This is a genomic window from Salirhabdus sp. Marseille-P4669 (genome assembly GCF_900240405.1).
Taxonomy (GTDB): Bacteria; Bacillota; Bacilli; order Bacillales; family Alkalibacillaceae; genus OEQK01.
This window is the reverse complement of sequence record NZ_OEQK01000009.1, coordinates 57,672-114,305: the sequence shown is the minus strand read 5'-3', so window position 1 is coordinate 114,305 and position 56,634 is coordinate 57,672. Positions and strand designations below refer to the sequence as shown.

General features: G+C 37.3%; 64 protein-coding genes, 1 pseudogene, 2 riboswitches and 1 other annotated feature (2 of these 68 running past the window's edge). Of the genes and pseudogenes, 21 read left to right on the top strand and 44 right to left on the bottom strand.

What is annotated here, in order from left to right:
* The 3 genes from C1A05_RS18120 to C1A05_RS16315 all read left to right on the top strand — a co-directional run.
* Window positions 1–35, top strand: the final stretch of a protein-coding gene (locus C1A05_RS18120) for a hypothetical protein (RefSeq protein ID WP_159462103.1). It extends 127 nt beyond the left edge of the window; the window shows 35 of its 162 coding nt (coding positions 128–162); its start codon lies off the left edge, out of view; it ends in the stop codon at window positions 33–35.
* 20 nt (window positions 36–55) lie between these two features.
* Window positions 56–973, top strand: coding sequence for an aldo/keto reductase (locus C1A05_RS16320; RefSeq protein ID WP_102029309.1), 918 nt, complete (start codon window positions 56–58; stop codon window positions 971–973).
* Window positions 974–1,251: 278 nt separating this feature from the next.
* Window positions 1,252–1,641, top strand: a complete 390-nt coding sequence (locus C1A05_RS16315; protein WP_102029308.1) for a hypothetical protein — start codon at window positions 1,252–1,254, stop codon at window positions 1,639–1,641.
* 115 nt (window positions 1,642–1,756) lie between these two features.
* On the opposite strand, the gene ilvA is transcribed toward C1A05_RS16315, so the two are convergent.
* From ilvA to C1A05_RS16250, 13 genes are all read right to left on the bottom strand, one after another.
* Window positions 1,757–2,710, bottom strand: a complete 954-nt coding sequence (ilvA, locus tag C1A05_RS16310) for a threonine ammonia-lyase (protein WP_102029307.1) — start codon at window positions 2,708–2,710, stop codon at window positions 1,757–1,759.
* Between the two features lie 52 nt (window positions 2,711–2,762).
* Window positions 2,763–3,344 carry a 3-isopropylmalate dehydratase small subunit gene (gene leuD / locus C1A05_RS16305; RefSeq protein WP_102029306.1) on the bottom strand — a complete coding sequence of 194 codons (582 nt, stop codon included), beginning with the start codon at window positions 3,342–3,344 and terminating at the stop codon, window positions 2,763–2,765.
* Window positions 3,345–3,356: 12 nt separating this feature from the next.
* Complete coding sequence (gene leuC / locus C1A05_RS16300) at window positions 3,357–4,775, bottom strand: 3-isopropylmalate dehydratase large subunit (protein WP_102029305.1); 1,419 nt, start codon at window positions 4,773–4,775, stop codon at window positions 3,357–3,359.
* Window positions 4,776–5,377: 602 nt separating this feature from the next.
* Window positions 5,378–6,484 (bottom strand): 3-isopropylmalate dehydrogenase, encoded by a 1,107-nt coding sequence (leuB, locus tag C1A05_RS16295; RefSeq protein ID WP_102029304.1) that lies wholly within the window; start codon window positions 6,482–6,484, stop codon window positions 5,378–5,380.
* A gap of 36 nt (window positions 6,485–6,520) precedes the next feature.
* On the bottom strand, window positions 6,521–8,065 hold the full coding sequence (locus tag C1A05_RS16290) for a 2-isopropylmalate synthase (RefSeq protein WP_102029303.1): 1,545 nt from the start codon (window positions 8,063–8,065) through the stop codon (window positions 6,521–6,523).
* Window positions 8,052–9,083, bottom strand: coding sequence for a ketol-acid reductoisomerase (gene ilvC / locus C1A05_RS16285; protein ID WP_102029302.1), 1,032 nt, complete (start codon window positions 9,081–9,083; stop codon window positions 8,052–8,054). The genes C1A05_RS16290 and ilvC overlap by 14 nt, the downstream gene beginning before the upstream one ends.
* Window positions 9,084–9,109: 26 nt before the next feature.
* On the bottom strand, window positions 9,110–9,631 hold the full coding sequence (ilvN, locus tag C1A05_RS16280; RefSeq protein WP_102029301.1) for an acetolactate synthase small subunit: 522 nt from the start codon (window positions 9,629–9,631) through the stop codon (window positions 9,110–9,112).
* On the bottom strand, window positions 9,628–11,331 hold the full coding sequence (gene ilvB, locus C1A05_RS16275; protein ID WP_102029372.1) for an acetolactate synthase large subunit: 1,704 nt from the start codon (window positions 11,329–11,331) through the stop codon (window positions 9,628–9,630). The genes ilvN and ilvB overlap by 4 nt, the downstream gene beginning before the upstream one ends.
* 206 nt (window positions 11,332–11,537) lie before the next feature.
* Window positions 11,538–11,801, bottom strand: coding sequence for a hypothetical protein (locus tag C1A05_RS16270; protein ID WP_102029300.1), 264 nt, complete (start codon window positions 11,799–11,801; stop codon window positions 11,538–11,540).
* 696 nt (window positions 11,802–12,497) lie between these two features.
* The gene (gene ilvD, locus C1A05_RS16265) at window positions 12,498–14,165 is read right to left on the bottom strand and encodes a dihydroxy-acid dehydratase (protein WP_102029299.1); all 1,668 of its coding nucleotides are present in this window, start codon (window positions 14,163–14,165) and stop codon (window positions 12,498–12,500) included.
* Between the two features lie 19 nt (window positions 14,166–14,184).
* Entirely contained in the window at window positions 14,185–15,084 is a 900-nt protein-coding gene (ilvE, locus tag C1A05_RS16260) for a branched-chain-amino-acid transaminase (RefSeq protein ID WP_102029298.1), read from the bottom strand.
* 517 nt (window positions 15,085–15,601) lie between these two features.
* The gene (gene thiT, locus C1A05_RS16255) at window positions 15,602–16,198 is read right to left on the bottom strand and encodes an energy-coupled thiamine transporter ThiT (RefSeq protein ID WP_102029297.1); all 597 of its coding nucleotides are present in this window, start codon (window positions 16,196–16,198) and stop codon (window positions 15,602–15,604) included.
* 83 nt (window positions 16,199–16,281) lie between these two features.
* A riboswitch (TPP riboswitch) is annotated at window positions 16,282–16,385 on the bottom strand.
* A 61-nt stretch (window positions 16,386–16,446) separates the two neighbouring features.
* Window positions 16,447–17,055 carry an HD domain-containing protein gene (locus C1A05_RS16250; RefSeq protein ID WP_102029296.1) on the bottom strand — a complete coding sequence of 203 codons (609 nt, stop codon included), beginning with the start codon at window positions 17,053–17,055 and terminating at the stop codon, window positions 16,447–16,449.
* A 135-nt stretch (window positions 17,056–17,190) separates the two neighbouring features.
* Between C1A05_RS16250 and C1A05_RS16245 the strand changes: the two genes are divergently transcribed.
* The 3 genes and pseudogenes from C1A05_RS16245 to C1A05_RS16235 all read left to right on the top strand — a co-directional run bounded on the left by C1A05_RS16245 (window position 17,191) and on the right by C1A05_RS16235 (window position 20,527).
* Window positions 17,191–18,453 (top strand): helix-turn-helix domain-containing protein, encoded by a 1,263-nt coding sequence (locus C1A05_RS16245; protein ID WP_102029295.1) that lies wholly within the window; start codon window positions 17,191–17,193, stop codon window positions 18,451–18,453.
* Between the two features lie 126 nt (window positions 18,454–18,579).
* Window positions 18,580–19,729 (top strand): annotated as a pseudogene (locus C1A05_RS16240) (acyl-CoA dehydrogenase family protein).
* Between the two features lie 24 nt (window positions 19,730–19,753).
* On the top strand, window positions 19,754–20,527 hold the full coding sequence (locus tag C1A05_RS16235; protein WP_102029294.1) for an enoyl-CoA hydratase: 774 nt from the start codon (window positions 19,754–19,756) through the stop codon (window positions 20,525–20,527).
* 33 nt (window positions 20,528–20,560) lie between these two features.
* On the opposite strand, the gene typA is transcribed toward C1A05_RS16235, so the two are convergent.
* Window positions 20,561–22,387, bottom strand: coding sequence for a translational GTPase TypA (gene typA / locus C1A05_RS16230; RefSeq protein ID WP_102029293.1), 1,827 nt, complete (start codon window positions 22,385–22,387; stop codon window positions 20,561–20,563).
* Window positions 22,388–22,548: 161 nt separating this feature from the next.
* Complete coding sequence (locus C1A05_RS16225; protein ID WP_102029292.1) at window positions 22,549–23,454, bottom strand: helix-turn-helix domain-containing protein; 906 nt, start codon at window positions 23,452–23,454, stop codon at window positions 22,549–22,551.
* Window positions 23,455–23,648: 194 nt separating this feature from the next.
* On the opposite strand from C1A05_RS16225, the gene C1A05_RS18115 reads away from it, so the two are divergent.
* On the top strand, window positions 23,649–23,786 hold the full coding sequence (locus C1A05_RS18115; protein WP_159462102.1) for a hypothetical protein: 138 nt from the start codon (window positions 23,649–23,651) through the stop codon (window positions 23,784–23,786).
* 419 nt (window positions 23,787–24,205) lie between these two features.
* Here the strand turns inward: C1A05_RS18115 and C1A05_RS16220 are convergent, their stop codons facing one another.
* The gene (locus tag C1A05_RS16220) at window positions 24,206–26,053 is read right to left on the bottom strand and encodes a zinc ribbon domain-containing protein (protein ID WP_102029291.1); all 1,848 of its coding nucleotides are present in this window, start codon (window positions 26,051–26,053) and stop codon (window positions 24,206–24,208) included.
* Between the two features lie 240 nt (window positions 26,054–26,293).
* On the opposite strand from C1A05_RS16220, the gene C1A05_RS18505 reads away from it, so the two are divergent.
* Window positions 26,294–26,839 (top strand): 3D domain-containing protein, encoded by a 546-nt coding sequence (locus tag C1A05_RS18505; protein WP_102029290.1) that lies wholly within the window; start codon window positions 26,294–26,296, stop codon window positions 26,837–26,839.
* A gap of 24 nt (window positions 26,840–26,863) precedes the next feature.
* On the opposite strand, the gene C1A05_RS16210 is transcribed toward C1A05_RS18505, so the two are convergent.
* Window positions 26,864–27,088, bottom strand: coding sequence for a hypothetical protein (locus C1A05_RS16210; RefSeq protein ID WP_102029289.1), 225 nt, complete (start codon window positions 27,086–27,088; stop codon window positions 26,864–26,866).
* A 67-nt stretch (window positions 27,089–27,155) separates the two neighbouring features.
* Here C1A05_RS16210 and C1A05_RS16205 point away from each other — a divergent pair, with 67 nt between their 5' ends.
* Together C1A05_RS16205 and C1A05_RS16200 are read left to right on the top strand one after the other, a co-directional pair.
* Window positions 27,156–27,344 (top strand): DUF5370 family protein, encoded by a 189-nt coding sequence (locus tag C1A05_RS16205; protein ID WP_102029288.1) that lies wholly within the window; start codon window positions 27,156–27,158, stop codon window positions 27,342–27,344.
* 155 nt (window positions 27,345–27,499) lie between these two features.
* Entirely contained in the window at window positions 27,500–27,796 is a 297-nt protein-coding gene (locus tag C1A05_RS16200; RefSeq protein WP_102029371.1) for a 4a-hydroxytetrahydrobiopterin dehydratase, read from the top strand.
* A gap of 44 nt (window positions 27,797–27,840) precedes the next feature.
* On the opposite strand, the gene C1A05_RS16195 is transcribed toward C1A05_RS16200, so the two are convergent.
* From C1A05_RS16195 to cspD, 3 genes are all read right to left on the bottom strand, one after another.
* A complete protein-coding gene (locus C1A05_RS16195; RefSeq protein WP_102029287.1) occupies window positions 27,841–28,284 on the bottom strand; it encodes a GNAT family N-acetyltransferase in 444 nt (147 codons plus the stop codon).
* Between the two features lie 90 nt (window positions 28,285–28,374).
* Window positions 28,375–28,581, bottom strand: a complete 207-nt coding sequence (locus tag C1A05_RS16190) for a zinc ribbon domain-containing protein (protein ID WP_102029286.1) — start codon at window positions 28,579–28,581, stop codon at window positions 28,375–28,377.
* Window positions 28,582–28,721: 140 nt separating this feature from the next.
* Window positions 28,722–28,919, bottom strand: a complete 198-nt coding sequence (gene cspD, locus C1A05_RS16185; protein WP_102029285.1) for a cold-shock protein CspD — start codon at window positions 28,917–28,919, stop codon at window positions 28,722–28,724.
* Between the two features lie 296 nt (window positions 28,920–29,215).
* On the opposite strand from cspD, the gene C1A05_RS16180 reads away from it, so the two are divergent.
* Window positions 29,216–30,229 carry a S66 family peptidase gene (locus tag C1A05_RS16180; RefSeq protein ID WP_102029284.1) on the top strand — a complete coding sequence of 338 codons (1,014 nt, stop codon included), beginning with the start codon at window positions 29,216–29,218 and terminating at the stop codon, window positions 30,227–30,229.
* A gap of 48 nt (window positions 30,230–30,277) precedes the next feature.
* Here C1A05_RS16180 and C1A05_RS16175 read toward each other — a convergent pair whose 3' ends face one another.
* Window positions 30,278–30,481: a YozQ family protein gene (locus C1A05_RS16175; protein WP_102029283.1), complete on the bottom strand. Its 204-nt coding sequence runs from the start codon at window positions 30,479–30,481 to the stop codon at window positions 30,278–30,280.
* 146 nt (window positions 30,482–30,627) lie between these two features.
* Here C1A05_RS16175 and C1A05_RS16170 point away from each other — a divergent pair, with 146 nt between their 5' ends.
* Window positions 30,628–31,437, top strand: coding sequence for a DUF2935 domain-containing protein (locus C1A05_RS16170; RefSeq protein ID WP_102029282.1), 810 nt, complete (start codon window positions 30,628–30,630; stop codon window positions 31,435–31,437).
* A 72-nt stretch (window positions 31,438–31,509) separates the two neighbouring features.
* Here C1A05_RS16170 and C1A05_RS18110 read toward each other — a convergent pair whose 3' ends face one another.
* The 9 genes from C1A05_RS18110 to ribD all read right to left on the bottom strand — a co-directional run bounded on the left by C1A05_RS18110 (window position 31,510) and on the right by ribD (window position 38,535).
* On the bottom strand, window positions 31,510–31,680 hold the full coding sequence (locus tag C1A05_RS18110) for a hypothetical protein (RefSeq protein ID WP_159462101.1): 171 nt from the start codon (window positions 31,678–31,680) through the stop codon (window positions 31,510–31,512).
* Between the two features lie 202 nt (window positions 31,681–31,882).
* Entirely contained in the window at window positions 31,883–32,065 is a 183-nt protein-coding gene (locus C1A05_RS16165; RefSeq protein ID WP_102029281.1) for a hypothetical protein, read from the bottom strand.
* Window positions 32,066–32,176: 111 nt separating this feature from the next.
* Window positions 32,177–32,659: a spore coat protein gene (locus tag C1A05_RS16160; protein ID WP_102029280.1), complete on the bottom strand. Its 483-nt coding sequence runs from the start codon at window positions 32,657–32,659 to the stop codon at window positions 32,177–32,179.
* 98 nt (window positions 32,660–32,757) lie between these two features.
* A complete protein-coding gene (locus C1A05_RS16155; RefSeq protein WP_102029279.1) occupies window positions 32,758–33,261 on the bottom strand; it encodes a GNAT family N-acetyltransferase in 504 nt (167 codons plus the stop codon).
* 18 nt (window positions 33,262–33,279) lie between these two features.
* Window positions 33,280–34,722, bottom strand: coding sequence for a proline--tRNA ligase (gene proS, locus C1A05_RS16150; RefSeq protein ID WP_102029278.1), 1,443 nt, complete (start codon window positions 34,720–34,722; stop codon window positions 33,280–33,282).
* An 82-nt stretch (window positions 34,723–34,804) separates the two neighbouring features.
* Window positions 34,805–35,012: a binding site (T-box leader), on the bottom strand.
* 69 nt (window positions 35,013–35,081) lie between these two features.
* On the bottom strand, window positions 35,082–35,546 hold the full coding sequence (gene ribH, locus C1A05_RS16145) for a 6,7-dimethyl-8-ribityllumazine synthase (RefSeq protein ID WP_102029277.1): 465 nt from the start codon (window positions 35,544–35,546) through the stop codon (window positions 35,082–35,084).
* 14 nt (window positions 35,547–35,560) lie between these two features.
* Window positions 35,561–36,766, bottom strand: a complete 1,206-nt coding sequence (locus tag C1A05_RS16140) for a bifunctional 3,4-dihydroxy-2-butanone-4-phosphate synthase/GTP cyclohydrolase II (RefSeq protein WP_102029276.1) — start codon at window positions 36,764–36,766, stop codon at window positions 35,561–35,563.
* Window positions 36,767–36,787: 21 nt separating this feature from the next.
* Window positions 36,788–37,429: a riboflavin synthase gene (gene ribE / locus C1A05_RS16135; RefSeq protein ID WP_102029275.1), complete on the bottom strand. Its 642-nt coding sequence runs from the start codon at window positions 37,427–37,429 to the stop codon at window positions 36,788–36,790.
* 14 nt (window positions 37,430–37,443) lie between these two features.
* A complete protein-coding gene (ribD, locus tag C1A05_RS16130) occupies window positions 37,444–38,535 on the bottom strand; it encodes a bifunctional diaminohydroxyphosphoribosylaminopyrimidine deaminase/5-amino-6-(5-phosphoribosylamino)uracil reductase RibD (RefSeq protein WP_234998605.1) in 1,092 nt (363 codons plus the stop codon).
* A gap of 150 nt (window positions 38,536–38,685) precedes the next feature.
* Window positions 38,686–38,837, bottom strand: a riboswitch (FMN riboswitch).
* Window positions 38,838–38,983: 146 nt separating this feature from the next.
* Here ribD and solA point away from each other — a divergent pair.
* Entirely contained in the window at window positions 38,984–40,120 is a 1,137-nt protein-coding gene (gene solA, locus C1A05_RS16125) for an N-methyl-L-tryptophan oxidase (RefSeq protein ID WP_200816517.1), read from the top strand.
* Window positions 40,121–40,189: 69 nt separating this feature from the next.
* Window positions 40,190–41,428: an aminopeptidase gene (locus C1A05_RS16120; RefSeq protein ID WP_373419487.1), complete on the top strand. Its 1,239-nt coding sequence runs from the start codon at window positions 40,190–40,192 to the stop codon at window positions 41,426–41,428.
* Window positions 41,429–41,948: 520 nt separating this feature from the next.
* Here the strand turns inward: C1A05_RS16120 and ytzI are convergent.
* Entirely contained in the window at window positions 41,949–42,101 is a 153-nt protein-coding gene (ytzI, locus tag C1A05_RS16115; protein WP_102029271.1) for a YtzI protein, read from the bottom strand.
* Window positions 42,102–42,257: 156 nt separating this feature from the next.
* The gene (locus C1A05_RS16110; RefSeq protein ID WP_102029270.1) at window positions 42,258–42,788 is read right to left on the bottom strand and encodes a YceI family protein; all 531 of its coding nucleotides are present in this window, start codon (window positions 42,786–42,788) and stop codon (window positions 42,258–42,260) included.
* Window positions 42,789–43,028: 240 nt separating this feature from the next.
* Between C1A05_RS16110 and C1A05_RS16105 the strand changes: the two genes are divergently transcribed.
* Window positions 43,029–43,349, top strand: coding sequence for a YbjQ family protein (locus C1A05_RS16105; protein WP_102029269.1), 321 nt, complete (start codon window positions 43,029–43,031; stop codon window positions 43,347–43,349).
* A 2-nt stretch (window positions 43,350–43,351) separates the two neighbouring features.
* Window positions 43,352–43,582, top strand: coding sequence for a hypothetical protein (locus C1A05_RS16100; protein ID WP_102029268.1), 231 nt, complete (start codon window positions 43,352–43,354; stop codon window positions 43,580–43,582).
* Window positions 43,583–43,607: 25 nt separating this feature from the next.
* Here C1A05_RS16100 and C1A05_RS16095 read toward each other — a convergent pair whose 3' ends face one another.
* From C1A05_RS16095 to C1A05_RS16070, 6 genes are all read right to left on the bottom strand, one after another.
* Entirely contained in the window at window positions 43,608–44,399 is a 792-nt protein-coding gene (locus C1A05_RS16095; protein ID WP_102029267.1) for a (2Fe-2S)-binding protein, read from the bottom strand.
* 15 nt (window positions 44,400–44,414) lie between these two features.
* Window positions 44,415–45,050, bottom strand: coding sequence for a response regulator transcription factor (locus tag C1A05_RS16090; RefSeq protein WP_102029266.1), 636 nt, complete (start codon window positions 45,048–45,050; stop codon window positions 44,415–44,417).
* The gene (locus C1A05_RS16085; protein ID WP_102029265.1) at window positions 45,050–46,087 is read right to left on the bottom strand and encodes a sensor histidine kinase; all 1,038 of its coding nucleotides are present in this window, start codon (window positions 46,085–46,087) and stop codon (window positions 45,050–45,052) included. The genes C1A05_RS16090 and C1A05_RS16085 overlap by 1 nt, the downstream gene beginning before the upstream one ends.
* A complete protein-coding gene (gene liaF, locus C1A05_RS16080) occupies window positions 46,084–46,824 on the bottom strand; it encodes a cell wall-active antibiotics response protein LiaF (protein WP_306373280.1) in 741 nt (246 codons plus the stop codon). The genes C1A05_RS16085 and liaF overlap by 4 nt, the downstream gene beginning before the upstream one ends.
* 171 nt (window positions 46,825–46,995) lie before the next feature.
* Window positions 46,996–47,628 (bottom strand): PspA/IM30 family protein, encoded by a 633-nt coding sequence (locus C1A05_RS16075; RefSeq protein ID WP_102029263.1) that lies wholly within the window; start codon window positions 47,626–47,628, stop codon window positions 46,996–46,998.
* A gap of 21 nt (window positions 47,629–47,649) precedes the next feature.
* A complete protein-coding gene (locus C1A05_RS16070) occupies window positions 47,650–48,006 on the bottom strand; it encodes a lmo0954 family membrane protein (protein WP_102029262.1) in 357 nt (118 codons plus the stop codon).
* Window positions 48,007–48,182: 176 nt separating this feature from the next.
* Between C1A05_RS16070 and C1A05_RS16065 the strand changes: the two genes are divergently transcribed.
* Window positions 48,183–48,629, top strand: a complete 447-nt coding sequence (locus C1A05_RS16065) for a YueI family protein (RefSeq protein ID WP_373419486.1) — start codon at window positions 48,183–48,185, stop codon at window positions 48,627–48,629.
* Window positions 48,630–48,633: 4 nt separating this feature from the next.
* On the opposite strand, the gene C1A05_RS17890 is transcribed toward C1A05_RS16065, so the two are convergent.
* A complete protein-coding gene (locus tag C1A05_RS17890; RefSeq protein WP_145997326.1) occupies window positions 48,634–48,780 on the bottom strand; it encodes a lmo0937 family membrane protein in 147 nt (48 codons plus the stop codon).
* Window positions 48,781–49,103: 323 nt separating this feature from the next.
* Complete coding sequence (locus tag C1A05_RS16060) at window positions 49,104–50,033, bottom strand: manganese-dependent inorganic pyrophosphatase (protein ID WP_102029260.1); 930 nt, start codon at window positions 50,031–50,033, stop codon at window positions 49,104–49,106.
* Window positions 50,034–50,505: 472 nt separating this feature from the next.
* Here C1A05_RS16060 and C1A05_RS16055 point away from each other — a divergent pair, with 472 nt between their 5' ends.
* The 3 genes from C1A05_RS16055 (at window position 50,506) to C1A05_RS16045 (ending at window position 53,771) form a co-directional block, all read left to right on the top strand.
* Window positions 50,506–51,336, top strand: coding sequence for an undecaprenyl-diphosphate phosphatase (locus tag C1A05_RS16055; RefSeq protein WP_102029259.1), 831 nt, complete (start codon window positions 50,506–50,508; stop codon window positions 51,334–51,336).
* A 112-nt stretch (window positions 51,337–51,448) separates the two neighbouring features.
* Window positions 51,449–52,513 carry a CdaR family transcriptional regulator gene (locus C1A05_RS16050; RefSeq protein WP_102029258.1) on the top strand — a complete coding sequence of 355 codons (1,065 nt, stop codon included), beginning with the start codon at window positions 51,449–51,451 and terminating at the stop codon, window positions 52,511–52,513.
* Between the two features lie 118 nt (window positions 52,514–52,631).
* Window positions 52,632–53,771: a glycerate kinase family protein gene (locus C1A05_RS16045; RefSeq protein ID WP_102029257.1), complete on the top strand. Its 1,140-nt coding sequence runs from the start codon at window positions 52,632–52,634 to the stop codon at window positions 53,769–53,771.
* Between the two features lie 364 nt (window positions 53,772–54,135).
* On the opposite strand, the gene C1A05_RS16040 is transcribed toward C1A05_RS16045, so the two are convergent.
* From C1A05_RS16040 to C1A05_RS16030, 3 genes are all read right to left on the bottom strand, one after another.
* Window positions 54,136–54,603 carry a GyrI-like domain-containing protein gene (locus tag C1A05_RS16040; protein ID WP_102029256.1) on the bottom strand — a complete coding sequence of 156 codons (468 nt, stop codon included), beginning with the start codon at window positions 54,601–54,603 and terminating at the stop codon, window positions 54,136–54,138.
* Window positions 54,604–54,671: 68 nt separating this feature from the next.
* Window positions 54,672–55,361: an LrgB family protein gene (locus tag C1A05_RS16035; RefSeq protein ID WP_102029255.1), complete on the bottom strand. Its 690-nt coding sequence runs from the start codon at window positions 55,359–55,361 to the stop codon at window positions 54,672–54,674.
* A complete protein-coding gene (locus C1A05_RS16030) occupies window positions 55,354–55,722 on the bottom strand; it encodes a CidA/LrgA family protein (protein WP_102029254.1) in 369 nt (122 codons plus the stop codon). Before C1A05_RS16030 ends, C1A05_RS16035 begins: the two co-directional genes overlap by 8 nt.
* 210 nt (window positions 55,723–55,932) lie before the next feature.
* On the opposite strand from C1A05_RS16030, the gene C1A05_RS16025 reads away from it, so the two are divergent.
* Window positions 55,933–56,292 (top strand): Lin0512 family protein, encoded by a 360-nt coding sequence (locus C1A05_RS16025; RefSeq protein WP_102029253.1) that lies wholly within the window; start codon window positions 55,933–55,935, stop codon window positions 56,290–56,292.
* Window positions 56,293–56,399: 107 nt separating this feature from the next.
* On the opposite strand, the gene speD is transcribed toward C1A05_RS16025, so the two are convergent.
* Window positions 56,400–56,634, bottom strand: partial view of an adenosylmethionine decarboxylase gene (speD, locus tag C1A05_RS16020; protein ID WP_102029252.1) — the end only. The gene runs 581 nt beyond the window's last position; the window shows 235 of its 816 coding nt (coding positions 582–816); its start codon lies beyond the right edge, outside the window; it ends in the stop codon at window positions 56,400–56,402.

Genomic DNA, 56,634 nt, shown 5'->3' with positions numbered 1-56,634 from the left:
TTTTAGGCATGTTACTATTTGAAAAAGGAATATAACTAATGATGAGGTGATGGATGTGAAAAAGTTAAAATTAGGTACGAGCAACTTAATGGTTTCGAACATTGCTTTAGGTTGTATGGGATTAGGAAAACTTTCGGTTAGTGAGGCAGAAAAGGTAATACATAACGCTTTAGAGCTCGGAGTAGATTTCTATGATCATGCGGATATTTACCAAGATGGTAAATCCGAAGAGGTTTTTGCGAATGCAATTCAGATGAATTCTTCTATTCGTGAAAGCATTGTGATACAAACAAAAACAGGAATCCGTAAAGGTTACTTTGACTTTTCCAAACAGCATATCTTAAATTCCGTAGATAACAGCCTTAAAAGATTAAAAACGGACTACATTGATGTATTACTGTTACATCGTCCGGACGCATTAGTAGAGCCAGAAGAAGTCGCAGAAGCTTTCGACATTCTATCCGAAAGTGGGAAGGTTCGCCACTTTGGAGTGAGTAACCATAACCAAATGCAAATTGAACTATTAAAGAAAAATGTAAAACAGGATTTAATCGTTAACCAGATGCAGCTAAGTGTGATGCATACAGGGATGATTGATGTTGGATTAAATGTAAATAATCGGAATAACAATGCTGTTGATATGGATGGCAGTATTTTAGATTACACTCGACTAAACGACATAACGATACAAGCATGGTCTCCTTTCCGCTACGGATATTTTGAAGGTTTTTTTATTGACAATGAGGAATTCCCAGAGCTAAATACAACCCTACAAAAAATAGGAGACAAATATGGTATTAACAAATCAGCTGTCGCAGTCGCCTGGATATTGCGCCATCCAGCAAATATGCAAACAATTGTTGGTACGATGACTCCAGCACGATTAACAGCTATTGCGAAAGCATCTGATGTAACGCTAACTAGGGAAGAGTGGTATGAGATCTATCGTGCTGCAGGGAATGAGCTGCCTTGATATGTGCTTCCTGTTGGGGGGTATAGAAACAGAGTGATTTTATTAAATAATAAATCTACATCTTAAGTAACAGTAAGAATATCATAGGAAATAAGGCAAGTTTGGAAATAGAAAAACAAGAAAAGTTAAACGATTAAACAACAGTAGCTTCGTCAGGATATTTGACGGAGCTTTTTTATAAAATACAAAGAGAAGTATTCTGAATCCGCTTAATTTTTTGTTAATATATAATTAGATTGTGCGTTTTACGGTTAATTAAAGATGAAGGAAGTGATTTTTTGTCAAGTCATTCTGTACTTCCAAAGCTTTATTTACTAAATGTTTCAAAAGACGAAAATGGTGCTTTTGCTAAAGTAAACACGACATTTACAAATGAAGAGATAATCATTCGCTGGGAGCTAGATCATTTTACTTACAATTTTTTAAAAAGAGCCGTAACAACGCGGTATTTCGATAAAATGCCCGGGTTAGATTATGAGTATAAATTGCTCTTTCAATACGGTTGTAATCCCATAACGAAGGAATATACAGGGTATTTTGAATGTATTTTAGGTAGGCAACATAAAACTTTGGAATTCCCTTGTTCAAGGTCATTCATTGAAAGTATCGAGTGGATGAGGAAGATTAGAGGCATTGCACAGTTACATCATCTAAAATGGAAAGACTAGTACAAAGATAGTTTATAGAGATAGCATTTTTCGCCTAATCATGAGTATTTGTTTGGAGTCACATGTTTTTCAATCCACCAAAAAATCCCTCGCTAGAAACGAGAGATTTTTTATATTAAGCTAAACAAGACAAATGATTCTGACTTGCGAGCCTCTGTATTTGTGGCATTTTGGTAATATCCATATTTCCGCCACTTACAATAATTCCACAATGGTCTGATTTTAATTTATGGCCATGAGCTAGAAGTGCTGCAAAGGCGGCTGCTCCAGCTCCTTCTATTAATGTTTTGTTTCTCTCCAGCATATAAACCATTGCTGATGCAATATCTACATCAGAAACTGTGACAACATCATCCACATATTTTTGAATGAGTGGGAAGGTTTGGATGCCTGGTTTTTTCACGGCAATGCCGTCCGCAATGGTTGTGACTTTTTGAAGCGAGGTTGGGCCACAATTGTAAAAACCATTAAAGGTTGCACATGCATTTTCTGCCTGCACACCAATAATTTTAATAGTAGGCTTAATGGATTTTGCGGCAACTGCAATTCCACTGATCAATCCACCTCCACCAATCGGAACAAGTATCGTATCCAAAAAGGATTCTTGTTGAAGCATCTCAATCGCAATAGTACCTTGACCTGCCATCACATCTGGGTCATCAAATGGATGTACAAATGTACTATTCGATTTTTTTTGTTCCAGTAAAGCTGCTTCATAGGCTTCTTGAAAGGAATCTCCTGTTAGCACAATTCTCGCACCATAACTTTTCGTTGCACGAACCTTTGCTTCTGGTGTTTTTTCTGGCATAAAAATTTTTGCCTGTATGCCATGTTTTGTTGCGGCATACGCTACACCTTGAGCATGATTACCTGCGGAGGCAGCAATAACTCCCTTACTTGCCTCGTCACCTGTTAACCGAGAAATTTTATAGCTTGCACCTCTAATTTTAAAGGCCCCGGTTTTTTGTTGGTTTTCCATCTTGAAATAAACTTTTTTTCCGGTCATCTGGTTAATAGATGTTGACTGGGCTAAAGGGGTGCGATGGACGACGTTTATTAATTTCTCCATCGCATCCGTGATTTTGTGTTCGGTTAAGCAATTCCCAATGTCTTCACACTCCTTAATTTTTCAGTTCAAATTGTTCAATTTTTGATTCTAGATTTAATGTAACTGCTATTTCATCCCAACCATTTAATAGCATTTCCTTTTGGTAGGAAGATATTTCAAAGTTTGCAACAAAGTTTTTAGAATCCGTTACTACTTGGTCTTCTAAGTTCACCGCAATCGTATACTTATCTTCCTCTGCTTTCGTTATTAATTGATTTACTTCTTCTTCCTTTAACACAACAGGAAGAATACCATTTTTAAAACAGTTATTATAAAAAATATCCGCAAAGCTTGGTGCAATAATGACCTTGAAACCAAAGTCCTGCAGAGCCCAAGGTGCATGTTCCCGCGAGGATCCACATCCAAAGTTTTCTCCGGCTACTAAAATAGAAGCTTCCTTATATTTTGGTTGATTTAAGGTAAAGTCCTCTTTTATATTGCCGTTTTCATCAAAGCGCCAATTAAAAAATAAAAATTCACCAAACCCTTGCCGTTCAATCCGCTTTAAAAACTGCTTTGGGATAATTTGATCTGTGTCTACATTGACCCGGTTTAATGGATAAACGAATCCCTCATGAACTCTTATCGGTTCCATATCTTGCCCCCCTTAGTTCATCACTGGTTCTGCATATTTTCGTACATCGACAAAACGACCTTCTAAAGCAGCAGCTGCAGCCATTTCCGGACTAACTAAATGTGTACGTGCGCCCGTACCTTGACGACCTTCAAAATTCCGATTCGATGTAGAGGCACATCGTTCACCCGGCGGAATTATATCATCGTTCATTCCAAGGCACGCGCTGCAGCCAGAATTACGCCACTCAAATCCAGCCTCTTTAAATACCGTATCCAGTCCTTCAGCCTCTGCCTGTGCTTTTACACTAAAGGAGCCTGGAACCACAATAGCCTTTACACCTACTCTTACCTTTTTACCTCGGATAATGTCGGCTGCTTTTCGCAAATCACTTAATCTTGAATTGGTACAGGAACCAATGAAAACGTGCTCTATCGTTACATCTGTAATCGACTGATTGGCTTCAAGTCCCATATAATCTAAAGCTCGCTCCATTTCTTCTTTGGCATGTGCCGTTTTCGCGTCCTTTGGATTTGGAATGACACCATTAATCGGGATCACCATACTCGGATTTGTCCCCCATGATACTTGTGGTTCTATTTCATCTGCATTGATTTCAACGGTTGCGTCATAGACTGCACCTTCATCCGTCGCAAGAGCCTTCCACTCTTCAACAACTTGCTCATAGGCTTCTCCCTCTGGAACAAATCGTCTACCCTTTAAATACGCAAAGGTTGTTTCATCTGGGCTAATTAATCCTGCACGTGCTCCCGCTTCAATCGACATGTTACAAACGGTCATTCGTCCCTCCATAGATAAATCCCGTATCGCTTGCCCTGTATACTCAATGACATATCCTGTACCGAAACGAACACCAAACTTTGCAATAATTGCTAAAATAAGATCCTTTGCTGTAACACCTAAACCTAGCGCGCCATTTACTTTTACGTTTAACGTTTTTGGTTTGGATTGCCAGAGGGTTTGGGTTGCAAGTACGTGCTCCACCTCACTCGTTCCAATACCAAACGCTAATGCACCAAAAGCACCGTGTGTTGACGTATGACTATCCCCACATACAATGGTTTTTCCTGGTTGAGTTAATCCTAAGTCCGGCCCAATTACGTGTACAATCCCTTGATCCGGATGATGAATGTCCGCAAGAGGTATACCGAATTCCTCGCAGTTTTTCTGTAACGTATCCATCTGGGTTTTGGATATGAAATCATTAATAATATGGGTATCCTTAGTCGGTACGTTATGGTCCATCGTTGCAAAGGTTCGGTCTGGCCTCCTCACCTTACGTCCATGCATCCTCAAGCCCTCAAAGGCCTGAGGAGATGTTACTTCATGGACTAGATGAAGGTCTATATACAATAAATCTGGCTTGCCTTCTTCTTGATGAACGACATGTTTTTCCCAAATTTTCTCGATAATTGTTTTTGGCCTCGTCATCTATATCAACTCCTTTTTAGAAAAGCTCACCTTTAACGGTGGCACTCGCTTTTCTTATATTTTGAAAGGTACAAATTTAGATAGCTAGCTTGTTGCCAAGTCCTAATAATAGATTTTAATAGATTCAGGACTACCATTTGTTAGAAAGCAAGGCTTTTGGTTCGCCCCTATTCCTTTATTTATTTAGAATTTGCTTTTTATATGGTGTTTTTTATGAATTTTTCTCCTTCTTCTCAAATCCTCGCTTATCTGCAAGCTTTATTCGCCAAAGTATAGAATTTACTATTCTGTTTTGAACTTTTATTCGTCTGAATTCCATATACGCGTCTAACCGCACGTTTTATTCTTCGAAGTGGATAAAATACTCGTCAATTTTATTAAAATACTCGTTAGCTGCATTCTTACTCGTGAAAAGACATCAATTACTCGTCATTCCTAAGAAAATACTCGTCACTTATCAACACTTACTCTTCTAAAAATTCTCCAAATAAAATTACGCGTCTTCATTACCAAAATACTCGTCATCTGAAATAAAATACTCGTCTATTAAACCTCAATTCTCGCCAACTTAATCCTTCAGCAAACTAAAGTAACGAATCCCTTTATGCATAGCAACTCATAATACTATTTGTTGCACTTTGCGGTGACAAGCAATCCATTACATGATGTGTGATCTCTTTAGTACGAACCTGCTTACCATTTTCCACGTGTAAGTCAGCAGTATGGTAACCATCTTTTAATACCTCTTGGACAGCTTTCTCAATTGCATATGCTTCTTCTTCAAGCCCGAAAGAGTGACGTAGCATTAATGCAGCTGATAGTATCGTAGCGATTGGGTTTGCAATGCCTTTTCCGGCTATATCTGGCGCCGAGCCATGAACTGGTTCATACAGGCCGACTCCGTCACTGCGAAGACTTGCTGATGGAAGCATACCTAAAGAGCCTGTTAATACAGAAGCCTCATCACTTAAAATGTCACCAAACATATTTTCTGTGACAATTACATCGAAATGGCTTGGATTGGTAATCAATTTCATTGCAGCTGCATCTACAAGCATATGCTCAAGTACGACATCCGGATAATCCACCTTCTTCTCTTCTACCACTTCTCGCCAAAGCTTACTAGACTCTAGTACATTTGCTTTATCCACAGAGGTTAAGTGCTTTCTCCGTAATCTTGCACTTTGAAAAGCTTTTTCTACAATTCTTTCAATTTCTGATCTAGAATATTGAAGGGTATCTACTACTGTTTGACCGTTATCCCTTCTTTCACTTGGTTGCCCAAAATACAGTCCACCAGTTAGCTCCCGAACTATTAATAAATCACTACCAGCCACAACATGATCTTTTAATGGAGAAGCTGACATAACGTTGGGGTATCCTTTTACTGGCCGAAGATTTGCAAATAAGCCAAGTTTTTTTCGAATACCTAACAAGCCTTTTTCCGGTCTAAGCTGAGAAGGAAGCTGATCCCATTTTGGACCACCTACAGCCCCAAGCAGAATCGCATCTGCTTTTTCACAAGCCTTCACCGTTTCATCCGGTAATGGTGAACCATGACGATCAATTGCAACTCCACCAATATCGTGAGAGCTAAAGCAAAATTGGTGTTCATATTGTTCCGCAATCACTTCTAATACTTTTTTAGCTGAGTGAATCACTTCTGGACCAATTCCGTCACCAGGCAGCAAAACGATATGCTTTTTCATTGAAAATAGCCTCCTTCTTTCCTCATAGTTGTTTAATTATACATGCACGCTTTTCCGCTTACTGTGGGTTTGATTGAACAACACCCTGTTTACACCATTTAAAAATGCATGCGCTGAAGCTTCTAAAACATCTTGCCCCGCACCACGTCCACTTACCTGAATACCATTTACAGTCATTTGCACATGCGCTTCAGCAAGTGCATCTCGACCGCTTCCTACTGATTTTAGCTGATAATCTGTTAAATGAATTTCCTCTTGTACTAAGGCTTCCACCGTATTGTAAATGGCCTCTACGCTTCCTTGCCCGGTTCCAGCTGATTCTACATGAATTCCTTCCGGTGTTTTGAGAGCAACGGTTGCTGTAGGGATATTCGATGATCCATATTGAACCTGAAATGCTTTTAATTCATATTTTGGAGCATTTACTGCATCCGTTTGTAAATTCATTAAAATAACGAATAGGTCGTCATCTGTTACTTCTTTTTTGCGATCGGTCAATTGCTTGAAGGCTTTAAAGGCTTCCATCATTTTATCTTCGGAAAGCTCATAGCCTAATTGCTCTACTTTATCCTTAAAAGCATGTCGTCCAGAATGTTTACCAAGTACTAGATTATTGGATTTAATCCCTACCATCTCTGGTGTAATAATTTCATAGGTAGATGCTTCTTTTAGTACACCATCTTGATGGATTCCAGATTCATGAGCAAAAGCATTTTGACCAACTACAGCCTTATTACCAGGAACATTCATCCCCGTTAATTTACTTACAAGGTCACTCGTTCGTTTGATTTCTTGTAATACTAGATTTGTAGAATGGTTGTATTTATCACCGCGAATGGCTAGGGCAACTGCAATTTCCTCTAGCGCCGCATTTCCGGCCCGCTCTCCGATACCGTTTATAGTACCTTCTATTTGTGTTGCTCCATTTTCAATCGCAGCAATCGAATTAGCTACCGCCATTCCTAAATCATTGTGGCAGTGTGCGGATAGCGCTACCTTATCTATATTTGGGACATTTTCCTTCATATAGCGGAACATATACCCATACTCTTCTGGAGTCGTATAACCTACTGTATCCGGTAAGTTAATTACTGTTGCGCCTGCATCGATTACCTTTGTTACTACAGATACGAGAAAATCCAAATCCGATCGAGATGCATCCTCTGCAGACCATTCTACAAGCGGGAATTTCTTCCTTGCATATTTCACCATTTCCACCGCTGTCTCCATTACTTCATTTGGCGTTTTCTTTAGTTTATAGGTCATATGAATTGGTGATGTAGCAAGAAAGGTGTGAAGTCTTGGCTCTTCTGCATCTTTAAGTGCGTCCCATGCTGCATCGATATCTGATTTAATCGTTCGCGCCAGCCCAGTTACAGATGAATCCTTTATGGTTTGAGCTATCGCGCGAACCGCTTCAAAATCTCCTTGAGAGGAAGCTGGGAACCCAGCTTCCATAATATTTACCCCAAGTCGTTCCAATTGCTTTGCTATTTCGAGCTTTTCTAATTTATTTAAATTAACTCCCGGAGACTGCTCACCATCTCTTAATGTTGTGTCAAATATGTTAATGTGAGCCATGTACGACCACTTCCTTTTTCGATTTCGTAGACTTCTTCACGAACGGCATTAAAGCCCGTAATTCTTTACCTACTTTCTCGATTGGGTGGTTATTCTCTCTAGCATTTATTGCATTAAATTGTGGACGATTAACTTGGTTCTCCAAAATCCATCCTTTTGCAAACTCCCCTGTTTGTATTTCTTTTAATAATTCCTTCATTCGTTCTTTCGTTTCCTCGTTTACAACTCGCGGCCCTGAAACAAAATCGCCCCATTGCGCCGTGTCAGAGATAGAGTAGCGCATGTATTCTAGGCCACCTTCATACATGAGATCTACAATTAGCTTTAATTCATGTAAGCATTCAAAGTAGGCAACCTCTGGCTGATATCCGGCTTCTGTTAAGGTTTCAAAGCCTGCTTTTACAAGACTTGTTAACCCCCCACAAAGCACCGCCTGCTCACCAAACAGATCCGTTTCCGTTTCTTCCTGGAATGTCGTTTCTAAGATTCCTGCACGTCCTGCCCCAATTCCTTTGGCATAAGCAAGTGCAATCTCCTTCGCATTTCCAGTAACATCCTGATACACACCATATAAAGACGGAACTCCAGCACCCTCTTCATATGTTCTTCTTACTAAATGTCCTGGCCCTTTTGGAGCTACTAGAAATACATCAACATCCTCTGGGGGTACAATTTGGTTAAAATGAATATTAAATCCGTGCGCAAATGCTAATGCATTTCCTGCTTCTAAATTTGGTCTAATCTGCTCCTCAAACACCTTTGTTTGATGCTCATCTGGTAGAAGAATCATCACAACTTCTGCTCCTTGAACAGCCTCTCCCACACTTTTTACATCAAATCCATCTTCCTCCGCTTTTTCCCATGACTTGCCTGGTCTTAATCCAACGACTACCTCAAAGCCGCTATCCTTTAAATTCTGTGCGTGTGCATGACCTTGAGAACCGTAGCCTACTACTGCTATCCTTTTATTACGTAAAACCTCATCCTGAATGTCATTGTGATAAAGTACCTTTGCCATAAATACCAATCCTTTCCCTTTTAAATTTATTTAAGTATGGAATAAGGTGTAAGTTCCGTAACCTGTGGTTGATGGCCACGTAAGAATGCAGTTACACCAGTCCTTGCTAACTCTTTAATTCCATAAGGTCTAAGCAGCTCTATTAATGCTTCCACCTTATCTGTCTTTCCTGTTACCTGAATGGTGAGACTATCTTTACTAACATCAATTACTGTTGCCCGAAACGGTTCAATGATCCCCTGAATTTCATTTCGTAATTGACCATTGCTCACTACTTTAATAAGTGCCATTTCACGTGCTACAATCGCCTTATCCGTAATATCTGAAACCTTTAATACATCAATTTGCTTATTAAGTTGTTTAATCAGCTGCTCTAGCTTTTGGCTATCTTCCACTTCAACAACTAAGGTCATTTTTGAAATCGACGGAGTTTCCGATTGACCAACTGTAATGCTTTCTATATTAAATTGCCGTTTTTGTAAAAGGCCTGTAACTCGATTTAACACACCACTTCGATTATGAACTGTTGCATTGATGATCCTTCTCATGGTTTCACCCCTATCATTTCATGTAGGCCTTTACCTGGAGCAATCATCGGATATACATTTTCTAAAGCTACCACTCTACAATCCATAACAACTGGACCATCGTAACGAAAGGCGTACTCTAGCGCTCCCTGTAGACTTGCTTCGTCGTCTACTCTCATTCCTTTAATCGAATAACTTTCCGCTAACTTTACAAAATCAGGTTGAACCTGTAGTAAAGATTCGGAATACCTTTCTTCATAAAACGTTTGTTGCCATTGTCTTACCATCCCTAGCGCTTCATTATTTACAATGATCACTTTCACCGGTAAGTTTCGTTCTTGTAAAATAGAGAGCTCTTGCAATGTCATTTGAAAGCCCCCATCACCTACAATTGCTACCACTGTTGCATCTGGTTTTGCTAGCTGAGCGCCAATTGCAGCCGGGAATCCAAACCCCATTGTGCCAAGTCCTCCTGAGGTTACCCAACAATCTGGTTTTTCAAAGGTGTAATGTTGCGCAGCCCACATTTGATGCTGACCAACATCGGTTGTAATAATCGCCTGCCCTTTTGTTACTTGATGAACGGCTTTAATTAACACTTGTGGCGAAATTTTCTCTTCTGCGTTTTTATACCAAAGTGGATATTGTCGCTTATTGTCTGCTAATTTTTCCATCCAGGTGTGATCATTTTGCGAGGGTTCTGTTTGTGCAATAAGTTGCTTTAACGCCTCCTTCGCATCCGCTACGATTGGGATGTGAGTCTCCACGTTTTTGCCAATCTCGGCTGGATCGATATCTACATGTGCTACCACTGCGTTCGGTGCAAAATGCTTTAAATTACCAGTCAATCTGTCATCAAAGCGTGCTCCGATATTTATTAATAAGTCACACTCATAAAGCGCCATGTTGGCTGTGTAAGTTCCATGCATCCCTGCCATCCCTAAAGAAAGCTCGTGATTTCCAGGAAAGCTACCTAGTCCTAGTAATGTCGTTGTGACAGGTAAAGCATGTTTTAGAGCAAACGTTTTTAGTTCTTCAGATGCACTACTATGCAAAACTCCAGCACCCGCTAATAGTAATGGTCGTTTTGCCTTAGCTAAGGAATCTGATAGCTTCTTAATTTGTAATGGATTTGGCTTTGTCGTTGGTTGGTAACCAGGTAACTCAAAGCTTGAATCGAATACTTTTCCGCTTAAATTTGCAGAAATATCTTTTGGAATATCTACCACTACCGGTCCTTTTCTTCCTGTAGAAGCAATATGAAATGCCTCCTTTACAATTCTCGGCAGATCACGTATCGATTGGACCTGATAATTATGCTTCGTTATCGGTGTGGTAATTCCCATTACATCTGCTTCTTGGAATGCGTCCGTTCCAATTACCGTTCTTGCTACTTGGCCCGTGAAAATGACTAATGGCAAAGAATCAATCATTGCATCTGCAATACCTGTTACTAAATTGGTTGCTCCTGGTCCCGAAGTCGCAATAACAACCCCTGGTTTTCCCGTCACTCTCGCATAACCTTCCGCAGCATGTATTGCACCCTGTTCATGTCTCGTTAAAATATGATCGAAGGCCTTCTCTACTTTGTAGATGGCATCATAAATTGGTAAGACTGCACCACCTGGATAGCCAAAAATTGTATCCACATTCTCCTCTATTAGCGCTCTCACAAGAACATCCGCACCTGTCATAGGTTCATTACTAGGACAAACATCCATCTTTGCTTCTACACTCAATTTTTTCCCTCCCTAAAGAAGTTAAATTTTATTATGAAACTCATCTTTACTCGCTTTTTCAAGAGTGAGATTGTTTTATTCATTTTGTTTATTCCTAGGATTCAACTAGTTCATCTGCTTTTTCTTTGAGTTTGTGTTGGAATTCAACTAAATTATCAGCTTTTCTTCGAGTTTGTGCTGGAATTCAACTAAATTATCAGCTTTTCTTCGAGTTTGTGTTGGAATTCAACTAGTTCATCCACTTTTCCATCAAGTTCCTGCTGTAATTCAACTAAATCATCAGCTTTTTCGACATGTTCCTGCTGCAATTCAACTAGTTCATCCACTTTTTCACCGAGTTTGTGTTGGAATTCAACTAAATCATCAGCTTTTTCACCGAGTTCCTGCTGCAATTCAACTAGTTCATTCACTTTTCCATCAAGTTCCTGCTGCAATTCAACTAAATCATCCATTTTTCCATCAAGTTCCTGTTACAATTCAACAAGTCCCATCACTTTTTCTTAAGCTCGCAGCTATAATCTAACAATAGCGCTGTATTTTTCCTGCTTGATGGTATAAAAAAAGACCCATCTCTCCTATAAAACCGCACATTGGCAGAATATAAGGGGAGAAAAGGTCTTATGCTTTTCACGGTACCACCCTAGTTCACAGCATCCTTACAGATACTATCTCACGAGGCAAATTGAAAACGAAAAGCAAAAGCGCCTTGCTCAGACCCGACAGGCATAAGACGGGACCCGCAGTGGCGGGCTTTGCCACGTAGGGGGTCGTCTTATGTCCCGAGGGTCTAGGCGCTGTAGCTAGACACGAAAAGCAAAAGCGCCTTGCTCAGACCCGACAGGCATAAGACGGGACCCGCAGTGGCGGGCTTTGCCACGTAGGGGGTCGTCTTATGTCCCGAGGGTCTAGGCGCTGTAGCTAGACATGAAAAGCAAAAGCGCCTTGCTTTAAGAATTCAAAAGATATATGCCTCTTTTGATAACAGGTGTGTAAAATGCACCTGGTTAAGCTTACTAGGAACACCCCTTTCAGCTTAACACTCGGGGATGAGATTCAGAATAAGGTGTATGACCGGGCTTCCAGCAACCCCGGCTCTCTGGTCCATACACTTGATCTTATTCCTTTTTTCCCGTCATCGTTTTTTTCTATTAAATTTTCATTACTCCACCAGTATTAGCGGAGGTTACAAGCTTTGAATATTTCGCTAGATAACCAGTTTTAATTTTGGGCTCTGGTTTAATCCACTTTTTCTTTCGTTCCTCTAGTATCTCTTCATCGACGACTAATTCAATGGAACGATCTTCTAAGTCAATAATGATTAAATCGCCATTCTCTACTAACCCGATTGGTCCTCCTTCTGCAGCCTCTGGTGAAATATGTCCTACCGAGATACCTCGAGTTGCGCCTGAAAATCTACCATCTGTAATTAGGGCGACATCTTTTCCTAGTCCTCTTCCAGTAATAGAAGCAGTTGGAGCTAGCATCTCTGGCATTCCAGGTCCACCTTTTGGCCCTTCATAGCGAATCACAACGACATGGCCCGCTTTTACCGTTCCATCATCAATTCCTTTTTGTGCTTCCTCTTGGGATTCAAATACAATCGCCTCACCTCGGAACACTTTAATGGAAGGATCAACTGCACCTACCTTAATGACACTTCCATCTGGTGCTAGATTTCCATAAAGGATAGACAAACCACCTACAGGACTATAAGGATTATCTAGCCTTCGGATAACATCATCATTTAATATTTCAGCATCTTGCACATTTTCAAAGAGCGATTTCCCTGTTATGGTTATACGATCTTTATGGAGTAAGCCATCAATTTTACAAAGTTCCTTAATAATAGCACTAACCCCACCAGCTTCATGTACATCTTGCATGGAGTAGTCAGAAGCTGGACTGATTTTTGATAAATATGGAACCTTTTTAGCTATTTCATTTATATCTTTTAACTCATATTCCACTCCTGCTTCATGTGCGATTGCCAACATGTGTAAAACCGTATTGGTTGAACCTCCCATTGCCATATCTAAAGCAAATGCATCATCAAATGCTTCTTTTGTCAAAATGTCACGTGGACGAATGTCTTTCTCCACGATATTCATTAAATGCTTGGCAGCTTGGCGTACCAGTTCATAACGATCCTCGGATGTTGCAACGATTGTGCCGTTACCTGGTACCGTTAAGCCAAGCATTTCGGTCAAGCAGTTCATCGAGTTCGCTGTGAACATCCCAGAACATGAGCCACAGGTTGGGCAAGCTAAGGTTTCGAGTTGGACTAATTCTTGTTCGGACATTTTACCCGAGTTATATGCTCCAACGCCTTCAAATACAGAAACTAGTGATAGACTTTTACCTTCAGGAGACCTACCTGCTTCCATAGGGCCACCAGAAACAAAAACAGAAGGGACATTTGTTCTTGCTGCAGCCATTAGCATACCAGGCGTAATTTTGTCACAGTTTGGGATATAAAAAACTCCATCAAACCAATGGGCATTGATTACTGTTTCCGCACTGTCTACAATGATTTCACGGCTTGGTAAGGAATACCTCATCCCAATATGTCCCATCGCAATTCCATCATCTACGCCAATCGTATTAAACTCGAAAGGGATTCCTCCAGCTTCTCGAATGGCCTCTTTTACAACTTCTGCAAACTTATTAAGATGCTTATGACCTGGAATAATATCAATATAGGAATTACATACTCCAATAAATGGTTTACCTAAATCACTTGTTTTCACACCCGTAGCATGCAACAAACTCCGATGTGGCGCGCGATCAATTCCTTTCTTTATCATGTCACTTCGCATTTTATTCCTCCTACTTCCTTTACAATGTAACTTTGGCTTCTGGATAGCATTGGACTCCATCTGTTGTAACTATTTTTCGAAACTCCTCTAAAAGGTGGTTCGTAATAGTACCTGGTTTGCCGTCACCTATCTTTCTACTGTCGACCTCCACCACTGCAATCACTTCGGCTGCGGTACCTGTTAGAAATACTTCATCCGCTACATATACGTCATGTCTAGTGAATGGTGTTTCTTGAATTTCGTAGCCATTCGCTTTTGCTAAATCAATAATAGCGTTCCTCGTAATACCTTCTAATGCCCCAAGATATACAGGAGGAGTATAAATAACGCCGTTTTTTACGATGAAAATATTGTCGGCTGAACCTTCTGTAACATAGCCTTGATCATTTAACATCAGTGCTTCATCTGCATCTGCTTGATTCGCCTCTAATTTAACCAATATATTATTTAAATAATTTAAGGATTTTACTTGAGGACTAAGAACATCCGGGCGATTCCTTCTACTTGCAACCGAAACGAGCTTTAGTCCATTTTCATATGCTGATTTTGGATAAATTGCTAGTGCCTCGGCAATGACAATTACTCGAGGGCTAGAGCAGAACGATGGGTCTAATCCAAGATTTCCTACTCCCCTGGAAACTACTACTCGAATATAGGCATTATCTAAGCCATTTTTTCGAACAGTATTTACAATAATTTCTTCTAGCTCCTCCTTGGAATATGGGATATTTAACATAATCGATTGAGCTGACTCGTACAGTCGCTTTAAGTGGCTATCTAAGCGAAACACATTCCCACTGTAAACACGAATACCTTCAAACACCCCATCTCCATACAAGAAACCATGATCATAAACAGATACAACGGCGTCCTCTTTCCTTACATATTCACCACTAGAGAAAATCCATTGTTCACCCATGCGTACACTCCTCTCTATCTCTCATTAATTTATATTTAACGTTTTAAAGCTTAAAAACATTAAATCACTAAAATATTAGGGTAAAAGGAAAACCCTTTGTTACTCTTCAATTTGAAGTAAGGAACAATCGGGCTTATTAAGGTTTTGATAGATAAGAATTTTCTAACTATTTTTAATTATTGTCGATAATCATAACGCCATTTCAAGAGAAGGTCAACAGTTATTTTCAAAAAATCTGATAATTTTGATATATCAGATTTTTAGGAAACGCTTACATTATTGATATGAATAGGACGCCACTAAAATAGGGCCAAAAGCACATTTTTAAAACAGTGACAAGCTTATACCAGACTGAGAAGTCGTTCATTTCTAATAAAAAAGTTCAAGCACACGAGACTTACTTTACTTAAGGTTTAACAATTTAGGATTTTCTACATCCATATAAAAAAGAATCCCATTTTCAGGGATTCTTTTTCCTAAAGTGAATGTTTGTTTCGCCACAACATGGAACCTCAAGTCAGATTGCTTTTACTTGAGCGTGAGCAGAGTACTTTTTTGGTAAAGCCGGCATGAGAAGCAATAACAATGCTGCACAAATAATACAAGAGATCAACATATAAGCGCCGTTGTACGTAAAGGAGAACCATGCTACTGGAACACCTGAAGGCGCGGTTGATGCCCAAAAGACAATGCCTGCTATATAGTGAACAATAAATCGGAAGAAGCTACCAATTATGGTTCCGATAATAATATATGAAACCCACTTCTTCCCATTCCTTTCAGCAAGACCACTCCGAACTTGGGCTGCAACTATACCTGCAAGACCTACAACGGTAAATGCGAGAAAATATTCTACAAAAACTTGTATAAAGTGAACCATGTAAGCCGTACCTAGTATGACTTGCAAAGCACCGAATAAAAAGCCGGTTAAAAGTCCCCCTTTTAGCCCCCAGCGAAATGCCATGATCATTACCGGCACCATAGCAATCGATACAGATCCTCCATTTGGCCAAAATCTTCCTGTTAAAAATCCAGATAATAAGTCTAATAACATAGCAAGTGCAGAAAAAATAGCAACCTCTACTAAAAATAAAACCTTTGATTGATTATTCATCATAATACCTCCCCTATAAAAATAAAAAAAGCAAAGTATGGCGCAAGGACGCGCTATACTTTGCTTTATATTACATGCAAAATTGTCCTTTACACCACAATCCCTACGCAAGTGCTAACTTAACAGGTTCAAAGGGTCAAGAACTCCATTGTTCAATCTCAGCCATTTGGCTCCCCTTTGTGGCAATAAAACGTATTCACTTTTATAACCATACTATACTACGAATGAAAAATTATGACAACCTTGGCTTACTTTGTATAAACAGAAATATCAACTCCAGCTCGCTCTAGCTTTTCCGCCCCTTCCTTTTCAATCTCATTTTTTAGCTTTGTCAGAAAGGAATCAAAAGCGGTATGGACCCCTAGCCGAAATGTCATTTCTTTTTCAATTTCAATCCATGTTGAAAAATCTGCTTCATTATGCTGAATTTGTGCTTCAAGCTTATCCAATGCATTGGCAACCTTAGCTTCATAGGATGATTTTTCTTCAAACTCCATCCAAACACGATAGATTTCATTTCCTAACGGGTCTGGAAGCATATCTCTAATTTCTGTTATGGCCTGCATTTCTCTTTGTTGTTTTGCATTCTTTACAGTACTGTCATACAACGTATCGAAGGCTGGAACATCTCCTACTTTTGCCTCTATTAAATCATGAATGGTAATCATTTTTAATAGCTTCTCCATGTTAAGGGATTTATCTAAGTATTTTTCAACTAAAATCGCCATCAATGATACTCTCCATGTGTGCTCTGCTACACTTTCCGCTCTCCCATTTGATAACCAACTATGACGAAGTTCTTTTTTTAGCCTCTCACCAAGCTTGATAACCTGCAATATTTGTTGTATTTCTACCATAAGTCCCTCCAATATATGATTCAATCCTATAAATTAAGTATAGTCTGAAAATGCATTAATTTCCATAAATATACCAATCCATTTATCCTATGGTATAATTATCCTACTTATTTTATAAAAAGTTAGGTTGATAATATGCAGTTAGGAAAGTTAATTAAATATCATCGTACAAGACAAGGTATTACACAAAAGGAGCTCGCTAATGGTATTTGCTCTATTTCCTATTTAAGTAAAATTGAAAATGGGAGCATCACACCAAACAATGATGTGATTAAGTTAATAACTTCTAGACTAAACATATCCATTCAAAAAGATAACGATAATAACGATGAAATAAAGGAGAAAATCTTTTATTGGTATAGACTTATAAAGGAAAGAGATAAAGAAAAGGCAAAACAAAAATGGAAAGAATTAGAGAACATATATTATACAACTTCAAATTTAGAAGCTAAGCAACTGTTAGCAGTAATGAAATTCATCTATGAAATCACTTTTAATAATATAAATCAAGTCAAAGAAACATATGAAAAAGTAAAAGAAGCAAAATCACTATTTGATAACGAAACACTTTATTACTTTTACAAATTTGAAAGTTTGTATTTTTATTATTTAAACGATCTAAATGCCGCATTAGTATCATTAAAACAATGTGAAAAAATTTACGATAAAATTGATTTAATTGACTATGATTTATATTATAATCTATCGTTTTTCTATAAAAAAACCTATCAAATGCAAAAATCAAATTACTATGCTTATACATTATTAACGTTGGCACAAAAAAACATAAATATAAAATTTATAATTAATGCAAATATGATCTTAGCCGCAAATTACATTAGACTTGGTGAATATAACTCTGCAGAAGAAATTTTATTAAAACTCAAGGAGAATGTTGAGAGAAACAACGTCCAAATTACGGCACTAATTCACCATAATCTAGGATATATTTATTATCAATGGAACAATCTTGATAAAGCACTAAATCATTTAGAAACAGCATTAGAATATCATATTAATGAATTTGATAAGATTGATACTCTTTTTATACTAGCCCTAGTGTATAATGCGAAAGGAAATAAGGATAAACTTGATATCATAATATCTAAAGGAAAACAATTAGCGAATAAACTTAATTACAAAAAGTTTATATATAAATTTTACATTCTCGAGAAAAAAATTGCTAAGAAAACTTTAGATTTATCATTTATATCAAAACTAGAAAAGGAAATAGTTCCTTATTTTGAAGAATCAGGTGAAAAAAATGAATTAATGCGCCACTTAAAATTATTAGGAGATATTTATTACCAAAGACGACAATACAAAAATTCTGCAGAATATTATAGTAGAACCCACCACTTATATACAAATACATTTAGAATTGAAGACTTCATTTGAATTTTAAAGCCATGATAATGGCTTTTTTTATTAAAAAATGCCTCCCTGATAGGAATAATCAACATTTTAATAGAATAGTAATATTACTAGAATTGAAAGCGCTTTACTTAGAAGGGAGGAAAACACTTGTCAGCATCCTATTTATCAGAAGAACATCATATATTCAGAGGCGCCTTTCGTAAGTTTTTGGAAATGGAAGCTTATCCCTTTTTTGAAGCATGGGAGGATAACGGACTAATTCCAAGAGATTTCTGGCGAAAAATGGGCGAAAAATGGCTTTTTATGTCCTTGGGTTGATGAAGCATATGGCGGGTTAAATGCTGATTTTGCCTACTCCGTAATTATTTCGGAAGAATTAGAAAGATTGGGGGCAGGTACGGTTGGAATTGGACTTCATAACGACATAGCAAGTCCCTATATCGATAGTTTTGGTTCGAAAAATCAAAAAGAAAAGTGGCTTCCAGGCTGTGTTACAGGCGATTTCATTACCGCAATCGCCATGACAGAACCAGGTGCGGGTTCAGACTTATCTGCAATAAAAACAAAAGCAATTCGTAAGGGTGATTTTTACATTATTAATGGCGTAAAAACGTTCATTACAAATGGGATTCACTCTGATTTGATCATATTAGCAGTGAAAACAGATCCGAAAGCAGAACCTGCACATCGGGGAATTTCACTAATTGTTGTAGAAAAAGACACGCCTGGTTTTCGTAAAGGTAAAAAGTTAAGGAAAGTAGGCATGCATAGTCAAGACACTGCTGAACTAATATTTGATGATGCGAGGGTTCCAGTAGAAAATCTTTTAGGTGAAGAGGGCAAGGGATTTTATTATTTAATGGACAAGCTTCAGCAAGAAAGGTTAATGGTCGCAATATCTGCTCAAACAGCTGCAGAGGTAATGTTTGAATTAACGAAGGATTATGTTCAAAAGCGTAAGGCATTCGGTTCATCCATTAGTAACCTACAAACCATTCAATTTCGTTTAGCTGAAATGGCGACGGAAATTGAAATTGGGAGAACATTCTTAGATAAACTAATCACCAATCATATGAATCAATTAAATATTGTGACAGAAGTTTCAATGGCAAAATGTTGGATTACAGAAATGGCGAAGCGTGTAGCCTCCGAGTCGATGCAGCTACACGGTGGATATGGTTATATGGAGGAATATGAAATTGCACGAAGATATAGAGACATACCAGTAACCTCTATTTATGCAGGCTCTAACGAGATTATGAAGCAGATAATTGCAAAAAACATTTTAAACAGCTAATACATATAAATTGGAGTGAGTGAATTGTCAAACACAGTACGTTTATCAGTTGAAGGAAAAATAGCTACTATTACATTAAATCGACCAAATAGTAGAAATGCAATGGATGCTGAACTATTAATTGCTTTACAAGATGCTTTGCGAAAGGTAAAGGATAGTAGTGCAAATGTCCTTGTTCTGACAGGAGAGGGCCCGGCATTTTCAGCAGGAGGAGATATTAAAACAATGCTGCAAGAAATGAATCCGGATGGCTTCGAAGAAATCATGGGTATCATTAAAGATATTATTGTAACATTGTACACATTACCTAAAATTACGATTAGTGCTGTTAATGGGGCTGCAGCTGGATTAGGCTTAAGCCTTGCATTAGCATCAGACTTTGTCATTGCACATAATAGTGCCAAAATCGCGATGAATTTTATCGGGATTGGTTTAATTCCAGATGGCGGCGGACACTTCTTTATGAAAAAACGATTAGGAGAAGTAAAAGCGAAGCAAGTTATTTGGGAAGGAAAAAGAATGACAGCGGAGGAAGCTAAGCAAATTGGGTTAGTTGATGACGTAGTAAACGGTGACTTACAAGTATATCTTACCAACCGCTTAAATTTGCTCCTAAGCTCTCCACTAAAAGCGATGATCGAGACAAAGCTTCTTTATGCAGAGTATTATCGTTCAGAGTTAGAGCACATTTTAGATAGAGAAACGATTGGTCAAAAAAATATGCGCCAAACGAAAGATCACGCAGAGGGGATTAAAGCGTTTTTAGAGAAAAGAGCGCCTAATTTCCAAGGTGAATGAAATAAGGTCTGTCAATCGACAGACCCTCATTACTTATATAGACTTCTTTTTTGCAGCTTTTTCTCTTTCATTCTTGTTAAGAATTTGCTTACGAAGACGAATGGATTGAGGTGTTACTTCACAATACTCATCATCATCTAAGTATTCAATTGCTTCTTCCAAGCTCATTTTTCTTGTACTTCTAATCGTCGCAGTTTGGTCTTTTGTTGCAGAACGAACGTTAGTTAAATGCTTTTCTCTAGTTATATTAACCGTAAGATCATTTTCACGATTGTGTTCTCCAACAATCATACCAGCATACACTTCTGTTCCTGGTTCCACAAAGATTACCCCTCGATCTTCTAGTCCCATAATACTGTAAGTTGTAGCCTTACCCGTTTCTAAAGCAACTAGTACACCTTGACGACGTCCACCGACGTTACCTGGTGTAACTGGTTCATAGCCATCAAAGGTATGGTTTAATATTCCGTATCCTCGAGTTTGTGTTAAAAATTCTGTAGAATAACCAATTAGGCCTCGAGAAGGTATTTTAAACTCAAGACGAACTTGACCGTTACCATGATTAATCATATCAATCATTTCGCCTTTTCTAGAGCCTAAAGCTTCGATTACAGAACCTGAGTATTCTTCAGGTACATCAGCTTGGACACGCTCTACTGGCTCACATTTTACACCATCTATTTCTTTAATGATTACTTGTGGTTTCGATAATTGAAGTTCATAGCCTTCACGTCGCATATTCTCAACTAAAATAGAAAGGTGTAGCTCACCTCTCCCCGAAACTGTCCAAGCATCTGGAGAGTCAGTTGGATCTACGCGCAAACTAACATCTGTTTGCAGCTGCATTAAAAGGCGCTCTTCTATTTTACGTGCTGTTACAAATTTTCCCTCTCTACCTGCGAAAGGACTATTGTTAACACGGAACGTCATTTGCAAGGTAGGTTCGTCAATTCTTAACATTGGTAATGCATCTAAATGATCTGGAGGACAAATGGTTTCTCCAACATTAATATCCTCTAAACCAGAAACCGCAACAATGTCACCAGCTTTAGCCTCTTCAATTTCAATTCGTTTTAAACCGATAAATCCAAATAATTTGGAAATACGGAACGATTTAGTGGTTCCATCATTACGCATAACCGTAACTTGTTCACCAGATTTTATTGCTCCTCTGAATACGCGTCCAACACCAATACGCCCAACATATTCATTGTAATCAAGCAAAGTTACTTGGAACTGTAGAGGTTCAGCAGAATTTTCTACAGGGGCAGGTACGTGCTCTAAAATAGTGGAGAAAATAGGGTCCATTGTTTCCTGTTGATCTTCTGGTTCTAGGCCTGAGGTACCTTGAAGTGCAGAAGCATAAACAACAGGAAACTCCAATTGTTCATCATTTGCACCAAGTTCGATAAATAAATCCAACACTTCATCAATAACCGCTTCAGGGCGTGCATTTGGTCGGTCAATTTTATTTAATACAACAACAGGATTCAATTCCTGTTCTAATGCTTTTTTCAATACAAAACGTGTTTGGGGCATACATCCTTCATAGGCATCTACTACTAATAATACACCATCAACCATTTTCATAATCCGTTCCACTTCTCCACCAAAATCAGCGTGTCCTGGTGTATCTAAAATGTTAATTCGTGTATCTTTATAATTAATAGCTGTGTTTTTAGCTAAGATTGTAATTCCACGTTCTCTTTCTAAATCATTTGAATCCATTGCACGCTCATCTACATGCTCATTATCACGAAATGTTCCAGAATAACGAAGCAACTGGTCCACTAACGTTGTTTTACCATGGTCAACGTGAGCAATAATCGCAATGTTTCGAATATCCGTTCTTTGTTGCATAGAACAACTCTCCTCTAAATATTTAATAAAAACGACTAGAACTTGATAATTATATCATAAATTGACAAAAATCAAGTTTTTTCTCGAAAATGATTTGATATTTTTAATGTGCACGAAAAGCAAAAAAATAGTACATGCCAAATGGCATATACTATAATAAATTATAATCTTAATTTACTTTTTGACTTATCAACAAGTTCTTCTATTCTTTCTTGAGCCAGTTCAACTAATTCCTCTTCATTATTTAATTCAAAACAATTTTTAGATTTCTCAAAGTTACTGTATGCTTTTTCAAATTGACACAGTTTTTCATATCCTCTACCTACTTGAAAATACAAATCGCCCATTAAATATAATAGTTCGTAATTCTTAGCCTGTTGTATCCCCTTCATACTAGCTTCAATTACTTCATGGTATTTCCCCATTTCATATAATAACCTGGAATAATTATAATAAGCCCTGATATGTATTCGAGGGTTTACCAAGTATATGTTATTCTTCAAATTATATGTAATCATTTCAAACGTTTCTTGACTTAGTTTATAATTTTTGGAATCAAATAAAATAATTGCTTTACTTAGTAAAATCTCTATTTCACGTTCCGAATAGTTTCTATTAGTTGTTAGGCTATAAGCTAATGCTTGATCAATATACTTAATTGCTGTACCGACTTCATTATTTAAGTGGTACACACAGATACCTTTATGCCATAATAGAAATTGTTTAATTTCGGTATTTTCATTAGTTGAAGGGTTTTTTAGTTCAAGTGAAACAATTTCTTCTAGGTGCCTATAGTTCCTATTACGAGTTGCTTCGTTAATTTCATTCATTGTAATAGATAAATAGTCTGAACTCGGAGATTGATAATTATTAAAAAAGAAATTTACTTCAACACCTAATCTTTTCGACAATAGAAATAGTATATCTGCAGAAACATTAATTTCACCTTTCTCCAAACGACTAATATAAGCTTGGGAACAAATACCATCACAAAGCGCCTTTTGTGAAATTCCGTAATACTCTCTTAAATCTTTTATTTTTTCTCCAATACTAGTCATTAAAAACATAGTACCTTCTCCCTTTATAAAATAGGTAAATTTTGGTAAAAAATATTACTATCTTCATATAAACTTATGAAAATGCTACATATCCGAAGAAATTATACTATTTTTAGTGATAGAAAGCCTATTTTGACAAAATCATATCATTTCAAAATCTGGTATAACTATAATTAACAAATAATAAGAAAGGATGAATTCAAATGAAAAAATTAATGTTTATTTTAGTGCTTGCAGTAACTGTTGCTTTTTCAGTTTCCGATGTAGCTCCTGCGCAACAAGACGAAGCTGCACCAGCAATTCTTTTCGGTGATAAGGATCCAGGTCCAGTTCACGGATAATTTATTTTAAAAAATAGTTAAACCCTTCCAAAACTATTTTTTATTAGTCTTATTGTTAAGTAGTCTTTTATAAGTGCATTTTACCAAATGAAGTTTGAAAGGAGTATTAAGCCATGCAAACACCTGAAGGAGATGTTATTGTTTTAGGATTAGTGATCCTTGTTATTACAATTGGGATAACTATTGGGACATCTCTTTACTTGAGGCGGAAACATGGTTAACCCCCCTTTCATTACTATTTTTCCATTCCATTTAAGCAAATTCTACTTTGCTTACAAACAGTTGACATTTTGCCTGGTATAGAACCAGGTATTTTTTTTGCCTTTACACGATTTTATTTTACTATAACATTCCATATTATGCTAAATTTAATATACAAAAAAGAAAGACTAGACACGATAGACGCGTCTAATCTTTCTTTATTTCTCTTCTATTGAAACTAATTGAAAACGATCTTCAATAAATTCTCCTGTATATATCCACTCATTTTCAGTTAAAACTGGTTCATCATCAGGGTGTAATACATACACTGCCTCGTAAGCCTCAAAGGTTACTATATCGCCTTCTTGCTCAATATGGGTTATTTGAAAATCATAGACCTCTTCCATTACACCTTGTTCATTCAAGTTTTTCACAAGGTCAACTTGTGCATTGTATAATGGACTTCCCTCCTTCAAATAATCCTTCACTAAATTAAAATCATTTGTGTTAATCGCTTGGGTTAACGCAAATAAATATTCATAGTATCGATTTTCAACGTTGGAAATTAATTCCGGGTTTAGTTCTTCTTGGTACTTTGTATTTTCATATACCTCTTCATAAGTAAATGGATGCTGTTCAGGAGTGTCAAATAAATACGTATTACTATAATCAATGGAATGAATTTCCCACTTCTCCTCCTGTTCATTGTAACCAAAGTCTAAATTAAACAGAGTTGACTCTTCCTCAACATAATCGATATATTCTACTTCTTCTGTAAGTCTAGCAACACTTGAAATGTAAAAAGTACCATTTTCTTCATATAAATTATAGGACATAGGATAAATATCAAAATATAATGGTGTTGCCGTTTTCCACTCTGAGCTATTTTCATCATTCTCTACTAATGAAAGTAATCTCTCACTTGATTCTGATGTTAAATTCTCTAATCCCTCTGTAGAGTAATTCGCCCTAGCATGCAAATAATTAGATAATGCTTGTTCTGAAAGATCTACTACAATGGATTTAATCTCTTCTTCTTCTTTAACATTAAAGAAAATACTATTATAATCTATTGGTTGTTCTGCAGTCGTTACTTCACCCCAAGGGAAGTAAAGCTTTAATGCTACATTTATAGATCCATCTAATACAACAGGACCAAATGCCTCATCCTCTGATAAATTCCATTCTATTGGTTCATTATTTACGAGTAATTCTGCACTCGTATTTAATGGACCTAAGTCTGTTGATATATATACCTCCGCGGCTTCCATATCAAAATATAAATAATTGCTTGAATCACCAGGTATTAAATCAACGTCCTTATTACTCTCAATGTCAATGTAATCTTCTACTAATACAGCTTTTACAGAATGAGGACCAGGTAAATATGGGCCAACGGTTAACACCTCTTCAGCAGCTTCTAACGTACCCACTTCCTCCTCATTTACATAGAAAACTGTTCCAGCATATGGTGCACTAAGCTCCAAGTAAACAGGGGAAATTTCTAAATGATAACGATTAAATATACCTAAAAATTTATCTTCCTTTCTCAATAAGACAATGGAAGTTGCTTCACTAGAATCCGAATTAGAAGCAGATAATTCCCCTTTTTTATCATATACCTCACCTTGCTCCTCTAAATCTGCTACGATTTCTCTCAATTCGTCGGGATTATCAGATAGCCATGTAATAAAAGGTTTAACTGTTTCTTCTGTTAATTCAAGATTTTCATCAGTTGTTTCGAGTAATGATATTAGTTCATTAGCATCCTTTTCCTTCACAGCTTTTTCAAAAGCAGAAATCGTTCTACTTTGATCCAAGAAATAACTAATGAGTAAAAAAGCTGTTACTAGCATAACGACCAATCCTGTGATACTACTAACGATTATCTTTTGCTTTTTAGTCCATCGACTCCAGAAAGATCCTGTCTTTTCCTTGTCCGGTTTCCGATTAGTACGAGTAGATGCCTCTGTTGGTTTTGGCTTTGTTTCTAGCTCATGACCGCAGCTCGTACAAAACTGTGCTCCATCCTTCAACGGACTACCACACTGAGTACAAAATGACATATTACTCCCCCCTTTGTTATTCTTTTCTCATTCAAAAATATATTTTATCATCACTTCTAGTTGTTGGATACTATCTATTAACGATATTACTATTTTAGCATGTTTTTAGACCTTGCACTTTACCTGTTATGACAAAATGAAAGATTTGTAGTCAATTTGTATTAGTTTTGTTGCCCCATTGTTATTAAATTGCAAAGTTCCCTTGATATAATGCAGTCAGTTAGAAATGGAGGACATACTATGCGAATCAAAAAACTTATATTTACCTTAAGTTTCCTAATCTTTTTTACAACCATGACAACGAATGCACTAGCAAATACTACTAGTTTAGAAAATATAGAGGTAGAAGCATCTAGTAACGAAGAAGTAGTCGTAAAATCGGAGGTAGATTTTCACAAATTAATTCCTAATGTAGAAAATAAACAAAAGGAAAATCTATCAGATACCTTTTTTAATGAGGATACTACTACGGACGAAGTTAGTCAGAAACAAGAAACGAAAACCTTAACGATGAAGGCTACTGCTTATACTGCTAGCTGTGAAGGATGTAGCGGAACAACATATACAGGCATTGACCTTATTAGCAACCCGAACCAGAAAGTAATTGCTGTCGACCCAAATGTTATTCCACTTGGAACAAAGGTACATGTTGAAGGGTATGGTACCGCAATTGCAGGCGATATTGGTAGTGCTATTAAAGGTAATAGAATAGATGTATTTATCCCGTCAGAATCAAAAGCCGATCAATGGGGCGTTCAAACGGTTGAAGTTACTATATTAAGCTAAGAAAAGCGTTAGGAAATAATATTCCTAACGCTTTTTATTGTTTTCATCTCTTCCTTGAATCAAATTATTTAATTTTAGCATTTCCGGATCTGCTTTGTTTGCTGCATCCATTGGATTTTGATTTACCTCTTTTTTCGGATCTCCATCCATGGATATCCCTACTTCCTTCCCTTCATTATCTGCATAAACGCCTTCCCTCTCTCCATCAAAATGTGGAGATGGATCGCCAACATTAGGCCTTCTTTCCATTATAAATACCTCCTTTTCTCATAGAATGGATACTACGTGGAAAAACTATTCAAAAGGAGGTCATTCCATGGGTGCAATTGAACAAGATGGCTATCGATTTGAAGTAGAATATAGTGTTAGCCAGCAAAAAGGAGCTCTACATGTATACAAAGATGGAGAATTCATTGAAGAGCTTGCCTTTCCTTTTACAGGGGAAAAGCCAAATGAAGAGGAAATAGATACACTAGTTGATACATATTTACAAGATAAATTATAATAAGGTGCTTGTGGAAAGCAAGCACTTTTCGCCTCTTTGATCTTCTATAAATTTTACGAATTGGAATTGTTTTATCGTGACTAGGTCTTGTATAATGAGAACCATCATAAGGCTTATAGGGGGAGTTCTTTGTGAACATTATGGAGGGGAATTATATGGAGAAACTAACAATGGATAAGGTGGAGGAGCGCCTTGAGCATTTATCCGGCTGGAAGCTAGAAGACAATCGTTGGCTTACGAAGCGTTATCGATTTACAGAGTTTCTAGATGGGATTCAATTTGTGAGTCGAATTGCCGAGCTGTCAGAGGATATTCAACACCATCCATTTATGAACATTGAATATAAAGTAGTGACCATTAAATTAACTTCATGGCGCGCAAAGGGAATAACAGACTTGGATTTAGATCTTGCTGAAAAATATGACTCCATCTTTTTACAGGTAGCTGAATAACGAAGGATAAAAAAGAAGTCGCATTCGATACATGCGACTTCTTTTTAAAACTTTAATAACATATCTACATGAGGAATCCCATCATCCATATATTCCTCAGAAACCACTTTAAACCCATGCTTACCATAAAACCCTTGTAAGTGAGATTGAGCTTGCAGTTTAATAATAGGCTCATTCCATTCTTCTTTCATTATGGTAACCGCTTGCTCCATAAGTTTGTGTGCCAACCCCAGATTACGATAGGATTCCTTTACGAGAACACGCCCTATTGATGCTTCCTCATATTTCGTATTACTAGGAAGCAACCGACAATACGCAATTAGCTTGTTTTGTTCCTTTAATAATAAATGATAGGAGGTTTGATCATAATCATCAATCTCAGGATATGGACATTCTTGTTCCACAACAAATACGAGTACTCTTTCCTTTAAGACAGAATATAGCTCCTCTAATGTAAATTGTTCAAAAGATTTTAAACTCCACTCCATATGTAACCCTTCTTCTCATGTCATATAATGATAAAGTATAACATGGATAAAAGGAAAAAGATAAAGACATAGAGAATTCTATGCCTTGTTTTATCCGAAGAAAAAGTCAAATACGTTGCTAGCACCTGACGCTTGTTTATTATAAAACTCCGAATAACCACAGTTTTTACAAAATACTACTGTAAACTGATTATTTTGTACATCAAACATTTTAGACAAGCCCGTCCCAGTCATCGATACATCCTTTTTCCCTGCGTCGGTACTTCCACATTTAATACAACCATTATGATCTGACATATATATCCTCCTTTACCTTTATTATTTTATACGAAATAAATATATAAAATGTTTCATCTCTTCTATCTTAATATGGATTGTTTCATCATAAATATTAAAAAAGCGTATCTCACAAAAGTGAGATACGCTTTAAAGTTAAATTATAATTTAACAACGTTAGCAGCTTGAGGACCGCGGTCGCCTTCAACGATTTCAAATTCAACGTCTTGACCTTCTTCAAGAGTTTTGAAACCTTCTGATTGGATAGCAGAGAAGTGTACGAATACGTCGTCTCCACCTTCGCGCTCGATAAAACCGAAACCTTTTTCTGCGTTAAACCATTTTACTTTACCTGTCATGTTAAATGACCTCCTTATAAAAAATGTCGTACAAAAGAATTGAAACTAATAATACTTTACCTACTTCTTTTATAAAGAGGTCATCAAGCTATTATCGTACTTCAATTTCATTTTGCTATTTAACTTTACTCCTTTTTAAAGTAAAATGCAAGTTTTATCTAGAAAAATGAAGATTAAATTTCAAAACCTGAGGGAATACAACAAAATTCTACAAAACAGCATGATAAAACCCTTTAAGTAAGCAGGAATTTTATGCATTTTATTGAAATATATGTACTTAAATAGGAGGCGATTTTATGATTCGATACCCATTACTAAAAAAGGGTGCAACGATTGGGGTAACTGCTCCGTCATCAGGATTAGATAAACCCCTTCACTCGTTAGCAATTCAAGCTTTTGAGCGATTAGAACAACGTGGGTATAAAGTTGTTAGCGGAAATACGGTATGGACACAAAACAAGGCAAGGTCAGCCCCAGCACTAGAGCGAGCTACCGAACTAAGTAATATGCTCCATGATGAAGAAATGGACCTAATTATCCCTCCATGGGGTGGCGAGCTTTTAATTGAAATAGTAGAGCATTTAGACTTTCAGCGACTCCCTGAAAAGTGGATTCTTGGGTACTCTGATGTTAGTGTATTATTGCTAGCCATCACTTTAAAAACAGGTATTGCTACTGCCCATGGAACGAATCTAATTGACATGCGGGGCGAATACCAAGATGATACTTCCGCTAAATGGGAATCTGTCCTCGCCACAAATCAAGGTGATTCCATCGAACAATATTCTTCTCAGAAATATCAAAAGAAGTGGGATCACGATAATCCAACACCATGTGTATTCCATTTAACAGAGGAGACCTACTGGAAATCTGTTGGAGTAAATTATGCGAAAATGGAAGGCCGATTGCTAGGTGGCTGCATCGATGTCATAAAACACTTAATTGGAACGCCATTTGGGGATGTACCTACGTTTCAAAAAAATAGGATTCAAAATGAACCAATCCTCTGGTATTTTGAAAACTGTGAGATGAATGTTGCAGATTTGCGCAGAACCTTTGTTCAAATGAAGCTTGCTGGTTGGTTCCAGAACTGCTCAGGGATCCTTTTTGGTCGCAGTCCTGCAAATGATTCAGTAGGGAACTATACAATTGAGGATGTTTATCAGGAACTAGCTCACGAATTAAACATTCCGATCATTTATGATATTGATTGCGGACACGTGCCACCTCAGATTACTTTTATTAATGGGGCCTATGGTGAGGTAACAGTGGAGGACGGTAAAGGTAAAGTATTGCAAAAGTTTATCTAAGAAAAGCTTACAAGCACAATACGGTTATGTGTCTTGTAAGCCTTTTTATTATTCATATCCTTTTCTCGGTATATCTTCCGCTTCTCCATTTTCTCGTTCTATTTTTGCATCAATGGTACCTTCCGTTAAAGTATCACTTGCCTGTTCATGGGTTTCTGCTAAACCAGATGATACTTGATCCTTCTTATCATAATCTTCCGGATTATACATCCTATCTCCAATTGAGTGCTGGCGGTTTTTTTTAGTTGACATAGGAAAACACCTCCATAAATATCCTCCATTCTATCTTTTGTCAAGAAGGAAAAAATATGCCAGTCCATTCAAAGTTTTATTAATTAGGACAACAGATTGCGGAATATACTTTCAGCAAGTATTAATAAAGTGAGGTGCTAATAGTTATGTCATCCTATGAAAAAACGGCTCTTTTTGAACATAGGTTTTGGCTCCAAGTTTTAGGGGATCACGCACGATTTATTCATGCTTCTCTCTATCCAAACGAAAAGGAAGACATCAAGCGCGCAGACTACTTCAAAAGAAAATATGATGAGCTACTAAATCGAGCGCGAAATTATACTGGTGAAAATGTAGTCGATTTTTCCAAGGAAGCAGAGCAAGAAACGTTAAAATTTAAAGAATTTAAGCTTTCCTTACTAAAAAGGAAGCTTACCGGCGAGGTTGGCCTTTTCCTTTCCGAAACATTTTTGAACCATACGGTGAATGAATTAGAAGAGTATATACTTGTGCTTACATACTTAAAAGAAGGGAATCCACCTCCCGTTTTTCATGAGTTACATCACCATTTAATATGGCTTCAGGATGCATATGGGCATGCCGGGATTATCCATAATCATTTAGACGGTGTTGAAAAAAGATTGAGGAAAAAGAGCCAAGAGTTCGAAAAACATTTTGAAGGCTTTTACTTAAAAGCTGTGGAACTAACTGGGTATTTGCGTAGTAGTCTTAATACGTTCCCTGCCTTAGAACGATTTAACAACGAAGTAGAGCTTGAAATGACATTATTTCAGAACTTTTTAAGTGAAGTGGAGGAGTTAGAACTCAGTGAAAAGGTGTTAGGAACTTTCTCTGGACTTATGGCAGATCATATGTATCGGGAAGAGTGTTACTACTTAATAAAGCTAGCAGAAGCTTCGAATGTGAAGATACCAAATTGTGATCCGACAAAGCCTAGATTAGAGGATTTACATTAGATTCTTACTCCCTCCCATATAGAAAAGTGCTGGATCCTAAGTAAAGAGGACCCAGCACTTCTTTTTAGCGTCTTAATAATTGCCACGATTCATATCTTTATATCGCTCTACACGATTTAAAGAATCATTGTGAGGGCTATGATTAACTTTATCGTCTACATTTCTTTTCTTATTTTTCTTATCAATATATAAACCAATTACAATAAAAATTAATAGTGGAACTATTATGATAAGCCAACCCATATCGTTATTCCACCTTTCTCATTAAGATACTTTCAATACCCACTAATACTTTATGCAGAAAGCTTCGAAATTTAATTTCTAACGTATTACAAAAAGGCTACAAAACGATAGATGAATTATTACGACTTAATGAACATAAAAAAGCTTAGTCTCTTAACTAAGCTTTTCTACAGGTAAGCGATTCAGCTGAGAAATTCTTTATTTAATAACCATTATGTCCATGATCATTCAAATCTTTATATCGTTCTGCGTAAGCAAAGGATTCATCACGATATTGGTTTTGGTCTATGCTTGTTTCTAGGTCCCCCATTTTGTTTTTCCGGTCAATAAGGAGCGTAATTCCAATAATAAAAAGCAAAGGTATAAAAATGACTAGCCAAATCAACTTGAATCGCACCCTTCCTAGAAATAGTTATATAGAAGTATACGGATCATACACGAAAAAGGTTTCCTAATTTAGGAAGATTTTTTTCTGTAATCGAAATAAATTCATTATTTACATTGAAAGGGCTTGATTTGCCAAATTCAAGTCATTTTCAAATAGTTTATTTAAATCATAGGATGGGTAATGACCTTTATTATACATATAGCGATAAATAAGGTCGTGAAGCTTTATCGCTTTCATCATTTGCTTTACAAATACATCCTTTAAGGCAGGGGTTGCTGTTTCTGTAATCGCAACTGCATAATTTCGTACTCCTGCTTTTGTAAAAGCTAATAAGTCTCCTTCAAAAAGTAAGCTAATATTCCGCTCTTCCTCTCTCATATCGTTTGCACTAGGTACATACCGATAGAACTCCATAAGTTCTTGCAGGTCTACCTCTGTTTCTTGTATGCCTCTTTCATAAATCCCTTTTAACGTATTATCTTGAATTTGTGGAAGTGTTGTTTTCATCTTCATTAAACCAATCGACTTAAATGCAACTATCTCATGAAGCTCTAATGATTCATGCCAAGCTAATGTATGACTTTTCTCCATACTCCTAATCCCTCCATTTACTGGTTAAAAATTTCATTGTTAGTCTATGCAAGATATATGTCTATGGAGATAAATCATAGGTAAAATAGGCAATTACCTTATAGAAAAAGTATCATTAGATGTTCATCGAAATATTTTCCGTCTATTTTTAACGCCTTCGGCTCTGTTCCATAGGTTTTAAAGCCGATAGATTCGTATAGCTTAATAGCAGGCTTATTTGCTGAAACAACCTGTAATAGCAATTGTTCTACGTGTTTTAATCTTCTTGCTGTATTTATGGCTTTAAAAATGAGCTGCCTACCAATCCCATTTTTACGATAGTCATCATCTACATACATCGCGACGATACTCGCTTTATGGCTTTCCTTTTCCCTTGATGAGCATAATAGTGTAACCATCCCCACTAACTTCTCTTCATCATAGGCACCAAATGTAATGCTTTCTTCGCTCGTTAAATTCTTTTTGGTTTGCTCAATTGGATTCTCTCTATTCAACGCTTCTTGATAACTTGTTCCAAAGGCTTCCGGATGATTTTTTAATGCTTTCAATCTTAGCTCCCAATACTCCTTTGCATCTTGCTCTCCCAATACGGTTACAAGCATGGCTTTCCCCACTTTCTATTAATAAGCTTTTGCCCAATATACAAGTTCTTTTGCTTTACTACCACAACATACACAAGTTTCACTCACATTTTCTTGTTCAAATGGGATACAACGGGAGGTTGCACTTGTTTTTTCTTTAATGGTTATTTCACATTTTTCATCTCCACACCACATGGCCTTGATGAATCCTCCACCTTCTTGGTTTAGCTTCTCCTCAAATTCACCCATATTCGCAGCAATATATGTTTTGTTCTGTAATCGATCTTTAGCCTTTACATACAATTGATGTTGTATGTCCTGTAACACTTTTGAGACTGTTTCTTTAAGCTCATGGATCGGTATAAATTGTTTATCTCCTGTATCTCGTCGAACTAGCACGACTTGATTTTTCTCTATATCCTTAGGGCCTATTTCTAGACGAAGTGGCACACCCTTCATTTCATACTCATTAAACTTCCAACCAGGCATTTTATCACTTGCATCAATGTCGACTCTAAATTCCTCTGCAAGTTCCTTTTGTAAATCGTAAGCTTTATCTAGGATTCCTTCTTTATGTTGGGCAATTGGAACAATTATAAGCTGTTTTGGTGCGATTTTAGGTGGTAACACAAGCCCACGGTTGTCTCCATGAACCATAATCAATGCTCCAATCATACGAGTAGTAAACCCCCATGATGTTTGATGTACATGCTTTTGTTCCCCATCTTGGTCCGTAAATTGAATCCCAAAGGCTTCCGCAAATCCTGTACCTAAATAATGAGATGTACCTGATTGCAGCGCTTTACCATCATGCATCATACTTTCGACTGTTAAAGTAAAATGAGCTCCAGCAAACTTTTCCTTTTCTGTCTTTTTGCCCTTTATTACAGGAATAGCTAAATATTTCTCCGCCATCCCGGCATAAACATCCAGCATTTTATACGTTTCCTCTGTAGCTTCTTGTTCTGTAGCGTGTGCCGTATGACCTTCTTGCCATAAGAATTCTAATGATCGTAAAAATGGTCTTGTTGTTTTCTCCCAACGTACAACATTACTCCATTGATTATATAGCTTTGGTAAATCACGGTAAGAGTGTATGACATCCTTATAATGCTCACAAAATAGAACCTCAGATGTTGGCCTTACACAAATTCGCTCTGTTAATTCTTCAGAGCCTCCATGTGTAACCCAAGCAACCTCCGGGGCAAAACCTTCAATATGATCCTTCTCCTTCTGAAGTAAGCTTTCTGGGATAAACAGTGGCATATAAACATTTTCATGTCCTGTTTCTTTAATTTTCTCATCCAATACTTTTTGGATGTTTTCCCAAATAGCATATCCATACGGTCGAATAATCATAGATCCTCGAACAGCACCATAATCTACTAGCTCCGCTTTTTTTACGACATCGGTATACCAGCGGGCAAAGTCTTCGTCCATGGAGGTGATTTCTTCCACAAATTGCTTTTGTTTTTTACCCATTTTCCATTCCTCGCTTTCTTTGCTAACCTTTTTCTTCCTTTTTTATCCATAACACAATATAAAAAAGCCTCGGAATCCCTATATAAGGGACCGAGGCTCGGCGTTACCACCCTAGTTCACAACAGCAATTGTTGTACAACTCTTTATAGATAACGGATATTCCGCATGTATGTTTCCATACTGAACTCATGAGGTAGGTTCGGTGATTCACCTTTTGGAAATCTCGCACCAACATGATTTCTTCTCTGAAAAAGGGAAAGACACGTACTAGTCCTCGTCATCGTTTCTGTTCACTCTTAAATTAGCAATTAATATACAGAGTTAACTATAAAATGTCAAGCACCTTTTTCCGTGTTATTTCAAAACTGTTTCAGTAGTTGAGCCATTTCAATTACAGTCACTGCCGCTTCGGCTCCTTTATTACCAGCTTTCGTTCCTGCCCGTTCAATAGCTTGTTCAATAGATTCTGTTGTTAACACTCCAAATGCTACAGGTTTACCCGATTTCAATGCTGCTTGTGAAACGCCCTTAGCCGCTTCATTACACACATAATCAAAATGTGGTGTTGCACCTCGAATAACCGTACCAAGCGTAATCACAGCATCGTATTTATCTGAATTCGCCATTTTATCTGCAAGTAACGGAAGTTCAAAAGCACCCGGTACCCAAGCAACTTCTATATTATCCTCACTAACACCATGTCGCTTTAATGTATCAATTGCACCATCTAATAACTTACTTGTGATAAATTCATTAAACCGACCTACTACAATACCAATATTCAAATCTGTTCCTACTAAATTTCCTTCCAATACGTTTACCATGTTAACTCCTCCTCTTAATCATTATTATGGAACCTTAACATATGTCCCATTTTTTCTTGTTTTGTTTTCATGTACTGTTCGTTTTCCTTTTTCATTGGTAGCTGAATTGGTACTCGATCGACTACTTCTAAATCATAGCCTTTTAAACCTTTTATCTTTTTGGGATTGTTTGTAAGTAAGCGCATCTTTCTGACACCAAGGTCTCTTAATATCTGCGCCCCAATACCATAATCCCTTAAATCAGGAGCAAACCCGAGCTTTTCGTTTGCCTCTACTGTGTCATAGCCTTCCTCTTGTAGCTTGTACGCCTTTAACTTATTGACCAATCCAATTCCTCTACCTTCTTGCCGCATATAAAGTAGAATTCCATTACCTTCTTCCTCAATTTGGGTTAAAGCCGCATGAAGCTGGGGACCACAATCACAACGATTCGAACCAAATATATCCCCTGTTAAACATTCGGAATGAACACGAACTAGAATTGGTTTTTCCGAATCAATTTCTCCCTTTACAAGAGCGATATGCTCTTTATGATCGACCTCATTTGTATAAGCAACTGCCTTAAATTCCCCAAACTGAGTTGGAAGATTTACCTGTACCTCTTGTTTCACTAATTTTTCTGTTTTACTCCGATATTCAATTAAATCTTTTATTGTTATTATTTTTAAATCAAAATCATTTGCGATGCTTAGTAAATCAGGAACTCTAGCCATCGTCCCGTCTTCTTTAATAATTTCACAAATAACTCCTGATGGAAACGCACCACTTAGCTTAGCTAAATCTACTGAAGCCTCCGTATGTCCAGCCCGTCTAAGCACTCCACCCTTTTTGGCCACAATTGGAAACACGTGACCAGGTCGTTTAAAATCAGAACCTTTTGATGATGGATTTAGCAGACCTTGAATCGTTAAAGAACGTTCATAGGCACTAATCCCTGTTGTCGTTTGTTTATGATCAATACTGACTGTAAAAGCTGTACCATAAGGATCTGTACTTTGGTCTACCATTGGATGCAAATTTAATTTATTCGCAGTTTCCTCTGTGATTGTGGTACAAACTAATCCTCTCGCATGCTTGATCATAAAGTTGATAATCTCTGGGCTTGCTTTTTCCGAAAGCGCAACAAAATCACCTTCATTTTCCCGATCCTCATCATCTACTACAATAACTACTTTACCCGCTTGCAAATCAGCTATTGCCTCTTCGATTGAATGAAACATAACCGTTCACCTCCCTATTGCTTATAAAAATCCATTTTCTTTTAAAAATTGCTTATTAATTGCAGAGTCCTTTTCTCCTTTGGCTAGTATGTTAGCAACATATTTTGCCAACATATCGCATTCAATGTTTACAATATCCCCTTCATTTTTGTCCCCTAACACCGTATGGCTTGTCGTATGAGGGATAAGGGAGATCGTGATGGTTTGTTCATCTACCCCAAAAATCGTTAAGCTTGTACCATCTATTGCAACAGATCCCTTTAACATAAAGTATGGGGCATATTCTTTAGGTACTTTAATTGTGTAATATACCGCATTAGCTAAAGGCTCTTTTTTTATTATTGTTCCAATCGCATCCACATGGCCGGATACAAAATGACCTCCAAACCTCCCATTCGCTGCCATGGCACGTTCTAGATTTACTTTTGATCCAACCTTTAATTGCTCTAAGGAGGTAGCATTTACCGTTTCAGGCATAACGTCTACCAAAAAGGATTTGTCATTGTATTTAGTAACCGTTAAGCACACACCATTTACAGAGATACTATCCCCAAGCCCAACATCCTTTACAATTTCTTTCGCTTCTATTTCCATAACGATTGCCTTTTCTGCTTTATTAATTGTTTTTACTACACCTAACTCTTCAATAATTCCTGTAAACATAGTAAACCTCCGCGTTATTCAGCCTTTGGTACTGACACAATTTTAAGATCTTCTCCAAGTCTTTCCATTAATTTTATTTCCAGTTGAATACTGTCCGTTATGGATTGGAATCCTTCGCCACCTATTGAAGTTGGTGCATTCCTTCCACCTATTAATTTTGGAGCGATGTACGTAATAACCTGGTTTACAGCTTTCGCTTTTAGAAAACTACCATGAACCTGAGCTCCACCTTCTACAAAAAGGGACATAATATTTCTACTTGCTAACTGTTGTAACATTTCCTTAATTTCGATGTTCGGTTGTGCTAATTGAATAATTTGGACATGTTTATATACTAAGTATTCCTCTATTTTGTCCTTTTTTACTTCACTTCCAACTACTATCCAAGTTTCCGCTTCGTTTGACGCTATGACTGTGGCGTCTATTGGTGTTCGTAGTTGCGTATCTAAAATAATACGAATTGGATTTTTCCCACCTAATGGTAATCTGGTAGTTAGGCTAGGATTGTCTTTTATCACTGTATTGACACCAACAAGAATAGCATCATGCGTATGTCTATATTTATGGACATCTTCTCTCGCCTTTTCACCGGTTATCCATTTACTTTCCCCAGTAACCGTTGCAATTTTACCATCAAGACTCGTAGCTGATTTTAATGTAACATAGGGGCTTTTTTCTTGAATGTAATGAAAAAATTGTTCATTAATGAAGTCAGCTTCTTCTTTCATTACACCTAGCTCAACCTCTATACCCGCATCCTTTAATAGATCTATTCCTTTTCCAGCTACCTTTTCATTTGGGTCAGTTGTTGCAATAACTACTCTTTTTACCCCAGTACGCACTAATAATTCTGCACATGGGGGTGTTTTTCCATAATGACTACACGGCTCTAATGTGACATAAATACTAGCCCCTTTTCCCTTATCCCCTGCCATCCTTAAAGCATGGACCTCTGCATGAGGCTCCCCTGCTTTAAGATGGGCGCCAAAGCCAACGATTTGATTATCCTTGACTACTACTGCTCCCACTGGGGGATTCGGACTTGTTTGACCAGCAACCGTTCGCGCTAAAGATAAAGCAAACCCCATGTAATATTGATCATCCACCAATAGAACCTCCCTATTTTAAAAACTGCATAAAAAAACCTCTGGAACAATGACCAGAGGGAGAAGTGTACGTGTATAATATGTATGCTATTACTTTTAAAACAAAAGTAAATAAACGCATATGTGCATCCAATAATGCGACTGCTACCACGAATCCTTCTCCCATCCAGACTATACTGTCGGTCCCGGATTTGCACCAGGTCCACCGTGCAGAAAGTAAGCTTTCTACCCGGGTCACGGACTGAGGAATTATACATTCCATCACCGCCGGTTGGGAATTTCACCCGACCCCGAAGGATATTCTATTAAATTTGTTAATCATTATAGCATTACTTAAAATAAAATGACAAAGAACTAGCTTTATTTTTTCGAGCAACTCTATTTCCACTTTATTCATTGTTCTATAATATAAAAATAGACACACATAATTTTCATTAGGGGGGAAATGATGAAATACGACGTAATTGTAGTTGGATCAGGGTCTATGGGAATGGCAGCGGGCTACTATTTAGCAAAAGACAATAAAAAGGTATTGATGATGGATTCTTATGATCCACCTCATAGCAATGGCTCTCATCATGGGGAGACCCGTATTATTCGTCATGCTTATGGAGAAGGCGAACATTATGTTCCATTTGTATTACGTGCTCAAGAGCTATGGCTAGAACTAGAAGAAAAAGCAAATGCCCATTTGTTTATGAATACAGGTGTCATTAACATCGGGGATCCTAATTCTCCTTTTATTCAAGAAGTTCAAGATAGCTCAAAGCAACATAATCTTCCACTTGAGACCTTAACGGCTAAAGAAATTTATGAAAGATGGCCAGGATTACAGCTCCCTGATCATTTAATTGGATGTGTGGAAACTAATTCTGGCGTCTTGTTTAGTGAAAGGTGTATATTAGCTTATCGAACATTAGCAGAGCAATTAGGGGCCACGGTAAAAACAAATACCGAAGTAAAGGATATAAATATTCACGACAATTTTGTCAGAGTAATTACGGATACAGAGGTCTATGAAGCAGCATCTATTATCATTACAGCTGGAGCATGGTCTAAAACGTTACTTCAAAAAGTGAACATAGACCTTCCTTTGCAAACCATCCGAAAAACATTTTCTTGGTTCCGAACAAACAGTGAAGAATATGATGCATCAACCTTTCCAGCATTTACGATTAATTTAGGGGATGAAATGTATTATGGTTTCCCAGACATTGAAGGCGCAGGTGTAAAAATAGGTCGACACGACGGCGGTCACCCACTTAACATAGAGAATTCAACGGACCCTTTTGGTACTTATCCAGAAGATAAAGGGGACGTTTCCAGAATTATAGAATGTTTCTTTCCAAAAGTAGATGCGTTTCAAGTTGGAAAAACATGTATTTATACGAATACTCCAGATGAGGATTTTATTATTGATACACTCCCAGGTCACTCCAATGTTGCTATTGCATGTGGTTTTTCTGGACACGGGTTCAAATTTAGTAGTGTAGTCGGCGAGGTATTAAGTCAAATGGTTACAAATCAAGAGATTTCTTTCGATATGTCTCCTTTCCGACTTTCTCGTTTTAATAAAGAAGGATAAAGTAAATGCTTTGTAGAATATTTCGATTTATGAAATAATAGAGCTTATATTACGAAGGAGGGAATGAAATTGGATTTTCAAACTAAATTGGAAAACTACGCGGAGCTAGTACTTCGACTCGGCGTTAACCTACAACAAAATCAAACACTTATGATTAACGCTCCTACCGAGGCTTTGGAATTTGTAAGAGTTGTTGCGAAGAAGGCTTATGGTTTAGGCGCAAAAGATATACATATTAATTGGGCAGATGAGGTACTTACCCGTCTAAAATATGAACACGCTCCTTTGGAAACATTAACAACCGTTCCACAATGGCAAATCGATCGCCAAAATTATTTTGCAGAAGATGGAGCTGCCGTTTTATCCATTAAACAAAGTAATCCAGATATGTTAAAAGGTATTGATCCTGGTCGTATTTCTGCTGCTAACAAGGCATCAGGAGAAGCTTTTAAAAACTTCCGAAATTATACAATGAATGACCGTATTACATGGTGTGTTGCCTCTGTTCCAGGAGAAGCCTGGGCTAGAAAGGTATTCCCTGACGCAACATCAGGAGAAGAAGCAATCGAAAAACTATGGGAGCAAATCTTCACCATTACTCGCGCGGATCAAGAGGATCCAATCGCTGTATGGAATGATCATAACCAAACGCTTGCAAAAGTACGAGACTTTATGAATAAGAAGAATTTCAAAAAGCTTATTTACAAAGCACCGGGAACGGATTTAGAGCTAGAATTACCAGAAGGACACATATGGAAAGGTGGCTCTACCCCAACAGAGGGTGGCGTTCCATTTAATGCAAACATCCCAACTGAAGAAGTATTTACGATGCCTAATAAATATGGTGTGAACGGCACAGTCCGTAATACAAAACCGTTAAATTATGGTGGGAATGTTATTGATAACTTCTCATTAACGTTTAAAGACGGACAAGTAGTAGATTTCCAAGCTGAAGAAGGCTATGAAAGCTTAAAACACCTTTTAGAAACGGATGAAGGCTCATCTCGTCTTGGAGAGGTTGCATTAGTACCGCATGAGTCTCCAATTTCTCAATCTGGATTAATTTTTTATAATACGCTTTACGACGAAAATGCTTCCTGCCACCTTGCTTTAGGGAAAGCATACCCTACAAGCATTAAAGGCGGGTCTAAAATGAATGATGATGAGTTAGATCAACACGGTGTAAATAACAGCTTAGCTCATGTAGACTTTATGATGGGATCTGCTGAATTAGATATTGATGGTGTGACACAGGATGGCAAAGTAGAACCTGTTTTCCGTAATGGAACATGGGCTATGGAGTTTTAATGAATAGTTAAACAACAATCCAAACCTTTTGAAAGGGTTTGGATTGTTATTTTTAGGTACTGATTGAAGATGAATCATTTCTTCAGGGTTATTGGAATAAGACAGTATTTTTTCCCTTTGGTAAGGAAGTGGCGCAGAACTCCTAACCTTTTTGCATTAAAATTTTAAGGGAAATCTTGAAATTCGATAAATACGAGTCCTTTAAAAAGCTATATTCGTCTGCAAGATAATTTTACGTGTCTGTATCAAAAATTTATTCGTCGATATCTTGTATACACGTCCATTGTCCATTTTTATTCGTCTAATAGAAGGAAATACTCTTCTATTATTCAAAATACGAGTCCGTCTGAAAAATACTCGTCCATATTTATGATTTACGAGCCAGTTGTAAATCAATACAAGCCGAAAACAGAAAATACTATTCCGTTTTCGGCCTGCTTAAAATTAACTATTCTGTTCCGTTACAATATTCGTCAAACATTAAAAATACTCGCCAGTTCGCATGTCGTATTTGTCCTGTCTAGTCCTTCTGCTGAGCACTGTTATTTGTATGCTCTTCCGGAATTGGATCTATTTTATGACGATATGCATAAGCTTTATTAGTTGTAATTACGGACATTGCGATAACAACCACACAGATTACGATACTAATAATAAGTATTATCCAAAACATGAGAATAAACCCCTTTCCCGTCCCTAATTATAAGTCAAGAATAGCGATAAATAGCCCCAAGTTCAAGATAAAAGACGCAAAGAGAGAATTGTTATGGTAAGGAAAAAAAAGAAACGCTCAATTTGAGCGTCATAATCCATAACGATCTATCCTATATTATGCTCTAACAGCTTCGGTATCAATCGTAAATTTAATATCTTCACCTACTAAGACTCCACCTGCTTCGAGGGCTACATTCCAAGTTAAACCATAGTCTTTTCGATTCACTTTGCCCTCTACACTAAAGGCTACAACTTCATTACCATAAGGGTCTTTCATTGTACCTTCATATGTCGTTTTAAATGTTTCTTGTTTTGTAGTACCCTTAATCGTTAAATCACCAGTCACATCGTACTCATTTGCACCTGACTTTACTATAGCAGTAGACTTGAATGTCATCTTTGGATAATGCTCAACATCAAAAAAATCAGCACTTCTCAAGTGATTATCACGATCGTCGTTACCAGTGTCTACACTGGCTAAGTCGACTTCAAACGTAATATCGGCTGTAGTTAGATCAGTTGGATCCCCATCTATATCTGCAGAAAAATCTTTAAAGGTTCCTTTCACCTTTGAAATCATCATGTGCTTTACAACAAACTCTAGACTTTTATGATTATCGTCTAACTTCCATTTTGCCTTTGTCATGCTAACACTCCCCTTACTTATTTTTTGTAAGTAAATTATATATCATCATAATACTTACGGTTTATAACTTTGTCAACGCAATTATTAAAATAAAAATAATTTTCTAAAAATAATGCTTTTGAAACCTTCCTAATCCTATAACGTAAATGTAATAAGGCATATAAAACAACCATATGTTAGGATAAACTTTTAATATAAACAAAGATTAAAAACAACGATTTAAGAAAAGGGGATATAACGATGATAATTATGACTGGTGAACGGGTTCCTGGACATGAAGTAACGGAAATTTTAGGTCCAGTTTTTGGTTTAACGGTCCGAGCAAGAGGACTAGGGAAAGACATAGGTGCTACTTTTAAAGGTTTATTTGGTGGGGAAATAAAGCAGTATGTTGAAATGCTGGAAGAAGCAAGAAAGGAAGCATTAAATCGTTTAACAGAAAACGCACAGCATATGGGTGCGGATGGCATCATCATGTTTCGCTTTGATTCCGGAAGTATCAGCAACAATATGAGTGAAATTTTAGCTTATGGAACAGCGGTAAAATTGGAGAAAAAATAAGAATGGGCACGTTTATTATTGGCTATTTGATTTTTCAAGTCGTACTCTTTGTCGTAATTCTTCTGATCACAAACCGCACAGATAAGAAAGGGAAGATAAAGTATTATAAGCCCAACGAGGTTCCTGTCGGTTTTATGAAAACAAAGGAATCCTTTATCGATACAAGCACGAAGCAAGTTATATATGTGTATTACAATAAATCAACTGGCCAGCGGATTTATGTCGAATATTAAAACGGGTAGCCTGCATGTATGTGGGCTATTTTTTTATATTCTGTCTGTATCGTTGGCGCAATTCTTCCCTTTCGGCTTCCTTTAATCTTGGACAAGTAAAACAATAATCGCCATCTTTCAGTAAATAGTTCAAACAACACGTACATTCTAACGGCACTGTTTCATTGGGATTGTCTAAGCTTTCAACTTGTTTTTGTTTCACTAGAAATGGATTTCGTTTTCTGTTAAATGACGCAATTGGGTCTAATTCCTTTAAAGTACGATAATCACCCTCTAATTGCTTTTTTACATTCTCCTCGACTTGTGAGGTTAATCCTTCCAAATATAAATCAAATTTGCGAGGCAATTGTCCCCACAGTTGACCTGTACTACAGCCAGAAACTTCACTTAGCTTCTCCATCATTGGTGTAGCTGTATCCTGAAAAAACATGGTCAGTTGCTGACGAACCCAGTCCTCTCGATTGTCGAGTGGGCATTGACCTTCATTCCAGTCTAGCACCTTAAAAGAAAATCGATACGTTTGTTTGTCTGGATATAATTGAACCACGACATTTGCTAACGATAAATGAAGTGCTTTGTTTGTTATAGACAATGTATATTGATTTGCGAACGCGATTCCTGCAAACCATCTAACAAATGCAGCTGCTGTTGCTTTTATGCTCATCGATTTTACAATTGGCGAATAGATACGAAGCAGCTCTTCCATATTGTTTCCTTCTAACAATTTGGAAAAGGACATCGAAAACAGACAGTCTTTTTTATCTTCTTTTGTTACAAAAAACGATTGTTGAAGTGTTTTTACATGCTGCTCTTCCATTCTTTTTTCCCCTTTTTATTTCGTAACTAAGTTATGTTTAAATGCATAAATAACCGCTTGGGTGCGATCTTGCACTTCAAGCTTTCCTAAAATATTGCTCACATGAACCTTCACCGTTTTCAATGCAATAAACAGTTCATCTGCAATTTCCTGGTTACTTTTCCCTTCTGTCATTAAAAGTAATACTTCTTTTTCACGTTCTGTTAATTGCTCGTGAAGGGGAGAATTCGTTTTTTGTCTCATTTTCGTCATGATTTTCCCTGTAACCTCTGGCTCTAATATGGATTGACCCTCAAAGGTTGAACGAATGGCATTGGCTATTTCATTAGCCTTGGATGTTTTTAGCATATAACTTGTTGCACCCGCTTCCAGTGCTGGATATACTTTTTCGTCATCTAAGAAGCTGGTTACAATAATAATTTTGGCTTCCGGCCATTCTTGAATAATTCTTCTCGTCGCCTCAATACCATCCATCTCCTTCATCACGAGGTCCATTAGGATAATGTCTGGTCTTAATTCCAGAGCAAGCCGAACACCCTCTTCTCCATCGGAAGCCTCTGCAACAACTTCGATATCCGCTTGTGATGCCAAGTATGCCGATACTCCAATCCGTACCATCTCGTGATCATCGACAAATAATACGTTGATCATTATCCTTGATCCTCCTTTTTCATATAGGGTACTTTTACTTCCAGTCGCGTTCCCTGATTCTCTAAACTTACTATCTTCAACGTTCCACCAACTTCAAGTGCCCGCTCCTGCATGTTCTGCAATCCATAAGAGCTGGTTTTCGCTTCTTCCACATTGAAGCCAACCCCATCATCTATTATTCGCATGATGATGTTTTCATCTCGCAAGATTAAAAGGACGTGCAAGGAATTCGCATTCGCATGTCGTAACGTATTCGATACACCTTCCTGTAAAATACGAAATAATTGATCTTCTATTCCTTTATCCAACTCAAAAGTCTCCATATTCCAATCCACATCCATTGGCACCTTTTGGGTTAATTCGATTAAGAGCTCCTTTATTCCTTGCTGCAGTGACTTACCCTTTAATGCCACAGGACGAAGATGCAGTAATAATGCCCGCATTTCCATTTGAGATTGGTGTATCATTTTTTCCACCATTTGCAGCTGTTTTTTCATATTAGGATTAGAGGTTACTTCCCCTTCATTTATCGCAGACATCATCATGGAAGCAGCAAACAACTGCTGACTAACAGAATCATGCAGCTCTCGAGCCAATCTATTTCTCTCTTGAATGACAACTTCTTGTAGACTAATTTCCCGTTCATTCGCTCGTTCTGTTGCTAACTTTTGAAATAATTCTGCTTGCTGCTTAAATTTATCTTCAATTTGGATGACTTGATCCTCTAATTTTTTCATTTCTGAGGAAGTATCCATTTCTTTCGTTACTTTTTGACCTTTGATTACTTCGTCGAGCTGGTGCGACAGAATCTTATATTTTTGCTGTGAACTTAACCCGATTGCTAAACCACTTACCATTCCAATTACGATAGATAGTATCAAAATAAGAATGATATACGGTACTTCATAAATACTTGTATTCCATAGTTCTTTCCAATTCTCTAAAGGAAAAGCAAGAAATGTTAAGGAGAGTAGCAGAATGGAGGTGATAAAAGCAATCATTATTCCAACTACTACTTGTTTAAGTATCGTTCTCATATCCGCTTCACCTCCAAATCACCAGAAATAATGGAGGTTACGATTTTGACCCTTGGATGCAAGGTGTCGTAATACTCGGTATGGAAAGAAATCGTGTCATTTAATAGTTTTTCTTGATGCTCTCCTAAAATGGTTGCTCTACCAAAGATCGAACTATGATGGATGCTTACCTCAACTTCATAAGGTACATAAATAACAACGTTCCCTATGAAATGGCGAATGGAAATATCCGCTTGCTCCGGAAGAACTGTGTTACTTAAATCCAAAACACGATCACCGAATCCACTATGAATATTGACATCCGTCCAACGGTATGAGCTTCTACTCGTATATTGATCACCAAATAAACGATTTTGAAGAAGTGGCTCTACTTTTACTAAAGGTTCTTCGTCTAGAGGTTCTTTCGGTTGTACAAAATAGGGTGTATAGGATAACGGGTCTTTTTTCATCCGTTGATAATCCATAAAAAATAAAATAAGACCAGCTACGATTATAAATCGCACCGCAATCATATTTAAAATAGTAAAAAACAGGCTAATGACTCCAATAAAAAAGAAAACCTTACCCCACACACGTTTAAAATTTTTCCAGCCTAGAAATGCAATAACAGCATTAATGAGAACGGAAAAAATTAACCAACCATTGAAAAAGACTACTTCTAAAATGACAAGGAGTATTCCAATGATTAGTATTGTATTAAATGTATCTGTTGATAAACGTTGAAACAATGGAGTCACCACCTTAAGCAAATAGCACAAGCACCTTAAATTAGGTACTAGGGCTACACTTTATGTATATACTCAAGTACTTCGAAATGATGTTATAAACAAGAAAGAAAACGACGCTTATCCTAGCTAGAACAAGCCGTCATTTCCCTTAAATCATACCATATTTCTCATACTTCTACTTTACACTTCTTGTTGTTCCTGCATTTTTCTTTCTAAAGCATCTATTTTACTATCAAATGTATTTCGATAATACGCGCTGTTTACTTTATATTCTAGACTCTGGATGTATTCGTCCATTTCATTAAAACGAGAATACGGTTTATCAATCGATTCACTCATTACTTGATTGATTTTTGCTTGTGCCCGGACCACATTTTCTCTCCCCATTACTTCCATTCTTTTTAGTTTCATATCCTTTAGGCGATGTTTCATTTCCTCGTATTTTTGTTCTAGCAAATCTAATTGTCTAACCGCCTCTAAGCGCATTCCTTTCATACGCTCCGCTCGAGCCTGGTACTCCTCGAATTCTGTATTAGCAAATTCCCACATGGACTCCTCGTTTGCCTTTTTGGCTATTTCAGCTTGACGTTTACGCTTCTCCGCCATTTCGTTCGCTAGATAATGCTCCCTAGTAAACTCCTCTTTTAAACGATATTGACGTTCAATGAGCTTACGAACCTTTTCTGTTTCTTTTTCACTTTCACGAATGTAATGATTTAATTTTGCCATTGGATTTTTTTGCTCTTTCTCATCTAATAGTTCGTGTATATCTTGTGAAACGGTATCTTTAATTCGTTTGAACACATTTGCCATTTCTAAATCTCTCCTTCATTATTAATATTTACTTAGCTCTGCCCATTCCTTTTCAAAATTCATAAATGGATCGTTACTAGAAGATTCGTCATCGAAACGATCGACCTTCTCTTTTTTAAATTCTTTATAAATCAAGTAAAGCCCATATGCTGCAACTAGCCCAATCAAGGCAAATACATTTGTTATGGTCACACTAAGAATGATTAAGCCTAATACGACCCAGGCAATTTTTTTACCTATGGAATCTGCTTTGATGAATTGTTTAAATACGATATATAGCAACCAAATTCCTACACCAAGTAATATCATCGGACCAATGCTACCAATTAGGACAAATAACGCCAACAGCCCTAGCACAAATAGAGTAAAATGTTTCATTTTAATGCCTCCTTTCTTCTTGATTTAATCTTATCGAGAAAAAGAGTTTGACATAATGAACTGGAGCTATATTTTCTGATAAGACTTAAGCCTTATACGGAGCTAAACTGGTAATGAACGATTAGCGTGTAGGTATAATAGGTATAAAGAGTAGATGGAAGGAAGGTGTGTTTCTTTTGAAAAAAAAAGTGGATGATTATGTTAACGAAGGGATATACGGTACGAAGCAAACGAAACCAGAGGAAAGGAGAAAGTATTTAGGAACCATTAGAGAACGAATTGTACTCGTCCTAACGAAAGGACAAGTAATGAAGAAGCGAGGATTAAAAGAGATGGATGCATTAATGAAGGAACATAATGATGCAAAATTACTATTGAACGGAAACATTAGAGTATCTGCTTTTTCACCTTACCGAAAAATAGCTAGCAAAAACCATATTCCCTATACGGTGGTAGCAAATAAAAATACAAAAACAGACTTCGCAGCCATACTTACTTACGACACGAAAGCAATCGATCGAGAGGATATATTTTTAGCTGAGGAGGATATGGTAGAAAAAAAGGAAGAAGAAAAGAATGGACTAGGTGCCTTCTTTAAAAAGTTATTTACTGGTCCAAAGTAATACTTCACCTTTTACCGAACCGTTGGCCTAATCGAAAGACGAAAACAAAAATGGCAATAATCAGTAATATATGGATTAGTCCACCAATAATATTTAACACGAAGCCAATTAACCAAAGTGTAATGAGAATTCCAATAATCGTCCAAAACATGGTTAAACACCTTCTTTCGGGTTGTTGGATATTTATTACATTGTAAAGCATTGCTGCTCTCGTCCATTTTATTGTTAATGAGTGCGAAAAAACGCTGCGGCAAAATACCTCGCTTTCCTGGAGAACGAATCTGAAGCCTCCGCACGAAAAACCACCGCTGCAGGGCATCACGCTTGTGCTAGCCCCTTAGGTGTACGTATTTTGTCTCTGCTGTTGAAAGGTCAAAGAGAACCCTACAGAAAGCGTATTATATTACCGTAGCGTCAACTTAACACTCATTTTTGCATCTATTCCGGTCTTTCTATATCTCTTTATACATGTTCTTATTGTTCAAATGCTTCTGTAACAACAGGCACGATTTGTTTCTTACGGGAAACAACACCTTTTAGTAAAGCTGTTTTATTTTCTAGTTGTACGTTAAATGCCTTTTCCACGATTGTTGCTTCTTTTCCTAAAGCAAGTGCAACAGAATCATTATTTAAAATGTCTGTTACAACAAACAGGAATAAATCTAATCCTTTTTCCTCAACGTTTGTTGTAATGGCGCTTTCTAATTCATCTTGACGGTTTAATACGTCTTGTGGGTCGACCACATTCACTTGAGCAACTTCGACTTTTTTACCTGCCATATCAAATTCTTTTGCATCTAACGTAATAAGTTGTTCTACTGTTTTATCGCTTACGTCTGCACCAGCCTTCAGCATTTCAAGACCATAGCTTTCTGCATCTACTCCAGCAATCTCAGCTAGTTCTTTTGCAGCTTGTACATCTTCGTCAGTGCAAGTTGGTGATTTAAACAATAGAGAATCGGAAATAATTGCAGATAGCATTAAGCCTGCAACCTCTTTACGAATGTCTACTCCATTTTCCTTGTATAGCTTCTTCAAGATTGTTGCTGTACAACCAACTGGCTCTGCACGGTAATACAAAGGATCACTAGTTTCAAAGTTCGCAATTCTATGATGATCGATAACTTCCAATACACGGACCTTATCAATGTCATTAGCACTTTGTTGACGCTCATTATGGTCTACTAAAATTACTTCCTCCACTTCGTTCGCTACAGTCTCAACGAAACGAGGAACCTCTACATGAAACTGTTTTAGTGCGTATTCTGTTTCCCCATTAATTTCTCCAAGACGAACTGGTTCTGCTTCAACACCAAGCTTTGATTTTAACTCTGCATAAGCTATTGCAGAACAAATCGTATCTGTGTCAGGATTTTTATGGCCAAATACAAGTACTTTTCCCATGATCATACTCCTTTTCCTATTCAAAAATTAATTATGTAGTATACTTTATAGAATTCTCCAAACTTCATAACTACAATAAAATAAAGTTAGACAAGAATCAACAATACATTTATTGCATATGTAGTAATTCTTATCTCATCTACGTTTATTATAGTAGATGAAAGCATTTAGGGGAAATTTGGTGAGATTGATATTTTAAAAAAAAAGCTTGGATAACCGGCATTATTGTAATAATATTCCTATTGAGAAGCCTAAACATGAAGTTATCTAAGGAATACAACTCCGCAACAATCGGACCCAATTGTTGCCGAAAAACAAATTTACGAACCGAACGTTCTAAAGTAAACAATCTTCCCATATGAATCTATGTGAAATCTCTTTCCTATCCAAGGTAAAAATTGGGACAATCTAACAGGCTGCTCGTAAATAAACACGTGAAATACAAAATTGAATATAAGGAGCACAACGTTTAATGGATATTATCGAGTTACTAAAGGCATTAATACTAGGAATGGTAGAGGGGTTAACCGAATTTGCCCCCGTATCCTCAACAGGGCATATGATCATTGTGGATGATATGTGGCTGAAATCGGAGGAATTTTTAACAAAGTATGTAGCCAATACTTTTAAGGTTGTCATTCAGCTTGGTTCCATAACGGCTGTTTTATTTGTGTTTAAGGATCGATTTATTGAAATGCTGGGTCTTGATCGCAAAAAAAGAAACGATACGAGTAGAGCAACTCGTTTAAGATTATCTCAAGTAATTGTTGGTTTAATTCCAGCAGGGATTCTCGGTGTTTTATTTGAGGATTACATTGATGAGCATTTGTTTTCTACAGAAACGGTCCTAATTGGATTGTTAATTGGGGCTATCTTTATGATTGGTGCAGATCTTTTTGCTCCAAAACAAATTAAGGTTGAGAGTGTTGATCAAATTTCATACAAGCAAGCCTTTTCTGTCGGCTTAATTCAATGCTTCTCCCTATGGCCAGGATTTTCTAGGTCTGGCGCAACCATCTCAGGCGGGGTTTTACTAGGGATGAGCCACCGGGCAGCAGCTGATTTTACGTTTATTATGGCTGTTCCCATTATGGCTGGAGCCAGCGGATTATCCTTGCTGAAAAACTGGGAATATTTCTCTCTAGATGCGTTGCCATTTTTTATCGTTGGTTTTATTAGTGCCTTTTTATTTGCATTGGTTTCGATTAAATTTTTCTTGAAATTAATCAACCGAGTGAAATTAATTCCTTTTGCTGTTTATCGAATTGTTTTAGTATTTGTCATTTATATTATTTACTTTTAAAAAGCAAAGCGATACTCGTACAAACAGTATCGCTACTTTAATTGATTCCTAAAGCTAAAGTCTCTATAGTGAAATATATAGAAGTGGAATAAATATAAAGGAAGAATCCATTATGACGGAAAAGGATTTTATCAGTCCCTCTTTAGCACAAACCATAGTAGACGCTGCTAAAAACGTAATTGGAAAAGAGATTAACTTTATTGACCTAACGTTCACCATTATTGCAAGCACAGACAAATCCCGGATTGGGAATTATCATACGGCCGCACGTTTGGTAATAGAAATAACGGATATTGTAGAAATAAACGATACGCAGGCTTTCCCTGGAACGAAAACAGGCATTAATTATCCAATCACTGTTGAGAACGTTTTAGTTGGTGTGATTGGCATTACGGGCAATCCAGATGAGTGCCGCTCTCTTGGCTTCCTATTAATGAAAATATGTGAAGTATTCATTAAGGAGCAGCTGTTATTACGGAAAACGACGAAAAGGGATGAATTGAGATCCTCTTTCGTTCGTATGATGCTGTTTGAAGAGGTGGACATAACGGAATCAAAACGTATTAGTTCCGAGCAGCTTGCTTATCCGTTAGAAGAAAACGTATTTGTTGGTATCTTACAACGAAACAGTCCAGATCCCCAACAAATCCAAAACTACATACAGTCCCATAATATTGCGCTATTTACCTATATGTTTCCGAATCAATGTGCTTTTATCGCAAATCAATCAGCATATAAAGCCATTATAAATGAAATTCGTGCTTCCCAAATGGATGAGGACCTGTATATTGCTTTTGGTAATATTACGACAATAGACAGCCTTGCTCTATCGTATCAAAATGCAAAAACCACACTTCAATACGGTATTTCACAGCAAATTCGAGTAGCTGAATATCATTCCTTGCAGTTTGAAATACTTCTTCAGACTGTTGATAAAAGGTCTAAAAATGACTTTATAAACAAGGCGTTAGGGAATCTTAATGATGGGGAAAAAGCACTATTAACATCGTATTTCAAGCAAAATCTATCCTTAAAGGATACTGCTAACAGCTTATTTATCCATAAAAACACGCTTCAATACAGACTGGATAAGATCAAAGAGAAAACGGGATTAGATCCTCGTCATTTTTCTGATTCTATTCAGCTATATGTCGCATTAAAGCTCCAATCTAATTAGTTTGGAGTTTTTTGTGTTTTCGAACAAAAATGAGGCCCTTTCTTTGTCTTCCTTACCATTACATTTTGCATCAAAACCATCTAAAATAAAGATAACGACTAGTGGGAGGAAGCGGATTATGAAAGTACTTATTGCAATCGATTCTTTTAAAGGAAGTCTTTCATCCTTAAAAGCAAGCGAAGCCATTACCAAAGGAATAAAAGAGGTAGACCCTAATATGGAAACCGTGGCTCTACCGTTAGCAGACGGCGGAGAAGGTACAGTAGAAGCGTTAGTGGCTGCAACGAACGGAAGTATTATAACTACAACTGTAACTGGTCCATTAGGAGGATCAGTTGAAGCCAATTATGGTATATTAGGTAATCAAAACACGGCTGTTATTGAAGTTGCGGAGGCCTGTGGGTTACCTTTGGTGCCAATATCCCACAGGAACCCAGCAATCACTACTACTTATGGTGTAGGGGAGCTCATTAGCGATGCAGTAAATAAGGGTTGTAGAGATTTCATCATTGGGCTTGGCGGAAGTGCCACGAACGATGCTGGAGTAGGGATGCTCCAAGCTTTAGGATATCGTTTTTTGGATGAAGACTATCAAGAAATTGGATATGGCGGCATCGAGCTTATGAAGCTTGGACATATTGATTCCTCCAAGGTACGTCCTGACCTAAAGGAGAGCTCATTCCGTATTGCATGTGATGTTCATAATCCTTTATATGGTCCGAATGGAGCTGCCTATGTGTTTGGTCCACAAAAAGGAGCTTCCAGTGAAATGGTGGAGGAACTTGATCAAGGCTTGAAGCATTTTGCAGCAATCGTTCATAAGGAAACCGGTATTAACTTTCAGCACATTGCTGGTGCAGGGGCAGCCGGTGGTTTAGGGGCAGCATTTGCAGGATTCCTAAATAGCAACATGCAATCTGGTATTGACTTGGTCTTAGAAGTAATTAGACTTGCAGAGCAACTAAAAGATGTGGATCTCGTTATTACTGGAGAAGGAAAGCTTGACGGGCAAACCAGTATGGGGAAAGCACCAGTCGGAGTTGCTGCTAAAGCCTCTGAACAAGGCATTCCCGTTATTGCACTAGCGGGCGGGACGACAAAGGAAGCCGAAGTTTTGAATACACTAGGCGTAACCAGCTACTTCTCCATTGTCAACGGACCTGTATCGTTAGAAGAAGCAATGAGACCAGAAAACGCCTACTACAATCTAAAAACAAGTGCAAGTCAGCTATTGCGACTTATAAAAGCTTTTTATTAAATATGGAGAATGAGGCAAGCCAGAAAAGGGACGAGTATTTTTCTTTTCTGGCTCGTATTATGCTAGTATCGGCGAGTAAACATTGGACATTGACGAGTATTTTTCAGACTGACGCGTATTTTCAACATTAGACGAGTATTTTCCCTTGATTGAAGAATAAAATCGGTAATAGACGAGTATTCAGGATATTGACGAATAAATGTCTAAAATAGACAAGTAAAATTATCACGGTGACGAATGACTCCCTTTAATTCGCGAGTATTTATCTGTTTTCCGATTTTTTCTTAAGATATTCGCCACGCCACACAAAAAATTCGAAGCGTTGCTATGACATGTCCCTCATTTAGCTAATAATGAGTCCCATTTATTTAACTGGTATCATAATCGTAAACTCAGGATCATGTGAGTATGCACTTTCGTTCATTGGATATGCTTCATAATGTGTTAAAAACGTCGTATCGAGTTCATATCCGTTTTCCTTAATCCAATTATATATTTTGGTATAAGTTTCTTGGATATTATCTCCTCTTTTATGATGGGTTTTTACATAACGGAGTGTTGGGATTTGAATCTTGACCATACCTTCAGGCGCTTCTGAGTTACCTTCTACTTCCACAACAGAATAATGCTTAAAACGATTGCTGCTTGGATTTTCATGGTTCGAAATTCCAAGATGCACATCTGGATGAACCACCTGTTTTATATCATGAAGTGTGTTTTGTAATGTTTTCATGATCTCCCTTATCTCTCCTGCACCAGCCTGTTCAAAAGTTCCTTCCCATGCTAATCCAATTGCTTGAAATGATGGTTTCGTCACAACTTCTATTTCCATTTTTTACTCCTCCGTTTCATTATCTATTCCTTTAACACATACGACAAAAGAAAATAGATTCCTTTTCTCTAAAGGAATAAATACGCCATTAGAGGACTAATGATGGAAATAACTACCGCACAAATGGTCATGGCAACTGTGCTAAAGGCTCCTTCCTTTTCCCCATCCTCCATAATCTTAGAAGTACCAATCGCATGGGAAGCTGTACCCATTCCTACTCCTTTACCTAAATAGTGATCGATTTTAAATAGCCTTAGCAGCGTTGGACCAATGACAGCTCCACCAATCCCTGCAATCATAACAAATACCGCTGTTAACGAGGGTATCCCTCCAATAGACTTGGTTACTTCCGTTGCCACTGCTGTAGTAGAGTTTTCTGGAATAAGGGAAAAAATAATGTCATCGTCAAATTTCATCCACTTCGCTATTAAAATAACAAAGGTTATCCCTATAGATGCCCCTATGGAAACACCTACTATTATTGGGATTGGATTCTTCTTCAACAACTCCCATTGTTTGTATAATGGATATGCCAGTGCTACCACAGCTGGACCTAACAACCATTCGATTATATTTCCACCAATCATATAAGTCTCATACGGTATCTGGAACAATAGCAAAATCAAAATCCCGATTATAGTAGACACAAATATTGGGAGCGTAATAGGATGAGGAAATCGTTTATTTAAAGCACGGGTTAGCATATAAAGAATTAAGGTAAAAAGAATTCCACCTATCCCAATCAGTACTTCACTCATATTCTTTTTCCCTCCTTTTTACAAGAGTCTGACTAACGAAACCAGCTGTGATCATAACTAGTACTGTACTTACTAGAACAATAGGGATTAACAACAAACCTCTCCCACTAAATAAATGTAAATATTCTAGTATTCCAATAGTAACAGGAATAAATAGTAGAACTAAATGGTTTATCAGAAGCGTGGCGCCGTCATGGATCCACGCTGGATTAAACTTTCTCATTAATAACGCTACTAATAAAAGAAGCATTCCAATGATACTTCCTGGAATAAATAAGTCCAGTGCTTGTTGTATCCACGTTCCTACTAAATAAAAAAGGATTAAAATCCCAATATGTAAAATTATTTTCACGACATTCATTGTCTCTCCTCCAACTTAAAATATAACTCAACCTAACGAACAAAATTGTATCAGTATGTGTGAAACAATGGAATCATTACTTCATGTATATGTAACTAGGAGGATTCCCTAGTCGTTTCAAATACCTATGGATTTGTGTTGATTTAATATTATTTCTTTTTATGGGATAATAAAGGAAACTAACATACGATAAGGAAGGCGGAATCAGTTATGGAGAAGCTACTATTCATCGAAACTGGAATGGGGATAGATGTCCACGGTCAAAACATTACAAAAGCATCTGTAAGAGCTGTTCAAAATGCGATACATTTTAATTCCATGCCTGGAATAAAAGATCTATTACCTGGCCAGGATTTACATAACATGCATGTTAACGTGAAATTGGCTATACCAGCAGATAAGGAAAAGCTAGATAAAGAAGCCATTAAAAATGAAATACCTTATGGAACCGTTACAATTGATGTAATGGACGGTGGAATGGCTACTACAAGTGGAATCGTTTTAAAAGATAAAGAAGATGTAAATGACTTAATGTATATTGTCATAGCCTCAGTGGAAGTAGGATATTAATGAGAATAGCGGAAACGCCTTAGCTGGAGCTGGAGGATGGCAATCCCTACCACAGTTTTTGAAATTTATAATTTCCAAATAAAAAACGGACAGAGCGCCTGTCCGTTTTAATCATCCTCATTTATATTTTTCCCATAGAATATTTCATCCATCTCCATTACCAATTTTTCTGTGATTTCTCTTTGTTCCTCTTTCGTTAGTTTGTCTTTCGTATAACCAAATAAGTAATTATTTAAATCAAAATCTCTCAGCTTACACTTCGTATGAAAAATATGCTCCTGGTACACATTCACATCAATCATCTGATATTGCTGCTTAATGTCTTCTGGAATGTAATTTTGA

Excerpts from the sequence above, each read along its gene's own strand:
- C1A05_RS16205 (WP_102029288.1), top strand. The coding sequence starts at position 27,156 with ATGGGTGCAATTGAACAAGATGGCTATCGATTTGAAGTAGAATATAGT.
- C1A05_RS16030 (WP_102029254.1), bottom strand. The coding sequence starts at position 55,722 with ATGAATGTCGTGAAAATAATTTTACATATTGGGATTTTAATCCTTTTT.
- thiT (WP_102029297.1), bottom strand. The coding sequence starts at position 16,198 with ATGAATAATCAATCAAAGGTTTTATTTTTAGTAGAGGTTGCTATTTTT.
- ilvE (WP_102029298.1), bottom strand. The coding sequence starts at position 15,084 with ATGGGTGAACAATGGATTTTCTCTAGTGGTGAATATGTAAGGAAAGAG.
- solA (WP_200816517.1), top strand. The coding sequence starts at position 38,984 with ATGAAATACGACGTAATTGTAGTTGGATCAGGGTCTATGGGAATGGCA.
- typA (WP_102029293.1), bottom strand. The coding sequence starts at position 22,387 with ATGCAACAAAGAACGGATATTCGAAACATTGCGATTATTGCTCACGTT.
- C1A05_RS18110 (WP_159462101.1), bottom strand. The coding sequence starts at position 31,680 with ATGGGTTGGCTTATCATAATAGTTCCACTATTAATTTTTATTGTAATT.
- ilvN (WP_102029301.1), bottom strand. The coding sequence starts at position 9,631 with ATGAGAAGGATCATCAATGCAACAGTTCATAATCGAAGTGGTGTGTTA.
- C1A05_RS18505 (WP_102029290.1), top strand. The coding sequence starts at position 26,294 with ATGCGAATCAAAAAACTTATATTTACCTTAAGTTTCCTAATCTTTTTT.
- C1A05_RS16290 (WP_102029303.1), bottom strand. The coding sequence starts at position 8,065 with ATGGCTCACATTAACATATTTGACACAACATTAAGAGATGGTGAGCAG.
- ilvB (WP_102029372.1), bottom strand. The coding sequence starts at position 11,331 with ATGGATGTTTGTCCTAGTAATGAACCTATGACAGGTGCGGATGTTCTT.
- C1A05_RS16095 (WP_102029267.1), bottom strand. The coding sequence starts at position 44,399 with ATGGAAGAGCAGCATGTAAAAACACTTCAACAATCGTTTTTTGTAACA.
- C1A05_RS18115 (WP_159462102.1), top strand. The coding sequence starts at position 23,649 with ATGAAAAAATTAATGTTTATTTTAGTGCTTGCAGTAACTGTTGCTTTT.
- C1A05_RS16070 (WP_102029262.1), bottom strand. The coding sequence starts at position 48,006 with ATGAAACATTTTACTCTATTTGTGCTAGGGCTGTTGGCGTTATTTGTC.
- C1A05_RS16100 (WP_102029268.1), top strand. The coding sequence starts at position 43,352 with ATGGGCACGTTTATTATTGGCTATTTGATTTTTCAAGTCGTACTCTTT.
- C1A05_RS16060 (WP_102029260.1), bottom strand. The coding sequence starts at position 50,033 with ATGGGAAAAGTACTTGTATTTGGCCATAAAAATCCTGACACAGATACG.
- leuD (WP_102029306.1), bottom strand. The coding sequence starts at position 3,344 with ATGGAACCGATAAGAGTTCATGAGGGATTCGTTTATCCATTAAACCGG.
- C1A05_RS16200 (WP_102029371.1), top strand. The coding sequence starts at position 27,500 with ATGGAGAAACTAACAATGGATAAGGTGGAGGAGCGCCTTGAGCATTTA.
- C1A05_RS16025 (WP_102029253.1), top strand. The coding sequence starts at position 55,933 with ATGGAGAAGCTACTATTCATCGAAACTGGAATGGGGATAGATGTCCAC.
- C1A05_RS16035 (WP_102029255.1), bottom strand. The coding sequence starts at position 55,361 with ATGAGTGAAGTACTGATTGGGATAGGTGGAATTCTTTTTACCTTAATT.
- C1A05_RS16075 (WP_102029263.1), bottom strand. The coding sequence starts at position 47,628 with ATGGCAAATGTGTTCAAACGAATTAAAGATACCGTTTCACAAGATATA.
- C1A05_RS16105 (WP_102029269.1), top strand. The coding sequence starts at position 43,029 with ATGATAATTATGACTGGTGAACGGGTTCCTGGACATGAAGTAACGGAA.
- C1A05_RS16090 (WP_102029266.1), bottom strand. The coding sequence starts at position 45,050 with ATGATCAACGTATTATTTGTCGATGATCACGAGATGGTACGGATTGGA.
- C1A05_RS16270 (WP_102029300.1), bottom strand. The coding sequence starts at position 11,801 with ATGGATGATTTAGTTGAATTGCAGCAGGAACTTGATGGAAAAGTGAAT.
- C1A05_RS16190 (WP_102029286.1), bottom strand. The coding sequence starts at position 28,581 with ATGTCAGATCATAATGGTTGTATTAAATGTGGAAGTACCGACGCAGGG.
- C1A05_RS16245 (WP_102029295.1), top strand. The coding sequence starts at position 17,191 with ATGCAGTTAGGAAAGTTAATTAAATATCATCGTACAAGACAAGGTATT.
- C1A05_RS16175 (WP_102029283.1), bottom strand. The coding sequence starts at position 30,481 with ATGTCAACTAAAAAAAACCGCCAGCACTCAATTGGAGATAGGATGTAT.
- C1A05_RS16220 (WP_102029291.1), bottom strand. The coding sequence starts at position 26,053 with ATGTCATTTTGTACTCAGTGTGGTAGTCCGTTGAAGGATGGAGCACAG.
- C1A05_RS16180 (WP_102029284.1), top strand. The coding sequence starts at position 29,216 with ATGATTCGATACCCATTACTAAAAAAGGGTGCAACGATTGGGGTAACT.
- C1A05_RS16110 (WP_102029270.1), bottom strand. The coding sequence starts at position 42,788 with ATGACAAAGGCAAAATGGAAGTTAGACGATAATCATAAAAGTCTAGAG.
- C1A05_RS16170 (WP_102029282.1), top strand. The coding sequence starts at position 30,628 with ATGTCATCCTATGAAAAAACGGCTCTTTTTGAACATAGGTTTTGGCTC.
- leuB (WP_102029304.1), bottom strand. The coding sequence starts at position 6,484 with ATGAAAAAGCATATCGTTTTGCTGCCTGGTGACGGAATTGGTCCAGAA.
- ilvD (WP_102029299.1), bottom strand. The coding sequence starts at position 14,165 with ATGCGAAGTGACATGATAAAGAAAGGAATTGATCGCGCGCCACATCGG.
- ytzI (WP_102029271.1), bottom strand. The coding sequence starts at position 42,101 with ATGTTTTGGATAATACTTATTATTAGTATCGTAATCTGTGTGGTTGTT.
- C1A05_RS16140 (WP_102029276.1), bottom strand. The coding sequence starts at position 36,766 with ATGTTTCATTCAATCGAAGAGGCAATAGCTGATTTGCAAGCGGGTAAA.
- C1A05_RS16210 (WP_102029289.1), bottom strand. The coding sequence starts at position 27,088 with ATGGAAAGAAGGCCTAATGTTGGCGATCCATCTCCACATTTTGATGGA.
- C1A05_RS16250 (WP_102029296.1), bottom strand. The coding sequence starts at position 17,055 with ATGGTAGAAATACAACAAATATTGCAGGTTATCAAGCTTGGTGAGAGG.
- C1A05_RS16155 (WP_102029279.1), bottom strand. The coding sequence starts at position 33,261 with ATGCTTGTAACCGTATTGGGAGAGCAAGATGCAAAGGAGTATTGGGAG.
- C1A05_RS16195 (WP_102029287.1), bottom strand. The coding sequence starts at position 28,284 with ATGGAGTGGAGTTTAAAATCTTTTGAACAATTTACATTAGAGGAGCTA.
- C1A05_RS16045 (WP_102029257.1), top strand. The coding sequence starts at position 52,632 with ATGAAAGTACTTATTGCAATCGATTCTTTTAAAGGAAGTCTTTCATCC.
- C1A05_RS17890 (WP_145997326.1), bottom strand. The coding sequence starts at position 48,780 with ATGTTTTGGACGATTATTGGAATTCTCATTACACTTTGGTTAATTGGC.
- proS (WP_102029278.1), bottom strand. The coding sequence starts at position 34,722 with ATGGGTAAAAAACAAAAGCAATTTGTGGAAGAAATCACCTCCATGGAC.
- ilvC (WP_102029302.1), bottom strand. The coding sequence starts at position 9,083 with ATGGCAAAGGTACTTTATCACAATGACATTCAGGATGAGGTTTTACGT.
- ribE (WP_102029275.1), bottom strand. The coding sequence starts at position 37,429 with ATGTTTACAGGAATTATTGAAGAGTTAGGTGTAGTAAAAACAATTAAT.
- ribH (WP_102029277.1), bottom strand. The coding sequence starts at position 35,546 with ATGGTAAACGTATTGGAAGGAAATTTAGTAGGAACAGATTTGAATATT.
- C1A05_RS16085 (WP_102029265.1), bottom strand. The coding sequence starts at position 46,087 with ATGAGAACGATACTTAAACAAGTAGTAGTTGGAATAATGATTGCTTTT.
- leuC (WP_102029305.1), bottom strand. The coding sequence starts at position 4,775 with ATGACGAGGCCAAAAACAATTATCGAGAAAATTTGGGAAAAACATGTC.
- ilvA (WP_102029307.1), bottom strand. The coding sequence starts at position 2,710 with ATGGAGAAATTAATAAACGTCGTCCATCGCACCCCTTTAGCCCAGTCA.
- C1A05_RS16040 (WP_102029256.1), bottom strand. The coding sequence starts at position 54,603 with ATGGAAATAGAAGTTGTGACGAAACCATCATTTCAAGCAATTGGATTA.
- C1A05_RS16050 (WP_102029258.1), top strand. The coding sequence starts at position 51,449 with ATGACGGAAAAGGATTTTATCAGTCCCTCTTTAGCACAAACCATAGTA.
- C1A05_RS16055 (WP_102029259.1), top strand. The coding sequence starts at position 50,506 with ATGGATATTATCGAGTTACTAAAGGCATTAATACTAGGAATGGTAGAG.
- C1A05_RS16160 (WP_102029280.1), bottom strand. The coding sequence starts at position 32,659 with ATGGAGAAAAGTCATACATTAGCTTGGCATGAATCATTAGAGCTTCAT.
- C1A05_RS16225 (WP_102029292.1), bottom strand. The coding sequence starts at position 23,454 with ATGTTTTTAATGACTAGTATTGGAGAAAAAATAAAAGATTTAAGAGAG.
- cspD (WP_102029285.1), bottom strand. The coding sequence starts at position 28,919 with ATGACAGGTAAAGTAAAATGGTTTAACGCAGAAAAAGGTTTCGGTTTT.